Origin of the sequence: Bacillus basilensis (assembly GCF_050630465.1) — a bacterium.
Taxonomy (GTDB): Bacteria; Bacillota; Bacilli; order Bacillales; family Bacillaceae_G; genus Bacillus_A; species Bacillus_A basilensis.
Genome location: NZ_JBNTQO010000025.1, coordinates 1 through 57,671, shown reverse-complemented (window position 1 = coordinate 57,671; position 57,671 = coordinate 1). Strand labels below are relative to the sequence as shown.

The window sequence follows — 57,671 nt, the reverse complement described above, 5'->3', positions numbered from 1 at the left end:
CTGAACCACCTGCTAAAAATGCACCGCGTAAATACGATCGTTTACAACATTTCTTCTCAATCAATTCTTGTGATATATTTCGAATAAATGAAAAGTCATCTCGAACGATATGAAGATCGGCTAATATTTCGCGAGACTTCTCAACAAGCCTTACGATATATACATTATTTTTCTTCAATCGCATTTTTTTACGAACAAGTAATTCTACCGTCACGTCATATCCTTTTTTCAAAAGCGTATAAATCCTTCTTGCAATTGCCGCATTTTCCGTTTGAATATCGATAGATAGACGACGATTTGAAAAAGAAAGCGATCCGTTCATTCGAAGTAACGCTGATAGTTCTGCTTTCTCACAGCATTCCTTCATCTCAAGATTCGTCAACTCTTTCTTTGTTTCTGATGCAAATGACACAGTCAACACCTCCTTATACGATTATTGTGGAACAAAAATCTTGTCCTATATGAAAGGATGAGCGTTACCTCAAACGAGGCAACGCACACCTACAACAGTGAATATAAAATGGAAGCTAACTTTAATGTATCGTGCCTTACAACACGATCATCATACTTCGCTAATTGATCTTGAATGACATCAATATTGTTTTCGATAAAACGCTCTTCATCTACTACAACTGGCGCCGACATTTCTTCCTCATATAATTGACGTAATTCACAAGGAATATCACGGTTATTTACAATTGCAGTATCGATAAATGGTTTACCTAAATGATCATGTAACGCCTGCACATGGTCAAACGCAGTATATCCCATCGTTTCACCAGCTTGCGTCATAACATTACATACATATACCTTCTTCGCTTTTGCAGCAAGAACAGCGTCCCCGATTTTGTTAACAACTAAATTCGGTAATATACTCGTATACAAACTTCCTGGACCAAAAACAAGTAAATCAGCTCGTTTAATCTCAGCCAACGTTTCATGTAACGGTTCTACATCTTCTGGAGTTAAAAAGACACGGTTAATCTTCTTCCCGAAATAAGGAATTTTTGATTCACCTGTTACAATTTCTCCATCTTCTAGTTCCGCATGCAATACTGCACTTTGGTTCGCTGCCGGTAACACACGTCCTCTGACGTTCAACACTTTACTCGTTTCAGTAATCGCATGGAAGAAATCTCCTGTAATCGAGGTCATACCCGCCAATAATAAATTACCTAACGCATGACCTTTCAGCCCATCTCCCGTTGTGAAGCGATGCTGAAATAAAGCTTCCACCAGTGGCTCTACATCTGATAACGCAACAAGTACGTTACGAATATCACCTGGGGGTGGAATTTCTAGCTCATCACGTAATCTACCTGAACTGCCACCATCATCAGCGATTGTAACAACTGCTGTAATATCAACAGGATACTGTTTTAATCCTCGTAACAAAACAGAAAGTCCAGTTCCGCCTCCCATGATAACAATTTTAGGTTTTCTCTCTTTTTTCATCCCTTAATGGCCCTTTCTCTTCTCCACATCACGATGAGATACATGAACACTATACTCTGGTTTCAAATGTTTCCCAAGGTATTCTGTAAGCGTAACAGAACGATGCTGTCCACCTGTACATCCAATTGCTATTACAAGTTGACTCTTGCCTTCTCTTTTATAATGAGGCAGCATGAAAGTGATAAGATCCGTCAATTTCTCTAAAAACTTATGCGTCTCATTAAATTTCAGTACATACGATGAAACTTCCTCATCTAGTCCTGTTAATGGCTTCATATGTGGAATGTAATATGGATTTGGTAAAAAACGAACATCAAATACTAAATCTGCATCAATTGGAATGCCGTACTTAAATCCAAATGACATAACATTTACACGAAATGCTTGCTCCGTTTCAGTTGAAAACAGATGAACAATTTTTTCACGTAATTCTTTCGGTTTTAAATCCGATGTATCAAGCACAATATTCGCTCGCGCCTTCATATCAGTTAATAAGCTACGCTCCATCTCAATTCCCTTTAACGGCAAACCAGTTGGTGCAAGTGGATGCGAACGTCTCGTTTCTTTATAACGAGTCACAAGCGTGCTATCCTTCGCATCTAAGAATAAAATATGAGGAATAATCCATGTACGTTCTGATAAATCATCAAGCGCTCCCCATAAATGTTCGAAAAACTCTCGGCCACGTAAATCAACGCCAAGTGCTACTTTATTCATTTTCCCTTTTGAATCCGCCATAAGCTCAATAAACTTTGGCAATAACATCGGTGGTAAATTATCTACACAGAAATATCCTAAATCTTCAAAACTTTGTAAAGCTACTGTCTTTCCAGCTCCAGACATTCCTGTAATAATTACCATTTTTATATCATTATTCTCTGTCATCGTATCCTCTCCTTGACGGTTTAACTCGGATCTAATCGGTATGAAAGCAACTCAAAATCTGGGGTATATACAAATGTACCGTAGATTATGCCATTTCCTTTAATTAAATAATCAATAATGTGATAATCTCCTGGTGCCATTGCTAAATCATCAATTTTATCAAATGTATGCCAACCAATGATGCCTTCTTCGCTCTCTAGTTTGTTTTCTCCTGCAAAATCTGTCGCTAAAAAGGAGAACATCATCCATTCAGAAACAACTTTATCACCTTCTTGGATGACAAAGGTGAAGACCCCCTTTAACGCTGGGTTCTTTAAATAAATCCCTGTCTCTTCACGATACTCGCGAACAACGGAATCTCTTACAGTCTCACCACGCTCCATTTTCCCGCCTGGTGCAACCCACCAATTCCGGCGAGGTTTTTGGAGTAAGAGTACTTCATTATCTCTAATTAACACACAGTTTGTCACTCTTTGCATGTTTCTTCACCTCAGCTACTTGCAGCAAATTTTTCACTGCATACTCATTTCATTATACTATCAAAAACAGTTTGCTACAACGAAGGAGCCAGTCCTCTTTCGCTAAGCACACGCTACTCAACAATTTTAAAAAAGCTTTCTATAACAAGCAATGTAAATGCTTAGAATTCCAATGAATAGCATGAAAAATCCCCTTAACGATTTTTATCGCCAAGGGGATTAAAGCCTTTATTTCTTACCGAAATAAGTAACAATCGCAAATCCTAAAATAAAGGTAATAATTGAACTTATAATTGAAAATCCTCCAGTTGGAATACCAGGGAACACAATTACAATCGAGCCGATAACAAGTCCAATAATTGCCGCAAATGTCATACTTTTATAACGATCTAATAAGAAACTAATTCCTTTACTACTTACAACGAACCCTACCATAACACCAGCACCGATAACTGCGATTAAAGGTAAGTTCAGTGTAGTTAAAGCGTTAATTGCTGTCGGATACACACCAATAATTAATAAAATAAATGATCCGCTAATTCCAGGAAGCAACATAGCCATACTAGCCATCCATCCTGCGAAAAATAAACCAATTGCATTTAAAATTGTTAACGTCGTAATTGGATCTGCTGCCTTATCTGGTTTAAAGAAAGCTGTGATCGCAACAAGAATTGCTGCAACTATTAATAAAACAATGTGCTTACCTTTAAATGATGCCTTTGCATCAGCTTCCCTCATTAACATCGGTAATATACTAATAATTAAACCGAGGAAGAAAAATTGAGTCGGTTCATAATGATTTGCAAGTAAATATTTAATAACGTGACTTAACGTTAAAAACGCTGCTGCCACACCAGCTGCAAGAGGAATTAAAAATCCTAAATGTTTTTTCCATTCACGACTAAAGAATCCACTAATTGCCGCAAGCAATTGTTCATAAATCCCTAACACAACAGCGATTGTACCGCCGCTCACACCAGGAATTAAATCACTAACGCCCATACAAAATCCACGATATATATTACGCCATTCCATACTGAATAAATTCCTCATTTCTTATAGTGATTTTTTCCGTAAAGTCCAGTATATCAATAAGAAAGCTTATAATCTCAATATTTTTTGACAAAACTTTGACATTTTCACACAAAAAAAAGAAGAAAGCTCTTATATGTAGCTTTCTTCTCAAAAAGTATAGCATCCCTTATTTTTCTGATACAGTTTTTAGTTCTTCTAATAACTCTTCTACGTAATGTTGTGCGCTTTGCGCTGCAATACTACCGTCACCTGTTGCAGTTACAATTTGACGAAGCATTTTTTCGCGAACATCACCAGCTGCGAAAATACCAGGAACTTTCGTTTCCATACGCTCGTTCGTTTCAACGTAACCATTTTCATTTGTAATACCTAACTCAACAAACGGTTTTGATAGTGGTAACATACCGATATATACGAAAACGCCATCAGTTTTGACTTCTTTCTCTTCTCCACTGTTTACGTCTACAAGCGTTACGCTTCCTACTTTACCATTCGCTTCGTTAATTTCTTTAATAGTGTGATTCCAAATGAAATCTACTTTCTCGTTTTGGAAAGCACGATCTTGTAAAATTTTCTGTGCACGAAGAGTATCACGACGGTGAACGATTGTTACTTTTGATGCGAAGCGTGTTAAGAACACACCCTCTTCAACAGCAGAGTCTCCGCCCCCAATAACAACAAGTTCTTTCTCTTTAAAGAATGCACCATCACATACCGCACAGTATGATACACCACGGCCGCCAAGTTCTGTTTCACCTGGTACACCGATTTTTTTATACTCTGCACCACTTGCAACGATAATTGCACGTGTTTTATACTCTTTTTTACCAGCAATAATTGTTTTGTACTCTTTACCATCGATGACTGCTTTCACATCACCATATGCATATTCAGCACCAAATTTCTTCGCATGCTCGAACATTTTATTTGATAAGTCTGGTCCTAAAATTGACTCATAACCTGGGTAGTTTTCTACATCTTCTGTGTTCGCCATTTGTCCACCTGGAATACCACGCTCAAGCATTAATGTGCTTAAATTCGCACGAGATGTATATACTGCAGCTGTCATACCAGCTGGTCCTGCACCAATAATAATGACATCATAAATTTTTTCTTCTGACACACTATTCACTCCTATTCATTCCTACACAATTAAGTTACCCTCATTATACTGTTAGCATCATTTTTTTCCCAATGATTTGCTTACTTATGTGTGCGTACGTTTAACAGCTTGCACATACTTTCGAACAGTCGCTACAGATACATTATATACATCCCCGAGCTCCGACTGTGTCATCTTATTTCCTTGTTCGCTGCGTACGATATATTCAACCGCAGCTGACCAACCGTATACATTTGTAAAAACTGCCCCAGATGTATATAAACGTATGAACGTACAAAACCAAAATTGTAAACACTCTTCGATTAATTCATCATCTTTTTTCGTATAATTGTATAACGCATCCGCGATTCGCGCGCACTGTTCAAATTGCTGTAAATCAGCTGGGATGCTCTTATGGCTATTAAGTAAAAAGAAATACTTTGCAAGTTGCGATACGATTGGAACACCGTTCTTCGCCTGCGTTACATCAAAGAAGAATCCCACCTTCTCTGGCGTTGACAATTCATTCATTAAATATAAAGCTAGCATTTGTTCCTCTAGCGTCGCACTTTGCTGAAATGATTTTCGTAATTCTTCAAATAACACGTTTTGTCCTTCATCCGCTAAATTCAATGCATTCCACGGTTCTTTTCCCTTTTTATCAGGGTGCAATTCTACAACATGTTGCCACATTTTTTCAGCTACTTGCTGATCTTTCACCATATACGCAGAATATGCAAACCAATAATAAAAACTAACGTCTCCCTCATATCCTTGACGCTTTAATAATTTAAACCATTTATATGCAGGCTCGAAATGACCAATTGTTGCAAGTGTCGTTCCAAGTTTCAAACGATGTTCAAACGAAATCGGATATACCGAAACTAACTGCGCAGCTAATGCCTCTACTTGTTTATGCTCTCCAATTGAATATAGAAAAATAAGCGTATTACAAAGCGCATGTATATTACCTGGATTTTTCTCTAAAATCATTTCAGTTAACTTCAGCGCCTTATCTACATTACCAGATTGAAAATGCGCAATGGCTAAATTATTATGCCCCGACCAAAATTCCGGATAATCTTTCGTAACAATTTCTAATGTAGCAATTGCTTCTTCCAATTGTCCGTTGCGAATATAACGATTCGCTTCTTCCTGCATAACAATTAAATCATCTTCATCCTCAATCTCTTCGGCACCCATCGCTTCTTCTTCCATGATCTCAAGTAATTCTAATGTATCTTCTACGAATTCCTGCTCTTCTGCAACTTCTAAATAGCGATCCGCATACTTCTTCGCCTGCTGAAATAGCCCCATATATGCATAATTATTTGCAATAAAATAATAACACTGTTCAAGTTCTGGATTAGATCTAACAAGCTTAAAGAAGGTTTGATTTGACTCTTGATATTCACCAGCCTCAGATAATACTGTTGCTAATTGGCATAAAATAAACGGCTCCTTCTCACTTTGTGCCGCTCTTCGAAAATATTTAATTGCATCTTGCAATTTCTGCCCTTTGTAAGCCCTCATCCCTTTTTTATAAAAGAAGTCCGATAATTGATTAAAAGAGATAACTTGTCCGTTCTCCTTATATATTCTTTGATTTTTCCCCATATATCCTCCAGTTTTTTGTTTTCTTCGTTCACACATTCTTCTATCTATAAGTATAAACGATTCCGTAAAAAACAAAACAGTATATTATACTCAATTATTTCCTTTTTATTCATTAAAAAAGAAGAGAAATGTTACATTTTTAGTATCAACCTTCTCTAGCATCCATTTCTTCTTTTGTATAAATAACACGCATTGGATTTCCACCTACGAAAGCACCACTTGGTACATCTCTATGAACCAGTGTGCCAGCTGAAACAATCGCGCCATCCCCAATTTTCACACCTGGTAATATAGTCGTATTTGCTCCAATCATCACTTCGTTTCCTATGATGATTTCCCCAAGTCGATATTCACGAATTAAATATTCATGTGCTAAAAGCGTTGTATTATAGCCGATAATCGAATTTTCTCCCACAACTATCTTTTCCGGGAACATAATATCTGGCATTACCATAAGCGCAAATGATGTTTTCTTTCCTACTTTCATCCGTAAAAACGTACGATACAGCCAATTCTTCACAGATAAAAATGGTGTGTAGCGTGCGATTTGGATAATAATAAAGTTTTTCATTACCTTCCAAAAAGACACTGTTTTATACACATTCCATAATGAATTTTCTCCTGAAACAGGATAGCGCGTTGTCCGTCGCACTGAACTCTCTCCTCTACTTATACAAAGTAAAACTTTACGAGCGATTCATATCAGACAAAATCGGTAGTAAATCACTCATTTTATCTAACATAAAGTCCGGTTTATAAGCCTCTAAATACGCTCTACCTTTCAATGTCCATGAAACCGCAGCTGTTTTCGTACCCGCATTTTGTCCACCAACAATATCATGATGATTATCCCCAACCATCAATGCCTCTTCTGGTTTCGCATCTAATAACTCAAGCGCTTTTTGAAGTGGCTCTGGATGTGGTTTCACATGCTCTACATCGTCAATTGTTACGACAACATCAAAGAACTCATCAAGCTTTGATAACTTTAATCCCATCTCAACGGTTTGTCGCGCTTTCGTTGTAACAATACCAACTTTATAACCTTGTTTCTTTAATTCTTGAACTGTTTCATATACAGTTTCATATTCTTCTACTAATTCATCATGATGATCATGGTTAAATTGACGATAGCTTGTAATTAACTCTTCAACCTTGCTTTGATCAATCTTACTAAAAGTATCATGTAAAGATGGACCGATAAATGACAATACATCTTCACGCTTATATTGATCTGGATAATATGTATTTAAAGTATGTAAAAAAGAAGAAATAATAAGTTCATTTGTATTAATTAACGTTCCATCTAAATCAAATAACACTGTATTTATTTTCATTGCCTTAGTCCTTTCTCTTTCCTGAATATGAAAGAAGCAGCATCTTATAATAAGATGCTACTTTTCTCTAATTTTCCGAATATCTTTTATCAGCTTGCCCCATTTTTCGTCTCACAATAATGAAAATAATAGAAATAACAACAAGTCCGATTGACATCACTTGTGCAATACGAAGTGGTCCTAGCATTAAACTATCTGTACGTAACCCTTCTACGAAGAAGCGTCCTACTGAATACCAAATTAAATATGTGAAGAATAGTTCCCCGCGGCGTAAATTCACTTTTCGTAATGCAAGTAATAGAATTACTCCCGCGAAATTCCATAATGATTCATATAAAAATGTCGGGTGGTAGTACACACCATCAATATACATTTGATTAATAATGAAATCCGGTAAATGAAGACCTTCTAAAAACTGTCTCGTTACTTCATCACCATGTGCCTCTTGGTTCATAAAGTTTCCCCATCGGCCAATTGCTTGTCCTAGTAAAATACTTGGCGCAGCAATATCAGCCAACTTCCAGAATGAAACCCCGCGGCGTTTCGCAAAAAGAATTCCTGTAATAACAGCCCCGATTAAACCACCATGAATCGCCAAGCCACCTTGACGAATATTAATAATTTGACTCGGGTTTTGCGCGTAATATTCCCATTCAAAAATAACATAGTACATTCTCGCAAATAGAATAGCGATCGGTACCGCAATTAATACAAGGTCAACAAATGTATCTTTTGGAATACCTAGCCTTTCTCCCTCGCGAGTTGCTAGCCAAAGACCTAATAGCACACCTGTACCGATAATAATCCCGTACCAATAAACAGGAAACGGCCCAAGTTGGACAGCTACGCGGTCAAGCTGCGGTACAGAACCTAACAGCATATGTATGACCTCCCTCTCCAAAGTTTACTCCTGATTTCCTAACTCAATCGCACTCATTAATCGTTCTGAGAACTGCTGTGCTGCATTGACTCCCATACGTTTTAAACGGAAGTTCATCGCTGCTACTTCAATAATAACAGCCAAGTTTCGACCAGGACGAACTGGAAGTGTAATCTTCGTTAGTTCTGTATCAATAATCTTCATCTTCTCTTCATCAAGACCTAAGCGATCATAATTTTTCTTTTGATCCCAAATTTCAAGATTAATAACAAGTGTAATACGCTTATAATTTCGCACTGCCCCTGCACCAAATAACGTCATAACGTTAATGATACCTAGACCACGAATTTCTAATAAATGCTCAATTAAATCTGGTGAGCTTCCTACTAATGTGTCTTCATCTTCTTGGCGAATTTCTACACTATCATCCGCAACAAGGCGGTGACCACGCTTCACAAGTTCAAGAGCTGTCTCACTTTTACCGACACCACTTTGACCTGTAATTAAAACACCAACGCCGTAAATATCTACTAACACACCATGAACAGCAGTTGTTGGCGCTAACTTACCTTCTAAATAATTTGTTAAACGACTTGATAATCTTGTTGTCGTTTGAGAAGAACGTAATAAGGGCATGCCTGATTCACGTGATGCTTGCAGTAACTCATCTGGTACATCTTGATTACGAGTTATAATAATACATGGCGTCTCCTCGGTACAAAGCGCTTTCATTCTCTCTTGTTTTTGCTCTGACGTTAACGTGTCAAAGAACGTAAGCTCCGTCTTTCCAAGAAGCTGTACGCGATCAGCTGGATAGTATGTGAAAAATCCTGCCATTTCAATTCCAGGTCTTGATAAATCACTTGTATCAATCGGACGATGAATTCCATCTTCACCACTTATTAACTCCAATTGAAATTGTTCAATTAAATCTTTTGTCCTTACTTTCGGCATATGTATAAACCTCCACTCCGCTGCGGGTTCAGTCTCGTTTGATGTAAAATTCCATTCTACCCGATATTGTACCATTTTTTTCTGGAAACAAGAAATACGGTTTCTAATAAATAGAAAAAAACATTTCATACACATCATGAAATGTTTTTCTTTTTGTCATTTTCTCTTTTTTTCATATAACGGTTCCACAATTGCCTTTTCAATAATCATATTAAAAATTGAAATACAAATTGCCGCAACAATCGCTACACCGAAACCTGATATATTAAATGCATCTCCTAATAATGAATCTGCTATTTTTAACGTAATCGCATTAATAACAATTAAGAAGAACCCGAAAGTTACAACTGTAATTGGTAGCGTAATTAAAATTAAAAACGGTTTTACGAACACATTTAAAACAGCCAAAATAATACTCGCAATAATTGCAGTTTGTATATTTGCTACGTAAAACGCGTCTGGTGCAATCCCTTTTAAAAGTCCCGATACAGCGATTAACACAACGCTATTTACAAGAAGTGATACAATCCATCTCATTTTCTTACACATCCTTTAAACATATATATTTCATCATACGCTAATAGATAATAAACGCAAGTATCATGCAAACACTTATACCAACTTATTCTACTCTTCATGCTTGTATACCTACTAACATTTCCTTGTGAAATAAGGCCCACACCATCTATGCTCATGCGTTTTCACAAAAGTCCAAGTGAAATCTTTATCTACAATATAAATATCGCCTTTATACATCTCATCTGTTTCACGTAATATATCATCCATACTTAATAAACTCGCATCTTTTATTATTAGTACATCATCACAGCGTTGGTAGAAAATGTAGCACTCCTTTTTCACTTCATTATGAAACGCGTGCTCCGCTTCTTTGCCCTCTAAACACTTCTTTTTCCCATAACTAAATATGTGCCATAGATAACCACATGCATACTTATCTCCGTAAAGGAAAATATCTTCTTTTTCCTCATCACTTAAATGATTTGCAAAATAGTCCTCCCAGCGTTTCCGAAAATATACACCCCACCTTTGGAACTCTCTTACCTTCATACTTTTCTTTCGCAACACATCTAAAAACTCCATCGTCTCCCCCTATACAATAAAAACCGAGTGTCATTTCCACTCGGTTTTTATTCATACACTTATTGTGATAACTCTACTTCTTTTATTTTTGCTTTCATCCTTGCTTTATCACGAACTAAAATGTCTTTTAAATACTTACCTGTATACGAGCGCTCTTCTTTCACTACTTGCTCTGGCGTTCCGGAAGCAACGATTTGTCCACCTTTGTCCCCGCCTTCTGGTCCAAGGTCAACGATATAATCAGCTGTTTTTATCACATCTAAATTATGTTCAATTACAAGTACCGTCTCACCGCTCTCAACAAGACGTTGCAACACTTCTAGAAGACGTGCGATATCATGCGCATGTAAACCAGTCGTTGGCTCATCTAAAATGTATAGCGTACGCCCTGTAGAACGACGGTGTAATTCAGAAGCTAATTTCACACGCTGTGCTTCACCACCAGATAACGTCGTAGCTGGTTGCCCTAATTTCATATAACCAAGCCCAACATCTACAAGTGTTTGAAGTTTACGCTTAATTTTTGGGATATTAGCGAAGAACTCTACTCCATCTTCAATTGTCATCCCTAACACTTCAGAAATGTTCTTATCTTTATACTTCACTTCTAACGTTTCACGGTTGTAACGTTTACCATGACAAACTTCACACGGAACGTATACGTCTGGTAAGAAGTGCATTTCGATTTTAATAATTCCATCACCACGGCACGCTTCACAACGTCCACCTTTTACGTTAAAGCTGAAACGTCCTTTTTGATATCCGCGCACTTTCGCTTCATTCGTTTGCGCAAACACATCACGAATATCATCAAATACACCTGTATACGTCGCTGGATTAGAACGTGGTGTACGACCGATTGGTGATTGATCAATATCGATTACTTTATCTAAGTTCTCAAGACCTTTAATTTCTTTATGCGTACCTGGCTTCGCTTTCGCTTTATATAACTTTTGCGCTAACGATTTATATAGTACTTCATTAATCATCGTACTTTTACCGGAACCAGACACACCCGTTACCGCTACAAACGTACCAAGTGGGAATGACATTTTCGCGTTCTTTAAGTTATTCTCTTTTGCACCGACAATTTCCACTTTACGTCCGTCACCTTTACGTCTTTCAAGTGGAACCGGAATAAACTCTTTACCGCTTAAATACTTCCCTGTTAATGAATTCTCATCTTGCATCACTTCAGCTGGTGTCCCTGCTGATACGACTTGTCCACCGTGAATACCTGCACCAGGTCCGATATCAAGTAAATAGTCAGCTGCCATCATCGTATCTTCATCATGTTCAACGACGATTAACGTATTGCCTAAATCGCGCATTTCTTGCAATGTACGAATAAGACGATCGTTATCACGCTGGTGTAAACCGATAGAAGGCTCATCAAGAATATAAAGTACGCCAGTAAGACGAGAACCAATTTGCGTCGCCAAACGAATGCGTTGCGCCTCACCACCTGATAAAGTTCCTGCGGCACGACTTAACGTTAAATAATCTAAACCAACGTTCACTAAGAACCCAACGCGCTCCTGAATTTCTCTTAAAATTAAATGAGCAATTTTTTGTTGTTTCTCCGTTAGCTCTACATTTGAGAAGAATTCCTGTACTTCTTGAACAGAATACTTCGTTACATCAGCAATTGTTTTGTCACCAACGAAAACAGCTAAACTCTCAGGTTTCAAACGTCCACCTTTACACTTCGGACAAGCTTGTTCTGCCATATACTTTTCCATTTGCTCGCGGATATAATCAGAACTCGTTTCACGATAGCGACGTTCAATATTTGGGATAACACCTTCAAATAAAATCTCATTTTCCTTTACTTGACCAAATTCATTTACATAGCGGAAGTAAACTTTCTCTTCACCGCTTCCGTACAACACTTTATCAAATAAATCTTTCGGTATATCTTTCACAGGCATATCCATATCAACGCCGTAATGATTACAGACAGACTGTAAAAGCTGTGGGTAATATTGTGAACTTGTCGGTTCCCAAGGCGCAATCGCATGCTCATTTAATGATAAATCCCAGTTCGGAATAACAAGTTCTAAATCCACCTCTAGTTTTGAGCCAAGTCCATCACAAGACGGACATGCCCCGAATGGACTATTGAATGAGAACATACGCGGCTCTAATTCTCCAATTGAAAAACCACAATGCGGACAAGCATGATGTTCACTAAATAGAAGTTCCTCTTCTCCCATAACATCGATTAACACGCGGCCCCCACCAAGCTTTAATGCACTTTCAAGTGAATCAGCAAGACGGCTTGCGATCCCTTCTTTTACAACAATACGATCAATTACAACTTCAATGGAATGCTTTTTGTTTTTATCTAACGCAATATCTTCTGATACATCAAGCATTTCCCCATCAACACGTACACGAACATAACCTTGCTTCTTAATATCTTCCAGCACTTTCACGTGCGCGCCTTTACGCCCAGAAACGATAGGAGCTAACACTTGTAATTTCGTACGTTCAGGATATTCAAGTACACGGTCTACCATCTGCTCTACTGTTTGTGACGTAATTTCAATGCCATGATTCGGACAAATTGGCGTGCCAATTCGCGCAAATAATAAACGTAAATAATCATAAATCTCGGTTACCGTTCCAACAGTTGAACGCGGATTACGACTCGTCGTTTTTTGATCAATCGAAATCGCTGGTGATAATCCTTCAATCGTATCTACATCCGGTTTATCCATTTGCCCTAAAAACTGGCGTGCATACGCAGATAACGATTCTACGTATCTGCGCTGTCCTTCTGCATAAATCGTATCAAATGCTAATGATGATTTCCCCGAACCAGACAATCCCGTTACAACGACAAGCTGATTTCTCGGAATGGTTACATCTATATTTTTTAAGTTATGTGCTCTAGCACCTTTTACAACAATAAAATCCTTGCTCTTACTCACTCTTTTCACCCTTCCGCTTTTAATTCTAATAATAAATCTCTTAATTCAGCTGCACGCTCGAAGTCTAACGCTTTTGCTGCCTCTTTCATTTCTGCTTCCATCTTCGCAATTGTCTTTTCACGCTCTTTTTTCGTCATCTTCTTAGCTGGCGTTGCTTCATATGTTTCCGGCTCTTCAGCAGCTGTCGTTGCACGGATTACATCACGCACGCCTTTTTGAATCGTTTTCGGCGTAATACCATGCTCTTCATTGTAAGCTTCTTGTATAGTACGACGACGTTGCGTTTCTTCAATCGCAATTCCCATCGATCTTGTTATACGATCTGCGTACATAATAACGCGGCCGTTTTCATTACGTGCCGCACGACCAATTGTTTGAATTAATGAACGCTCTGAACGCAAGAACCCTTCCTTATCAGCATCTAAAATAGCTACAAGTGATACTTCTGGAATATCTAATCCTTCCCGTAATAAGTTAATACCGACAAGTACATCAAACTTACCAAGGCGAAGGTCACGGATAATTTCAATACGTTCTAATGTTTTAATTTCAGAGTGAAGATAGTTCACTTTAATTCCTACATCTTTTAAGTAATCCGTTAAATCCTCTGACATTTTTTTCGTTAAAGTCGTAATCAATACACGTTCATTTTTTGCAATGCGATCTTGAATCTCTCCTAATAAATCGTCAATTTGCCCTTCAATTGGTCGTATATCGATTGGTGGATCTAAAAGCCCTGTTGGACGAATAATTTGTTCTATTACTTCTGGCGACTGCTCTAACTCATACGGTCCTGGCGTTGCTGAAACGTAAATAACTTGATTTGTTTTCTCTTCAAACTCATCAAATGTGAGCGGTCTATTATCTAAAGCTGATGGCAGACGGAATCCATGATCCACAAGCACTTGCTTACGTGCTTGGTCCCCGTTATACATCGCTCTTACTTGTGGCACTGATACGTGCGACTCATCCATAACGATTAAGAAATCTTTCGGGAAATAGTCTAATAACGTATACGGCGTTGCACCGGCTGGACGAAGTGTTAAATGGCGGGAATAGTTTTCAATCCCTGAACAAAAGCCCATCTCGCGCATCATTTCTAAATCATAACGTGTACGTTGCTCTATACGCTGCGCTTCTAACAACTTGCCATTATCATTTAATTCCTTTAAACGTTCTTCTAATTCTTTTTCTATATTTTCAATAGCGACCTTCATCTTTTCTTCACGTGTAACGAAGTGAGATGCTGGGAAGATTGCTACATGATCACGTTCTGCTAATACTTCACCTGTTAACGCATTTACTTCGCGAATACGATCGATTTCATCGCCGAAAAACTCAATTCGAATACAATGCTCATCAAGTGATGCTGGGAAGATTTCAACTACATCTCCGCGCACACGGAATGTACCACGCTTGAAATCAATATCATTACGTCCATACTGCACATCAACTAGTTCACGAAGCAATTGATTGCGGTCCTTTTCCATACCAACTCGAAGTGAAACAACTAACTCGCGGTATTCTTCTGGAGAACCTAAACCATATATACACGAAACACTTGCAACGATAATTACATCATCCCGTTCAAATAATGCAGACGTTGCTGAGTGACGCAATTTATCAATTTCATCATTAATCTGCGCATCTTTTTCAATAAAAGTATCTGTTTGCGGCACATACGCTTCTGGCTGATAATAATCGTAATAACTAACAAAATATTCAACTGCATTATTCGGAAAAAAGTCTTTCAACTCACTATATAACTGCCCTGCTAACGTTTTATTATGAGCCATAACAAGTGTTGGCTTCTGCACTTCTTTAATGACATTTGAAATTGTAAATGTCTTACCCGTTCCTGTCGCACCAAGCAACACTTGCTTTTTCTTTCCACTATTAATTCCCTCTACAAGCTTCTCTATAGCTACCGGCTGATCACCTTGCGGGGAATACGCTGAGATAATTTCAAATTGATGTTCCAAGGAAAAACCGACCTCCTCATAAAAATCTGTATTATTATTTTACCACGAATGCCCATAAAAAACCTAAAAAAACGAACAGATATTCGGTAAAGTTTTCGACATTATCTACACAGAAAAAGGAAGGAGTACATACTTCCTTCCTCTACTAACTCTATTTTTTAGGTACATATATTGCGTCTATCTTCATTCGTACAATCTATTAGCCTATAAGTGATTTCTAATTCATGCTGGTCTTTAACAATACTTTTACAACTATCTTTATGTAACCCTTTATTCTCACCAGCAAATTGGTCTTGTCTATTATCTACCACATAAAGTATATCTTTCTCACTATGCTCTAACGTTTGAAAAATCGGATCCCCTTCATGTGTGTAATGTACAATTCTTATTTTATCAACTTCCCCTTGTTCCACATTTAAAACGAATTGCTCGAATTTATCTAGATTGGAAATTCCTGCTCCCTTTACAATGACATCATTCTTCTTATCAATTGTAGTGTTAGATTGCGAGCATGCTACTAAACTAAAGAGAAATAGACATATAAAACTGGTTCTTTTTCCTATTGTCATCCTCTCCTATAAAAATTATTTGTATACCCAAAAGCTCCTTTCAACTATGAAAGGAGCTTTTCTTTTCTTTTCCTTTCTCCTTCTTCGGAAAAATCACATATGAAAATGAAATAACTGTATCTACTAAAAGTATAATTGCCCAAACTTGGCTAACACGACTCGCTGCTTTATTTAAAACAATCCCCGTTTCTAACCAATTACCCCATTGTTCAAACGGTACAAACCCATATAAGAAGAAAAAGAAAATATGAACAATCACAAATAAACTAAGATGCACTACCCAATTTTTCATTTCCTGCTTCGCATAGGCCATGCCTGTTAATTCTACTTGTTCTTCAATAATAGGCGCCGGTTCATTCCGCCATTTCGCAACTAATTTTTGTACAAATATATCAAGTTTCTTCAAATCCTTTTTCCCGTAGAAGACCGCATACAATAAAATAATTACAGTAATGATTTGAAAGTTAGAGAACTTTCCTGTTTGATAGTAATCCACTACTCCTAAAGTTAAAATAAACACTTCATTTACGAGTAGCACAATCCCCATAATAAAACTCGCCTTTTTCAAACGAAATCCGTAACGCAGTAAAAAGAAACCGATAGCCGATAACCAAAATACAATTTCTGCCCCAATTAAAAAATACCAACGATATTCTGCGAGTATACTCATTTATCCCTCTCCTTTTCATCATAAATACGAAAAGCTTCATCCATATATAGTAAAAGTTCTTCTTCGATTGGATACATGCTCATTTTCTGTGAAGCTTCCTTCGATTTTCTAACTTCCCATAACTTATCTAAAAATGCTTCGTCACCATTAGCCATCTCTAAACATTTCTGCATTAATTTCTTCGTTGCCTCTTGTACCTCATCACTAGCAGCTTCTTTACCATCTTTCATAAAAGTACGTAATTGCTTTAACAAATCTACCCACTCTAAAACATTCGGATCTTCCTCACTCATATTTGGCAAATTGTGAAGCAACTTTTGTTCTTCCTTTGAAAACACTTCATTTTGGAATATTTCACGTATACGAGGAGACTGTTTCGAAAGCTGAATCAATTCAAACATAACTTTCCAATCAAGTTCTCCCTCCACGTCCACCGAATAAACAACTGCTTGTAAAACACGCTCCATTTGATTAAATTTCTTTTGTTCTCCCTGTACAAATCGAAGTTGTTTTTCAAGAGAATCCTTTAAATTCAGCTCACCTTTTACTAACATATTCGCAGTTTCTTTTAACGAAAATCCCATTTCCTTTAAAAATAAAATTTGTTGCAAACGAATGACGTCAGCTTCACTATATAACCGATGTCCACCCTCTGTTTTCCCACTCGGCTTCAATAAATCTATTTGATCATAATAACGTAATGTACGTACCGTAACTCCTGTTTCTCTCGTCAATTGTTGTATTGAAATCACTGCCATCACCTCTTCCACTTCATTATAAAAGATGACGTTACGTAACTTTCAAGCTTTTTGTAAAAAAATACAAAAAGCTGTTTATACTCTTTGTATAAACAGCTTTTACGGAAATAACCCCTTTTGTACAGCACGACCACAAAATAAAATAAGTGCTCCAACAACAACACTCGTTGCTGTTTTATAATAATGGGCTGATAGTAATAAATAATACGATAAACCTACAGTACCAATCATAATACAAATACTTGGCACTGGATTACGAGAGAAGTTCTGCATTCCCCAAAACAAAGCAAAAATAGCCGTAGCAACACATAATACCGGTAATCCCATCCCAGTTCCCCTTTTTCTATTTATCCCTTACTCAGGCGATACCAAACTTATACACGATCAGCCTCTTTACTATTTCTATATTTCCATTTCGGCCAATAGTTCACAAAGAAATAAACAAACTGCCCTAGTACAAATAACACAAACGGCATACCAGCACTTCCGTAAACTATTAAATTGTACAAACTCCACACAGCTAAACTAATCGTAAAAAATAATCCTACATATTTAAACGCTTTATCTGACTGGAATCTCTCAAACTCATCCTGCATTTTTTCATTCCTCCTATCGCTATGCTCGTTTTCCTACCATAACTCCTATGATGAGACTACCTGCAAATAAGGAACTACATATTATAAGTATCTCTTGCACAGGTATAACAGCCCTGCCTATTGCTTTACTCGCAACAATATAAACAATAAGGAACAGAAATGCGAATACAAATGAGACGTTTACATGCTTTTTTATATTTTCATTTACTCGCTCATCTATATCAGGGAGTTCTTCTTTTTTGTACTTACGCTTTTTGTAATACATATACACTGTCAAAAATACAATTGCTAAAACGTTACTCACTACGAGCGGTAAAATTGGTATAGCTGGATTCATAATACAAACGACAATGTCTCCCAACAGCAATCCAAAAAACGTACCGACATACAACTTTCTAGCATCGTTCATTTTCTCTCCCCTTACTCTAGCGTAAATATTTCTTCCACCTTCACTCCAAAATATTTGGCGATTTTTAGGGATAATTCTAGACTCGGATTGTAATGATGGTTTTCAATCGCCACGATTGTCTGCCGCGTCACTTGCATCGCCTTTGCCATTTCCACTTGTGTTATATGATGTTGCTTTCTTAATTCTTTAATTTTATTTTTCACACCCATAGGCTCCACCTTCAAAAGTAAAGATATCTTTACTTAAATTATAAATATTTTCCAGTTACAAGTAAAGATATCTTTACAAATTTCAGAAAAATGTTTCACTGAACATCTACTCTAACAAAGTACAAGATTAATTCAATTTATATCAGCGATTTTTTAATATATCGACATCCGTAGCGCTATAATCATAAGAAAAAGCTGTCCCCAAATACCTTTGGGAACAGCTTCTTCGTCCTACTTACATAAATCCTAATCCCCATACAAGAACGTATCCAAGAACCGATAAGCAAACCGAGCCGATCAGCCCCGCCACAAATGCTTTGCTTCCTAACTTACGGAACGTTTTAAACTCTACATTTAAACCAAGCCCCGCCATCGCCATTGCGATAAGCATATAAGCGATGACTACAATATATCCCGCAACAACTTCTGGAATTACGCCAAGCGAATGCACCGCACTCATCGCTAAAAATCCGAAGATGAACCAAGGAATTGGAAGGTCACGCCACGATCTTTTTTCCTCGCTACCTTCACTCTTGCCAAACCATACTCCGATTAAAATCGCTACTGGAACAAGCATTGCAACGCGCGTTAGTTTCACGATAACTGCGATATCTACAGCCGTACTTCCTCCTGGCGCCGCAGCCGCAATTACGTGAGCAATTTCATGCAGCGTCGCCCCTGAGAACACTCCGTATCCGTATGGGGATAGGCCAAGCACTGGATATAATAACGTATAAATAAGCGTAAATATCGTACCTAAAATAGCAATAATTGCGGCACCAACTGCTGTTTCATCATCCTTCGCTTTCACTTGCGGCGCAATTGCCACGACCGCAGCCGCCCCGCAAATTGCTGTCCCGCACGCTGTTAAAATGCCAAGTTTCTTTTCTACTTTAAATACTTTTGTTAGTCCGTATACAACGAAAATTGTAAATGTAATAACAACCGCAGCGATGACCAATACTTTCGGTCCCGCCTTCGCAATATCAACAAGGTTTAATCGCATTCCAAGTAAGATGATCCCAAAGCGCAGCAACTTCTTACTCGCAAAGTTCGTCCCTGCAATTGCTTCATGAGGAACTCCAATTGCTGCGCGCCAAATCATCCCAATTAGAATAGCAATTACTAATTGTCCCATAATATTTAAAAATGGCAGCTCTGCTAAATATTTCGCCGCAATTGCGATTAATAATGTAATCCCAATCCCTTGTGAAAATCCAAAGCCCTTCTTCTTTTGTATAACAAGTGTTTGTTCCACTTTGAACCACTCCAATAATCGTATTGGAACATGCATGTTCTTTCTACTTACATTATAAGAGAGTTTCTATAATAAGTTTAATATCAATATTGAATCTCTATCATCAGAAATACTTATGATAAAATAATAGAAAAAGAAAAGAGCCAATTATATGAACGTAGATATTTTAAAAATTTTTGTTACTGTCGTGGAACAGAAACACTTCTCCCGTGCAGCAGAATTATTAAATCTTTCACAGCCTGGCGTAAGTATGCACATTCGCAACTTAGAAAACGAATTCGGAACTATACTTATTCAGCGATCTCCGAAACATGTCCAAGTCACGGAAGCCGGAAATATTCTATACATACACGCAAAGCAAATGCTCTCTCTTTACGAAGATGCTAAACAAGAGATTAATGAGCTACATAACGTTGTAACAGGAACCCTTCGCATCGGTGCTAGTTTTACAATTGGCGAATACTTGCTCCCGAAAATACTAGCTAACTATGCGAATGAAAATCCACACGTCGAAGTCCATACCTTTATCTCAAATACAGAAGACGTTTTGCAAAGCCTTCGCTCTAATCAAATTGATATCGGCTTAGTAGAAGGGCAAGTTGTATATGCTGATGTTGACGTTGAAACATTTATGCAAGATGAAATGAAGCTCGTCGTCCCGCCAAACCATCCACTGCTCCGCACAAATGAAATAAACGAAAGCACACTCCAAGATCAAGTATGGGTATTAAGAGAAAGTGGTTCTGGAACACGCGCTTATAGTGACCGCTTTATTCATCAACACCATTTAAAAATGAAGCGATTCTTTACATTTAGTAGTATCCAAAGCGTGAAGGAAGCAGTGAGTGCCGGGCTTGGCATCGCTATACTTTCCGATTGGACTGTACGGAAAGAGCTACTTGCAAAAGAACTATTCCACGTCGAAGTTCCAAATGAGCAACTCATCCGTCCGTTCTCCATCGTGCGCGGCAAGTATTTCATTCCATCTAAAGCCATTCAAGTGTTCTTAAATCATGTAGATTCTTTTGCAAAAAAACAGCATTGACCTTCACATTAGTGTGAAGGTTTACAATACATGTAAAAGGAGTGAAACACATTGCGAATCGGGGAGTTATCAAAAGAAACTGGCGTTAGCGAAAGATCACTAAGACATTATGAAGAAAAGGGATTACTCCCTTCGAAGCGCCTCGCAAATGGCTATCGTGATTTCGATGAAAGTGCCATCGAAAAAGTGGAGCTTATTCAAATATACTTACAAATTGGCTTAAATTTAGAAGAGACGGCAAGGATGCTGCGCTGCCTTGAAATTGAACCGCACCTGTACGACAATCCGTGCAGCAGCATCCTTACGCTTTACGAAGATAAACTTAATGAAGTAACAAAGCAAATCTCATTGCTTTCCAACATCCAAACGAATTTGCAAAAACACGTTTCACTCCTAAAACAAGCAAAAGAAAGGGAATGATTACATGTTTGTTATACACGGCAGTTCAAGACAAAATGGAAATACAGAAACTTTAACACATATGATGATAGAGGGCATTGAAACAGAGCAAATTTACTTGCGAGACCATACAGTCCATCCTATTACAGACCAACGTCATGATGCAGAAGGATTCCAACCTGTAAATGATGACTACGAGCAGTTAACCAAACGCATGTTAGAGCACGACACAATTATCTTTGCTACACCATTATATTGGTACGGAATGAGCGGACATATGAAAAACTTCATCGATCGCTGGTCACAAAGCTTACGCGATACATCACTTCATTTCAAAGAAAAAATGAAAGGTAAAAAAATGTACGTTGTCATAGTTGGCGGAGATAATCCGAAACTAAAAGCATTACCGCTTATCTCCCAGTTCCAATACATCTTTGATTTTGTTGGTTCATCATTTGAAGGTTATATTATTGGGGATGCAAATGGATTAGATGAAATCCAAAACGATGCTGAGGCGCTAGCGAAGGCACAAATTTATAATAATGAATTCAAAAATTACAAACAGAAATAAGTTTGAAAAACTATTTAGACTTAGCAACGCAAGAAGAATTAGAAAGCATGTTACAAGAATATCCTGATCCAATACTTTTCATTAGCCATGACCGTGCCTTCATTCATTCTGTTGCAGACCATATTCTACAAGTAGATGAGGGTGAACCAAGAGTATTCCACGGTAATTATGAGCAATACACAAAAAGAACAACCGGGAATTCTGTAAACGTTACTGAACAAGAATTATTACGATTACAAACAAAATTAACAGAAAGCATCGGCCGAATTTTCATACCAAATCATCACGATGACATCAAATCTCTCGAACAAGAATACGAAACATTATTAGTTCAAATCCAAGAATGTAAAGAAGCGCTCTAATGTCTTCCCTATATATCGACAGGGCCTTCCGCATTTCCCAAGAAATATTGGAACTTCGACATAGAAATGTTAGACATAACAACAAAAAAGCCGTGCATCAGCACGGCTTTTTACTCTATATACGAACAGCAGTCCCGCTCACAGCAACCATTAGCATCCCTTCGCGAACTACTTCGTAATCCACGTCAATACCAACAATTGCATTCGCATTTTTTTGTCTCGCAAAAGTTTTCATTTCTTCCATTGCGATGTCACGCGCTTCTTTTAATTTACTTTCATAAGCGCCAGCACGACCACCGACAACATCACGGACAGAGGCGAAGAGGTCACGAACGATATTCGCACCCATAATCGCTTCTCCATTCACGATATCAATATACTCAATAATTTCTTTTCCTTGAATTGTAGACGTTGTTGTTACAATCATACTTTATAGCCTCCCATATGAGATTTTTACCTACTTATGGTGCACTAATTCAGTACAAATTATATTTACGAACTAAACTGAGCTTCGTATAACCTACTGTATCCTCCGCCTCGCTCAATTAATTCATCATGTGAACCTTGTTCTGCAATACCATCTTTATTTACAACGACGATTCGATCCGCATTTTTAATCGTTGCAAGTCTGTGAGCGATAACTAACGTTGTACGGCCAGCTGCTAATTCAGCAAGTGATTTTTGAATTGCAAGTTCCGTCTCAGTATCTAGTGCAGAAGTAGCTTCATCTAGTATTAAAATTGGCGGGTTTTTCAAGAACATACGAGCAATCGCTAAGCGCTGCTTCTGTCCACCAGAAAGTTTCACGCCGCGCTCACCGATAACAGTATCTAAACCGTCTGGTTGTGAATAAATTAAATCTTCTAGCTGCGCACGTTTTACTGCCTGCCAAATTTCAGCCTCTGATGCCTTTAAATTTCCGTAAGCAATATTTTCACGAATCGTTCCTGAGAATAAGAACACATCTTGCTGCACAATTCCAATTTGCTTACGAAGTGAAGATAACGTCATATCTTTCGTATCAATACCATCAATTTGAATCGATCCAGATGATTGCTCATAAAAACGTGGTAATAGGCTACATAACGTCGTTTTTCCAGCTCCTGATGGTCCAACGAACGCAACCGTTTCACCTGCATGTATGTTCAAACTAATGTCATTTAAAATCGGTTCTTTGTTTTCATAACCGAACGTAATGTTTTTATATTGAATATCACCGTGTACATGCTTCACTTCCATTGCATCTTTAGAGTCTACAATATCAGGCTCTGTTTCAAGAAGCTCTACATACCTTTTAAAGCCTGCAATCCCTTTCGGATAGCTTTCGATTACCGCATTGATTTTTTCAATTGGGCGGAAGAAAATATTCGTTAATAGAACGAATCCAATAAATCCACCGTACGTTAATTCGCCTTGCAGAACAAACCATGTGCCGCATATTAAGACGAAGAGTGTTACGAGACGCATGAGCATATAACTAATTGACGAATTTAACGCCATAATTTTATAAGCCATTAATTTCGTTGTACGGAAACGAGCGTTGTTCACAGCAAATTGCTCCTTCTCAAACTTTTCATTTCCGAATGCTTGTACAACGCGGATACCACCAACGTTGTTCTCAATACATGCATTGAAATCAGCAACGTCTGAGAATAAACGTCTAAACGTACCTGTCATTTTTTTGTTGAAGTACAGCGCTAACCATAATAGGAATGGAATGACGAAGAACGTTAATAGCGCTAACTTCCAGTTAATCATCATCATAAATGAGAACGCCCCAACTAAAGTCATAACAGCGATAAATAAATCTTCTGGCCCATGGTGAGCAATTTCCCCAATTTCCATTAAGTCGTTTGTAAGACGTGAAATTAAATGACCTGTTTTATTATTGTCAAAAAATCTGAATGATAGCTTTTGAATGTGATCAAATAATTTCTGCCTCATATCCGTTTCAATGTTAACACCAAGCATATGCCCCCAATATGTAACGACATATTGCAAACCTGCATTTAATATATAAACTGCAAGTAAACCGAAACAAGCCCATAAAATAAGCGTCCAGTTTTGCCCTGGCAATAACTTATCAATAAATTGATTTACGATAAGCGGGAAACCAAGTTCTAGTAATCCTGCGACGACTGCACAAGAAAAGTCGAGTATAAATAAACCTTTATAAGGTTTATAGTAAGAAAAAAATTTACGTAACATATCTTCCCTCCATTTTCCAAAATTAAAAAGACTCCCTAAATGATAACCATTATCAAATAATTATTCAAGTTATCCGTCTATGAAACTGAAAATAAGGTTTGCGATAGTTATCGTTTTTTGCCGGAAAGTCGATATATTTAAATAATCGCTGATATATTCCGATAATCGCCGATATAATTTCAATTGCGCTGATATATTCTGATAATCGCCGATATAAATTTCATTTACTAACTACCCTCTCCAAAACAAAAAAGGCATCACCACAAGGTGATACCCTTTCTTTTATTACATCGCTTCCGAATCCCACTCATGCTCCTGCTGAACAAATACAACACCTAATTCGTGATGTCCCCCAGCATACAATGCCGTTTGAGCAAGACGAAGCTCACCATTTGTATCTAATACTTCTAATTTACAAAATGCCCCTGTCGTCTTCGTTTGAAGTGCATCATAAAATTCCTCAGCACTTCTTGGAACGACTCCATTTACTTTCGTAATAATTTCTCCAGGCAGTAAATTCAGCTCTGCACCAATTGTATTCGGGATTGTATCTAATACAACGAGCCCATCATTACGTGCAGCGAAGTACGCTGGTCTTGTCTCATCAGAAATTTTTTCTTGCATGGAAATCGTGAAACGCCCAAGCATTGCGACTCCCATCGCGATAATTGCAAGTACATGCCACCAATAACTTGCGATTCCTAAAACGAGCACAAGTGCCGCTAAGCCATAGACACGTCTTCCTGTAAATAATAAAGCTTCCGTCGGCTCATAACTTCTAATCCTTCTCATAAATCCAATTAAAAATGGAACGAGGAATAGAGAATATGTATCAGAACCGATTGAAACGACAGGCCACCATGAAATAAACTGCGTTACCGCGTCACCTGGTACAAGAATAAAAATAGGAACGATCCATAAACGCTTGGATTCGTGTAAACCAATCTTTAGCCCACGCTTACCCTTCCTAATCTTCGGCGTAGAATATCCTACTGCATTTTTAGAAATCAACAAACCCTCTACAACGAGCATGACGCCTAGCAAAATAGCAAGAGATACAATCGTACTCTCCTCACCATCTCCAAGCTGTAAGAAGGAAACTGGTAGCTTAGAAGATAATAGAACACATATCATCGCGACACTAAATGTGTAAGCTGCTGATAAATATCGATACATAGCAGTTACTCCAAATAATAATGTCCAAAGTAAGATGACCCATAAACTCGCTTTAGAAACAACAAGTCCAAGTCCAATTGTAATAATAGATACAACTAATCCGTATTTAACTCCTGCAAATAGAGACGTTCGCAGTTCAAACCAAATATCATAAACTTTAAAAGAAAAATCCTTTCGTTCTCGTAACATACGTAAGTATCCAACGAAGATACTACTTATTAAAAATACATAGACAGCAGGGTGTAAGAAAAAACGTCCAACTGCCCGCATTATTTCAAAAATCCATGCCTCCACGAACCCATTCACCACCATTTATATCATTCTTTCTTTTTATATTATCATAACTGGACAAACGTTTGTTTAACACAAAAAAATACAGGCAGCAAACTGCCTGTATTTTTTTATTTCGCTATTAATTTTAATGCTGATTGTAATTGTAGATCATTTTCTCCAGAACGGATTTTTTCAATAATTTTCGTTTGAATCGCCTCAGCTGTCTTTTTATCTAGCTGTCCTGTCGCTTCCATCTCATTCGCATTTTGAAATGCTTTCAGCGCTGATTCTGTCTCTTTACTAAAGTATCCATCTTCACGTCCTGGTACATATCCTAAGCTCTTAAGCATTTCTTGCGCGTGCTTTACTTGTACATCATTTGAATTGTATGAAAGTGTCTTTTCAATTTGAATTGGTGTCGCATGATAATAATCCGGTTGCTTCACTTCTACGGTTGGCGCGATTCCTTTTTTATGAATCCAGTTTCCATCCGGTGTTAACCATTTAAACATCGTTAGTTTGATGTTGCTGCCATCTTTAAATGGAACGGCTTGCTGAACAGTACCTTTACCAAACGTTTTTTCACCAATTAAATCGTATCCTTCTCCCTCTTTTAGCGCACCCGCTAAAATCTCTGAAGCAGAAGCACTTCCATTATCAATTAATACTGAAATTGGATATGATTTTCTCTCTTTCAATTCCGTAGAGAATTTCTTCTTCTCACCATTTCGTTGCTCTACTTGTAGCATCGGCTTTTTATCCGTCATAATTTCCCCTAGTATCTCTTCTACACTATTTAAGTAGCCACCAGGATTACCACGCACGTCAATAACTAAGCCTTTTATGTTTTTCTTCTCTAACTCTTTTAACTGATCCTTAAATTCTTTCGCTGTATTTTCAGCAAAGGAAGTGATTTGCATATAACCGATATCTTTTCCGCTCTCTTGTTTCACAGAACTAAACACTGTGAAGATTGGAATTTTTTCACGCTTAATTTTAAATACAATCGGATCAGCTACTCCTGCACGCTTAATTTCAATCGCGACAGTCGTTCCTTTTTTACCACGAATCTTTAATACCGCTTCTTCACGTGATAAATCTTTCACACTATTTCCATCTACAGATAAAATTTGGTCATTCGGTTTAATTCCAATCTTTTCTGCCGGTGAGCCTTTAATTGGTGATACGATAATAAGCTTACCGTCCGTTTTGTTCACCTCAGCCCCAATCCCCTCTAGCTCAGGATCAAGCGATTCACTAAACTGTTTAGCCGTTTCTTTATCCATATACGTGGAATAAGGGTCCTTCAGCGTAGACAACATACCTTGTATTGCACCTTCGACTAACTTGTCATCCTTCACGTCTTCCACATAACGTGAATCAATTAGTGCATACGCCTCATTAATTTTTGCCAAATTCCCTTGCGCAGTGCTAGCGTTTCCACTCGAAATTGTTTGCGTCACTTCTGCTGGGTTAACCCCAAATAAAGACATACCTGCAAACATTCCGCCAGCACCAATTAAAAATGCAACAACCATTCCAATAATTGCAACTCTACGTTTCAATGCGGAATTCCCCTTTCCAAAACACACAGGTGGTGTAGCAAAAGGCATCACACAGTGTGTGATGCCTTTACCTATTTCTACTATATGATAAGCTTGTACGAATTATGTTTGCAACTTTTTATACTTTTAAGAAGCGACGAATTGACATTACACTTCCCCACATACCGATTAAAGCCCCAATTAATACTAGTAAACCAGCTAATTGGAATACGAAAGGACTATATGGTAGAAGCTCGAAAATTGTTCCGCCAAGTTTTTCGTTAAATACACTTTGCAGTGAATTATACGTAACTAAAATTAGGCCAATTGGAATAATTGATCCTAATACTCCTAGGAATAATCCTTCTAATAGAAACGGCCAACGAATAAACCAGTTTGTTGCACCTACAAGTTTCATAATTTCGATTTCTGTACTACGAGCATAAATTGTAATTTTAATTGTGTTAGAGATTAAGAACATCGCTGTGAATAAAAGACCAGCAATTAGTGCAATCCCGATATTACGTCCTGTTTTTACAGTATCAAATAATTTTTCAACTTGACCTTTACCGTATTGAACGTTACTTACAAACTGCATTTTTTCAATCTTTTTCGCAATTGTTGCTGTATCTGTTGGTTCTTTTGCTTTTACAATGAATACGTTTTTCAATGGGTTATCTTGTTCAAATAACTCAAACGCTTTTCCGCTATCGCCTAAGCTTTTAATTAAGCTTTTTAGCTCTTCTTCTTTAGAAGAATATTTAATAGAGTCTACTTTTGCAATCTTACTCATATCATCTTCTAATTTCTTTTGATCAGCTTCTTTTGCTGCTGGATCAATGTGTACACGAATCTCAACATCTTGCTCTACCTTCGTCGCAAAATGGTTCATATTCATAATGGCTGTTAAAAAGACACCTACAAGTAATAATGTAACTGTTACTGCACTAACAGAAGCAAACGTCATCCATCCGTTACGGGATAGATTTTTTACACCTTCTCGCAAATGTCGACTAAGGGTCTTAGCCTTCATATCCGTATCCTCCCTCAATCTCGTCTCGAACAATTTTTCCGCCTTCAATCGCGATTACACGATGACGGATTGTATTTACGATATCTGCATTATGCGTCGCCATAACAATTGTTGTACCACGCTCATTAATGCGAGTAAAAATCTTCATAATATCTAGAGCTGTTTCAATATCTAAGTTACCTGTTGGCTCATCGGCAATTACAACCTTTGGTCGATTTACAATCGCTCTCGCAATCGCAACACGTTGTTGCTCTCCACCTGAAAGTTCACTTGGAAGTGCGTCTGCACGATCTTCAAGACCTACAAGACCTAAAACTTCTGTTACACGCTCACGAATTGCATCTGGTTCTTCTTCAATTACTTCTAAGGCAAACGCAACATTCTCATATACCGTTAATTTAGGTAGTAATTTAAAATCTTGGAAAATTACGCCTAATTGACGACGGAAATATGGAACATCTCTTTCTGCCAATGTTTCAATAACAAGTCCATTTACATTAATTGATCCTGTAGATGGCTTCTCTTCGCGATACATCATTTTAATAAATGTAGATTTTCCGGCTCCACTCGGTCCAACTACGTATACAAACTCACCTTGTTTAATGTTAACTGTGAGACCAGCAATGGCTTTCATACCATTCGGGTACTCCTTATAAACATTCGTCATTTTTATCATTATTTATCACCCAATACTTAATGATTTTTTTCGAAATACTTTTCTGTACATTTGAAAATAAAAGATAGCCTTTTATTCCCGCCTAACCATTCTTGTTGAAGGTAGTCTACTTATACTCTGTTTCTAAGCAATACTACTCTATGTAATATATTTCAGCAAAATTCTACAAACCCCATTGTAACATCAAACGGTTTCCAATTCGGATACATTTTTGTTACAGTTATGTTACATCCCCAAGAAAGGGAAACGAGTTGACTATATTAATCAACTCGTCCATTTTACCCTTCTTATTTATGTTCAGCTAACCATTCAGCTACTTTTTTCGCATCTTCACCTTGAATGATTCCTGGTGACATAGAACCGCGGCCTTTTTCAATAATCTTTTCAATCTCTGCTGCGTCATATTTCTGTCCTACTTTTCGTAAATCGGGTCCAGTTGCTCCTGATAAATCTTTCGCATGACAACCTATACAACTTTTTTGATAAATTTGCTCTGGGCTATCTGTGCTTGCAGATTGTTTCGAAGGCTTACTCTCTTCTTTATTTCCACACGCTCCTAAAGCAAAAACGACTGATGTTCCTAGCGCAATAGCCAACAATTTCTTTTTCACTTCTATCGCTCCCCATTGTTGATATTCTTTTCATTCCTAACACACTCATTTTCATTATAAGCATTATCTTTATATAGAAAAACTAAGGTATATTTCATATTCTTCAAAAATACAGTGAGAACCCTAATAATATAAAGCTTTTATAAGATGTTTCAATTCTGTGAACAACTTATAAACTTCTATAAAGAATCCTTTTTGAACGGGAAATCAGAAAAGTTCTGTATAAAGTATTACTCTATTGCCGCTCTGTTTTACTATTCTCTACTTTTTACAAAACAATATACAACATTGTATGCTACATATAATCCCATCAAAAAGAGAAGTTGTCGTTTCCAACTTCTCTTCCTCTGTACTTCATCCATATAAATAAAATAATACTCTTTATATCCTCTATATCCTCAGCATGCGCCAACAATTTTGTTGGCCTTTTTTCGCTTATTAAATGCGAGAACGTAAGTAAGCATCAATAAACGGATCAATTTCTCCATCCATAACTGCTTGTACGTTACCAACCTCTGTATTTGTACGGTGGTCTTTCACAAGAGAATATGGGTGGAATACGTAAGAACGGATTTGGCTACCCCATCCGATTTCTTTTTGCTCTCCACGAATCTCATCTAATTGTGCTTGTTGCTCTTCCAATTTCTTTTGATATAATTTCGCTTTTAACATTTTCATCGCGTGCTCACGGTTTTTAATTTGAGAACGCTCTGACTGACACGTTACAACCGTATTTGTCGGTGTATGCGTAATACGAACTGCTGAATCTGTCGTATTAACGTGCTGTCCACCAGCTCCACTTGCGCGGTACGTATCAATTTTCAAGTCTTCCGTACGCACTTCAATTTCAACTTCATCATTGAATTCAGGTACAACTTCACAAGATACGAACGATGTATGACGACGGCCTGAAGAATCGAATGGCGAAATACGCACAAGACGATGTACACCTTTCTCTGCCTTTAAGTAACCGTAAGCGTTATGACCTTTAATTAATAAAGTAACACTCTTAATACCAGCTTCGTCACCTGGTAAGTAGTCAACTGTTTCTACTTTAAAGCCACGTTTTTCAGCCCAACGTGTGTACATACGTAGTAACATAGAACCCCAGTCTTGTGACTCTGTTCCACCAGCACCTGGGTGTAATTCTAAAATTGCATTATTTTTATCATAAGGATCGCTTAATAATAACTGAAGTTCATACTCATTCATTTCTTGAATTAAGCCTTTTACTTCTGATTCAAGCTCCTCATGTAAATCTTCATCATACTCTTCTTTTAAAAGCTCATGCGTGACTTCTAAATTTTCGAATGTCTCATCTAACTGACGGAACTTCCCAACCATATCTTTCAGTGCATTTGCTTCGTTAATTACAACTTGTGCGCCTTGTTGGTCATCCCAAAATCCTGCACCCATCATTTTCTCTTCTAATTCTGCAATTTGTTTCTCCTTAGTAGGGAGGTCAAAGAGACCCCCTAAAAGCCGCTAATCTCTTAGCCATTTTCTCTAATTCCTGTCTAATTTCTACTAATTCCATTTCCTTCACCTCTATGTAATTGCTGTTACTTTCGTATGAAAACAAGGGAAACTCTCTCCACTTATGACGGAGAGAGTTTAATCCTTCTTAATTAAACATTTTTGATATAAAAGTTTGCAAAGCGGCCTGAACTACTGCCCTATATTACTTACCGATACCACAGCAGTTTTTATATTTTTTACCGCTACCACATTTACATAAATCGTTGCGGCCCACTTGGTCACCTTTTACAACTGGCTTTTTCTTCGCTTCTTCGCCATCGCTAGATGGGTGAACAGCTTCACCTTGAACAACTTCTTGACGCTCTAAGTTTTGTTCAATTTCAGCTTTCATAATGTAACGAGCGATTTCTTCTTCGATAGAAGCAATCATTGATTCGAACATTGCGAATCCTTCCATTTGATACTCACGAAGTGGATCGATTTGACCGTAAGCACGTAAATGAATACCTTCACGAAGGTGATCCATCGCATCAATATGCTCTGTCCATTTCGTATCTACAACACGGAATACAACAACTTTTTCGAACTCACGCATTTGCTCTTCTGGCATTAGCTTTTCTTTGTCATTGTAACGCTCTATTAATTTCGCGATAATTGGCTCGCTCATTTCCTCTGGAGCAAGACGACGTAATTCTTCTTCTTTCACATCTCCTTCTTGCAGAAGGTTTGTATTTAAGTAGTCAACAAGACCTTTAATGTTCCAATCTTCTTCAATTTCTTCTTGTGTATGAAGTGCAACCGCACGCTCTACTGTAGATTTCATCATACCTTCAATAATGCCGCGTAAGTTCTCAGACTCCATTACTTCTTGACGCTGTTTGTAAATAACTTCACGTTGCTGACGAAGTACATCATCGTATTGTAGTAACTGCTTACGTGCATCATAGTTATTTCCTTCTACACGTTTTTGCGCAGATTCTACTGCACGAGAAACCATTTTACTTTCGATTGGCTGAGAATCATCCATACCAAGACGATCCATCATTGCTTTCATGTTATCTGAACCGAAGCGGCGCATTAATTCATCTTCCATCGATAAGTAGAACTGCGTAACACCAGGGTCCCCTTGACGACCAGCACGACCACGTAACTGATTATCAATACGACGACTTTCGTGACGCTCTGTACCGATAACTGCTAAACCAACGTTTTTAATATCTTCTCCCAGCTTAATATCCGTACCACGACCCGCCATGTTCGTCGCAATCGTTACAGCGCCTTTCATACCAGCTTCTGCAATGATATCTGCTTCACGCGCATGGTTTTTCGCATTTAAAATGTTATGACGTACACCTTTACGCGTTAACATTTTTGAAATAAGCTCTGATGTTTCAATTGCAACTGTACCGACAAGAACAGGTTGTCCTTGTTTATGACGATTTACAATATCCTCAACAACAGCATTAAATTTACCCTCCATTGATTTGAAGATTAAATCAGCACGGTCATCACGGACAATCGGTTTATTTGTTGGAATTACGATAACGTTCATATTATAAATGCTACGGAATTCTTCTTCCTCTGTTTTCGCTGTACCAGTCATACCAGATAACTTTTCGTACATACGGAAGTAGTTCTGGAACGTAATTGTCGCAAGCGTCATACTTTCATTTTGAATTTCTACGCCTTCTTTTGCCTCGATAGCTTGGTGTAAACCTTCACTATAACGACGACCTTTCATAAGACGACCAGTAAATTGGTCTACAATTACGATTTCGCCTTCTTGTACAACATAATCTGTATCACGATGCATAACAACGTGTGCACGAAGCGCCTGATTAATGTGGTGAAGAAGTGCTACATGTTTTAAATCGAATAAGTTTTCAATATGGAAAGCTTTCTCAGCTTTCGTAATACCATCTTCTGTTAACATTACATTTTTCGTCTTCACATCAAATGAATATTCTTTTTCATTTTCTAATGTACGAACGAATGCATTTGCAAACATGTATAGCTCTGTTGATTTTTGAGCTTGTCCAGAAATAATAAGTGGCGTACGTGCTTCATCGACTAAGATAGAATCGACTTCATCGATAATAGCAAAGTGAAGTGGACGTTGAACGCACTGCTCTTTATATAACACCATGTTATCACGTAAGTAATCGAATCCAAGCTCGTTATTCGTGCTATACGTAATATCAGCAGCATAAGCCTCTTGTTTCTCTTCTCGTGACATATGGTTTAAGTTAATTCCTACTGTTAAGCCTAGGAACTCATGAAGTTGTCCCATTTCGCTCGCATCACGTTGCGCTAAGTATTCATTGACTGTAACAACGTGAACACCTTTTCCTGTTAAAGCATTTAAATATACAGGTAATGTAGATGTTAACGTTTTACCTTCACCCGTTTTCATCTCAGAGATATTCCCTTCATGTAAGGCAATACCACCCATTAACTGTACACCATACGGACGCATTCCAAGAACACGAGTCGCAGCTTCACGAACAACCGCAAAAGCTTCAGGTAGTAGATCATCTACTGTTTCACCTTTTGTTAGACGTTCTTTAAATTCAAGCGTCTTCCCTTTTAATTGTTCATCAGTTAATGGCTTAATAGATGACTCTAATGCATCAATTTGCTCAACTGTCTTCTGCATACGTTTAATTTGGCGTTGATTTACATCAAACACCTTTTTTAAAATACCGATCATAGGAAATACGCTCCTCTTTTTATTAAAATAAAACTTCCGATTGTTTTTCTTTTTCTCTATTACAATCAGTCGTTATAAAAATCAAATGTATGTTATGCCAATTTTTCTCCTAATTAAAAAAACTAAAATGTATATACCTAATGATAATTGTAACACTTGTCTTATAACTATGACAACAATCGGCCGAATGTCTCGTTCTAAATTAAGAAAACTTTTTTTAAAAATCTATTTTCAGCAAAAAAGCGCAGCCATTTCGGCTGCGCTTTCGAATTATTATTTAGTTTCGATTAAACCATATTTCCCATCTTTACGGCCATATACAACATTAGTTTCATTTGTATCAGCATTTGTGAAGACGAAGAAATTATGTCCTAGCATATCCATTTGTAGGATTGCCTCTTCAACGTCCATCGGTTTTAAATCGAATCGTTTTGTACGTACAAGTTCTAGTTCATCCTCTTCTACCTGATCCAGAACAGCTACTGCTTCTGGAAGGATAAAGTTCGTTTTTATAGAACCTTTCTCACGTAACTTACGATTTACTTTTGTTTTATGTTTACGAATTTGTCGCTCAAGTTTATCAACTACTAAATCGATAGCAGCGTACATATCGCTATTAGTTTCTTCTGCACGAAGTAATAAATCAGTAAATGGGATTGTTACCTCGACACGTTGCTTGTCAGAGTATACTTTTAAATTAACTTTAATCTCTGGGAATGTATCAAAATAACGCTCTAACTTACTTAGTTTTTTCTCTACATATTCCTTTAATGCTGGAGTTACTTCAATATTTTCACCACGAATGTTGAATTTCATAGATGAATTCCTCCTTTCAAGCCTATGTACTATAATTTCGACACTGGCTTAAAAACTCCTTCTAACTTTTTTAAAAAAATTAGTGGAATTGCGATTTTTTTATCGTTTTTTGTTGAAATGAAAAGATGCATCGTTTCTATCTTTATTTTATCCTATTAACATCATGAATAACGAATATAACTGTGGACAATTCGTTACAGAAAAGAAACAACTTTTTGACAACTTAACTCATAACAAAAACCCCTTGTAAAAACAAGAGGTTCTACATATATATAACGTTGCCACAAACGCAGCTTTCTCTTCCCAAAAACGATATCCCTACAGTTTTACAACATTAGCTGCTTGTGGTCCACGTGCTCCATCTACAATATCAAACTCAACTTGTTGCCCTTCTTCTAATGACTTATACCCATCTTGTTGAATAGCAGAAAAATGAACAAACACATCATCACCATCTTCACGCTCAATAAACCCAAATCCCTTTTCTGCATTGAACCATTTCACTCTTCCTTGCATGTTCATTCCATTCCCTTCACTCTAAAAATCAGGGCATTCGCCCCATAATTTGACTATAACGAATGACAACATATGAAGTCAAAGAAGACTTATCGTCTTTTTATTATCCCTTTCGACAGTTACAGATCAACTTCTACAGAGCGTCAAACTAGAAACTTCCCTTGCTCCTCTATCGTATAAAAGACTTCCAATTTGTCTAACTGTAATTCCTGTCGTATATACATCATCAACGAGTAAAATGCGTTGGTCATGAAACATCTCTTCTCCCTGAAAATAAAAAGGATTACTTCCTGAAAGCCTTTCTTTACGCGATTTCTTACTTTGCTTTTCTGTTTCCCTTCTTCTTAATGATGGATAAGAAACTTTGACAGGCAAACAAGTTGCTAATAACTCTGCCTGATTAAAACCACGTTCATACTCCCGTTCCCTACTAAGCGGAACAGCAATAACAGTTGAAACGACCGGAAAATACTTTTGAAATAGCTCCCGAAAAGATCGGTGAAAAATATGAACTAATTCCGCATCCCCCCGAAACTTAAACTGTGCTACTATTTCTTTCATCTCATCATCGTATACGTACAACGAACGATTTTTAAAAGGCCAATACTTTTCATCGTCCATCCACCTTATACAATCCATACAAATATCATCTTTTTTAAACAAATTAGAAATACGTTCTAAAGGTCGCCCACACTCCGTGCAAATTTCTCCTATAATATAGGAAAGCTTTTGCTCACATCTATCACATATATATTTTTCATGAGACTTTACAAAAAAGGTGTGCCAACTAACTATTTCTACAATATACTCATCACAAATTAGACAATACATTAATCGATCAATCCTTGTTCTTTCGCAATTTTGTTCATACTTTGAATATGTTTTTTCGCACGTACCATCGCCTCTGTCTTACCGTAATGAAAATAAATAACCTCACCATAAGGTTCTTCAAAACTACGACCTGCTCGGCCTGCAATTTGTACGAGCGCACTTTCCGAAAAGATTTCTTCTTCAGCCCCTAACACAGCCACTTGTAAGTTCTTCACAGTTACTCCTCTTTCTAAAATTGTCGTTGTAACTAATAACGGAATGTCTCCCTTTCTGAAAGATGCCACTTTTTCTTTTCTCATCGGATCTTCTGCATGTACGCCATCGATTCTATTATCCAACCCTTTCAATAACAGGCTTATTTCTTCTATATATCGCACATGAGGAACAAATAAAAAAATAGGATGCTTTTTGTTTAAGTGCATTTTTAACCATTGTAGTAACACGCGAGGAATTTTTTTATGATGAAGGCTTTTCTTCCAATTTCCGCACCAACTAAATAGAGGAACTGGTAACGGATGACGATGGTATCTTCCTGAGACAATGATGCCTTTTTGTTTCCCCCTTCTGAAATTGCGCTTCCACTTTTCATCAGGGGTTGCAGTTAAATAAATACGCGCTACTTTCTCTTTCATCGCTTGTTGCACTGCATACCGTAACATTTGATCCGCATGATACGGGAAGGCATCTATCTCATCTACAATCATGACATGAAACGCTTTATAGTAACGTAACAGTTGATGAGTCGTTGCAACGACTAACGCTGCATCCTTTTCATGATCTACACTCCCTCCGTATAAAGCAGCTACATTTATACTCGGAAACACTTCTTGTAATCTCGGCGCTAATTCCAGTACAACATCCGTCCTTGGCGTTGCGATACAAACTCTTTCTCCTTTTTGAAGTGCCTCTGCAATACCGTAAAATAACATTTCTGTTTTTCCAGCCCCGCACACAGCCCAAATAAAAAAAGATTCTTTCTGCTTAATAGCTTCTATAACACCTTGCGCCGCCAACTGTTGACCAGTAGACAAAGTCCCGTTCCACTGTAACAAATTTAAACCTTTTTCTCCGTTTCTTTCAGCGATTCCTCGAACAAGTACAGTACATTCACTAACTCTCCCCATCGTTATACACTTCCGGCAATACGTACATACTTTACTGCACCTTTTGCATAAAAATGAGGCGAATAGCCGCTGCTCTATATTTCCACAGCGCTGACACGTATATTTAGAAGCTTTCTTTTTTATACCTTGTACACATACGACCTCTCCCTTCTTTTTCAAGTTATTTAAGTCCCTAAGTAGATCTGAAGAAAGTTCTTCTAATAGCAACTGCTTTCCAGCAAGCATCAGCAACCACCTCCAGCACCACTATAAACCTTTCTCATAATCTCGTAAAAACGCAAAAAAGCCGATAACCTACTTATAAAATAGTAAGCTATCGACTTTATACACATGTTTTATTCGATTATAAGTCCTAGAATCTACCGTATCCTAAGAAATGTTTTTGGTTGTAGCTACTGCTTAAGCTAGCGTAAGCAATCCCTTTATCACCAGCATGAATCATTTGGCCATTACCAACGTAAATACCGATGTGAGATGGACCTGGCTTATAAGTACCTTGGAAGAATACTAAATCTCCAGGTTGTGGGCTACTTACTTTAGAAACTGAATTCCAGTAACCTGCAACGTCTTGACGTCCTACACCATAGATGTAAGAAATGAATCCACTACAGTCAAAACCACCGTTTGATGGAGATGCACTTCCCCAAACATATGGTAAGCCTAAGTAGCCTTGCGCTTTACCAATTACGCCACCCGCATTTGGAGTTGGTGCTGGCTCTGGTTTTTTCGTTTCTTGCTTAGGTGCTTCTTTTTTAGGCTCTTCTTTTTTAGGTTCTTCCTTTTTAGGCTCTTCTTTTTGAGCTTGTCCACCGTTGTTTGCTGGTGCAGCTTGCTGAGCAGGTGCTTGCTGAGCTTGCGCATCTTTAGCAGCTTGTTCTGCTTGTTTTTGAGCAGCAGCTTCTTGTGCCGCTTTCTCTTGTGCTTCTTGTTCAGCAATACGTTGTAATTGTAATGCTTGTTTTTCAAGATCTTTCAATTGACTTTCCGTACTTGTCATTGAAGTTACAACTGTGTCCATTTTACCGCTTAAATCGTTTACTGCTGTTGCTTTTTTCGCTTTTTCAGCGTCAAGTTCTTTCTTAGCAGTTTCAATTTGAGCTTGTGCTTCTTTTAATTCTTTTTGCTTTGTTTTTACCGTTTCAACATCTTTTTTCACGTTCGCTTGGTCTTCTTGTTGTGTTTTCATGATATCTTCGTCAGACTCAAGAATTTTAGAAACAGAAGTTAAACGATCAACTAAATCTGCAACGTTTTTAGAGTTTACAAGAACTTCTGTTACAACATTTGTGTTTGGTTGTTCTTGAAGTGCAACTAAACGTTTTCTTAATAACTCTTCACGTTTTGCAATTTTCGTTTGTAGTTCTGCAATATCTTTATTTTTCTTTTCGATTAATTGCTCAGTATCCGCAACTTTTTTCGTTGTTTCATCAAGCTTTGAAGCATTCTCTTGGACAGACTTATCTAAACCTTGAATTGTTTTGTTTAAGTCGTTCATTTGTTTTTGTAATTCATCACGTTCTTGTTGTTGTTTATGTAAAGTATCATTTTGTGTGTTAATTTGTGATTTCACGTCAGAAATTTTATCTTCTGCAAATACATTTGGTGTTAGTCCTGAAAACATTAACCCTGCAACTAATGCGCAAGATGCCATTTTTAGCTTTTTCATTTTATTTTTTACACCGCTTTCTTTTTTCTTTTTCCGTATATAACCTATAAAATTTATACCATAATTCGGGATTTTTTTTGCTAATGTTACGCTTTTGTAAAACAAATGTAATATTATGTGTAACACTATCGCAAAATATGCATATTTTTGTATGTATGTGTAGAAATTTAAAAGCTTTTTATAAGCAAAGAAAAAACGCAAGGTTTCCCTTACGTTTTGTTAAATATACTAATACGGATGAAATCAAAACGTTATTTCATCCATTTTTCAGCCCAATTTTGGACTTCATCCATAACACTTTCTAACGCTTTTCCCTTGTCCGTTAAACCGTACTCGATTCGAACTGGTACTTCTGGATAAACATTACGAACTACAATGCCTTCGCTTTCCAATTCCTTTAAACGCTCTGACAACATACGATCGCTCATATTCGGTATAATATCTGCGATTTCTCTAAAACGTTTTGACTCTTCAAGCAAAGATTTAATAATTAAGCCAGTCCATTTCTTACTAAGCAAAGTAAAAGCTGACTCAAACTTTGGACATAAACAAGAATTATGCTCCATATGTTTCACCTCTCTTCTATTATAATATAGTTTCTTGTAAAAAGTAAGTTATAAAACTTTCCTCATTATTTTATTTTACGTACATTTTACCATTTCCAAATATTAACTTGTCAACTTCATGTAAAATATCCGTAAAAAAACCCTCTTCCATAAGAGAGCTTTTTATATCTTTATTACTTCGTATACCATCCAAGACCTAATGCACCTTCACCTAAATGCGTACCAATTACAGCACCGAAATAACCTGTACGGATTGTAACATGAGGATATTTTGCTTCTAATTCTTTCTTCCATTCAATCGCTTCCTCTTCACGTTGCGCATGAATGATAACTGCTTCCATAGGTACACCTTTACTTGCTTGCTCATCAAAAATTTCGATGATACGTTTTAACGCTTTTTTACGCGTACGGATTTTTTCAAACGGAATAATGATTTTTTCTCTAAAATATAAAACCGGCTTCACTTGTAACAGACTACCAATGAAAGCTTGCGCGCTATTTAATCGTCCTCCACGTTGTAAATGGTGTAAATCATCTACTACAAAATAAGCGTCCATCGTTTTCTTCATTTCATCAAAACGGGCGATAATCTCTTTTGGATCCTTTCCTTCGCTTGCTAGCCTTGCACCTTCACGCACATAGAATCCTTGTACTTCACAACTAATTTCAGAATCGTACGTATATACATCAATGCCCTCAACCATCTGTCCAGCTGTCGTTGCCGTTTGATATGTACCACTAATTCCACTTGAAAGATGAATGCTAATAACTGCATCGTAATCCTTAGATAATTGTTCATATAGCTCAACAAACTTTCCGATTGCTGGTTGAGAAGTTTTCGGAAGTTCTTCTTGCTCACGTACTTTTACATAAAAATCATCTGCTGAAATTTCAGCTTCTTCTTGATAAGATTCCGTTCCAAATACAACGTTTAATGGAATCATATATATATTGAGTTCATCACGAATATGCTTCGGTATATATGCTGTACTATCAGTAACAATAGCTGTTTTCATTTGCGTACCTGCCTTATAAAAAAGTTTTTATTTCCTAATTTTACACGAAAACTAAAAATGGTGCATCCATACATGAAAATGCCGGTTTGAAATTATACTCATCATCTCGACAAATTACAACAAAAAGGTAAAATACTCACCAAAAATTTCAACTTATTTATAAAAAATGTTTGAATATAAAAACGCCCGCTTTTAAAATGTAAAGTACTAGTCATTTTGATGGATAGGGGCGTATACAAGTGTTATTACAATATTTAACAATAAAAGACTACGGTGAACACGAAATTGTTATTCAAAAATCAAGATTCATCTGTTATGTTAGTCGTGCTACAACCGAAGAAGAAGCTCAAGAATTCATACAAAAAATCAAAAAACAAAATTGGAATGCCACACATAATTGTTCTGCGTATTTAATTGGCGAACAAGATCAAATCCAAAAAGCAAACGATGATGGTGAACCTAGCGGTACAGCTGGTGTACCTATGTTAGAGGTACTAAAAAAACGCGGTTTAAAAGATACCGTCGTTGTCGTTACCCGCTATTTTGGTGGCATCAAACTGGGCGCTGGTGGTTTAATTCGCGCATATGGAAAATGTACAAGCGAAGGCATTAATCATGTCGGTGTTGTCGAGCGAAAACTAATGCGTGTTATGCAGACCGAGATTGATTACACATTACTTGGCAAAATTGAAAATGAATTGCGTAATTCAAAATATGCCATTAAAGATATACATTATCTCGAAAATGTCACATTTGATACGTATGTAGAAGAAGATGGAAAACAAGCATTCACAGATTGGATGATTGAATTAACAAATGGGAAATGTACAATTACAGAAGGAGATATGTTGTACTTAGAACAAGATGTTATCTAAGAATAACTACATCATCACCTTTAAATATTAATGTAGTGAATTACTTTCCTACAAACGAACTAAGGAGATTATATATGGAAGAACGTTATTATCATCTCCAAAATAGCAGAATAAAAAAGAAACGAAGAAGAAAGTTTTTCTACTTCCTCATTTTCTTATTTTTATTTGGTAGTGTAGGACTTTATATATTAAATTCCTACTCTTCTCTCATGGGGATGTATAGTGGTTTTACTCGTGAAAAATCGGATTTGAGAACCGCAGATGTAGAAATTACAAAAGAGCCTTTTACAATCCTTATTATGGGCATAGAAGATTATGCAACAGACGGTCAAAACGGTCGTACAGATTCATTAATGTTTGCGACAGTCAATCCAAAAACGCAAAAGATATCACTTATGAGTATCCCTCGTGATAGTCGTGTTCCAATTGTCGGAAAGAATAAAGAGGACAAAATTAATGCTGCGCACGCTTACGGCGGCGAAGAAATGGCAATCAAAACGGTCGAAGGTTTTCTAAAAGTGCCTGTAGACCATTATCTTAAAATTGATTTCCAAGGCTTTAAAGGTATTGTTGATGCTGTTGGCGGTGTTACTGTTGATGTCCCCTTCGATTTTTGGGAGCGTTCAGACGTGGATTACTACAAAAAAATTGAATTTAAGCAAGGGCAACAAGAATTAAATGGTGAAGAAGCACTCGCTTACGTTCGTATGCGAAAGCAAGATCCAAATGGTGATTATGGTCGGGCCGCTAGACAAAGACAATTACTAGCTGCTGTTGCTCAAAAACTAAATTCCACCTCTACCGTATTTAAAATTAAAGATTTGACAGAAGTCGTTGGAAAATATATAAAAACTGACATTCCTATTTCAGATGGCCTTGCTCTTTACAATAAACTCTCTGGGTTTGATCCTTCTACAATGCAAACGTTCAAACTTGAAGGAGAAGACAAAAAAGTAGGTGGTATTTATTACTTCCTTCCAGATCCAATCGGTGTAGAGACAGTACGTAACGAAATAAAAAAAGAATTAGGAGAAACAGCAAACTCTCAAGAAAATTCAACAACAAAAACCGAATCAAATCCTTCTTCAAATTCTAACTCTAACGAAAAGGCAAAGAAAGAAACGGACCAAAATCAGAACAAGACACAAACTGAGCCCCCTCCTTCTACGAATGCTCATGCAGAGTGGATTATGAGAAATCAGCAATAAAAAAGAGCCAAATCGTATATGATTTGGCTCTTTTTATTTACTTATTAAAGTGTTGTAAAATTGCTTCTACAATACGCTCTGATGCACGACCATCACCGTATGGGTTAGATGCTTTTGACATCTTATCATGAGCTTCTTTGTCTGATAACAACTCATCAGCAAGACTAAAGATTGTCTCTTCGTCTGTTCCTGCTAATTTCAATGTCCCTGCTTCAATACCTTCTGGGCGCTCTGTTGTATCACGAAGAACAAGAACCGGTACACCTAATGACGGTGCTTCCTCTTGTACCCCACCAGAATCAGTTAACATTAAGTATGAACGAGCTGCAACATTGTGGAAATCAATTACATCTAGCGGCTCAATTAAATGAATGCGGCCATGATCCCCTAAAATATCATTCGCTGTTTCACGAACAACAGGGTTCATATGAACAGGATACACAACTTGTACGTCTTCATGCTTATCAACAAGACGCTTAATTGCACGGAACATGTTACGCATTGGCTCTCCTAAGTTTTCACGACGGTGAGCTGTCATAAGTACAAGACGATCATTCCCAAGTTTCTCTAGTACAGGATGACTATATGTTTCTTTTACAGTCGTTTTTAGTGCGTCAATCGCTGTATTTCCTGTTATGAAAATGCTTGACTCATCTTTATTTTCTTTCTGTAAGTTCGTTGCTGATTTTGCTGTAGGTGAGAAATGAAGATCTGCCATTACACCTGTTAATTGACGATTCATCTCTTCTGGGTATGGAGAATATTTATCCCATGTACGAAGTCCTGCCTCGACATGACCTACTGGAATTTGATTATAGAAAGCAGCCAAGCTTGCAATAAATGTTGTCGTTGTATCACCATGTACAAGTACGATATCCGGCTTTGCTTCTTTCATTACTTTATCCAAACCTTCTAAACCACGTGTTGTAATATCAATTAAAGTTTGGCGATCCTTCATAATATTCAAATCGAAATCTGGCGTAATTCCAAAGATACTTAATACTTGATCTAACATTTGACGATGTTGTGCTGTTACAGTCACAATCGATTCAATTTTATCTGGATGCTTTTGCAACTCTAATACAAGAGGTGCCATTTTAATTGCTTCTGGACGTGTCCCGAAAATTGTCATTACTTTTAAACGTTCAGTCATTTCATTGCCTCTTTTCTTTCACTAGTTACAACTTCTATTATGACATATAAGAATATACATGAATACATACCTTTTTAACGAATAACGGAAAAGTCCCTCTTACAAATACTTTCTCTTCCAACAGAATAATACTCTATCTCTTGCTTCTTGACATCCTCATCAGTATAACAATTTCTTCCATCGAATAAAATAGGTTCTCTCATAAGTTGGGCGTACTTTTCTAACGGATAAGCTCGGATAGCCTCCCATTCTGTCATGATAAAAGCCGCACTCGCTCCTCTAATTGATTCATCTATACATTCACTATATTGTATAGTCTCCCCAAAGATATTTTTCATATTTTGAATCGCCTTCGGGTCATATAGAACTACATCCGCACCTATATTAATTAATTCTTGTATCATAATAAGGGATGGTGCATCTCTTATATCATCAGTATTCGGTTTAAATGACGCTCCCAGCACCGCAATCCGCTTCTTATTCATATTTATTACTTTCTTTGCTTTCTCAATCAATAACAACTGTTGTTTATTATTCACTTCAATGACTGCTTTTAACAAGCGAAAATCATGCGCCACATTCCCTGCAATTTGTACAAGAGCTTTCGTATCTTTCGGAAAACACGATCCCCCGTAACCAATGCCCGCATTTAAAAAAGACGCACCAATTCTCTTATCCATTCCCATCCCTTGTGCAACGTCTAATATATTCGCTCCTACCTTCTCACATATATTTGAAATTTCATTGATAAAACTAATTTTTGTCGCTAAAAAGGCATTCGATGCATATTTAATCATCTCTGCACTTTTTATATCTGTAACATACGTTTTTAAGCGTAATTCATTATATAAATTCTCCACTTTTCGTGCCGTTTCCTCATTATCTGCTCCAATTACAATACGATCTCCTCGAAAAAAATCGTAAATACCTGAACCCTCCCGTAAAAATTCGGGATTCGATGCAATATGTAATTCATATCTCCCCTGTAACTTCTCCTCAATCCATCCTCTAATCGTACCATTCGTCCCTACAGGAACAGTACTTTTTGTAACAACAATAATGTCGTTAGTCGCATATGTTCCAATATCAACACATGCACTTTGAATATATGTTAAATCCGCTGTCCCATCTAATAAAGATGGTGTTCCAACTGCAATAAATATAAACTCTGCATCGTTAAATGCTTCTTCTTTACTTGTTGTAAAAGTTAAACAGTTATTCTCATATGCTTCATTTATTAATTCATATAAACCAGCTTCATAAATAGGCAGATCCCCTTGTTTTATCCGTTCAATTTTCTCATCATTTATATCAAAACATGTAACCGAATGTCCCAATACTGCCAATCCTACTCCTGTAATCAATCCAACGTATCCGGTACCTATTATCGTAATTTTCATTTCCTTTTCGCACAGGAATATACAATAGAAAATATACGAATACATAGAATTTTTCCTGTGCTTCCCCCTCTCACATTAAAAATGAGAAAACTCTTTTACTTCTTTATTATATGAATTACTTTTTTCATTCTTTTTTAAGTTTTTGTAAAATTAAATAACTTTCATTAATTATTTGTTAAACCAATCGAGATTTTACAGGAATTAAGGCTCCTCGTTCATTCGGGATAAATTCCCACATTTTAACACGGAACTTACTCATTTCTACGTGTAACACTTATAATATTGAAATAAAAGTATTCACTATTAAAGAAAAAGAGAAAATGTCATATTCCAAAGCCCAATACGATTAACCTTCTCAAATGATTCAACATTCTGTATACAATTGTCATATATTCTATCTGTTTCCATTTACCGTAAAAACAAAAAAAGATTGAATTCTAATCTTTTTGTGATACCATATGTTATGAGCCTGTAAATAAACATCATAATTTTCAGATAAATATATTAAAAAAAATTACGTTAGACTATAAAAGGGTGGGGTATTAATGGACTCACAAGTGATTTATGCCATTTTGGCATCTTTCATCACTGTACTCGTCGTTACTCCTTTAGTTATTAAGTTAGCTTTTAAAATAGGAGCAACAGATAAGCCAAACGCGCGTAAAGTACATCAAAAGATCATGCCTCGTCTTGGCGGGTTAGCGATATTTATTGGTGTAGCTGTAGGATTTGTTGTCGGTGGCTTATATGAACAAAGAATGTTATCGATAACGCTAGGTGCGATTATCATTGTAATCATCGGTATTTTAGATGATATGTACGAGTTATCTGCGAAGGTAAAATTCGGTGGACAACTATTAGTTGCCATTATGATTGTAAAAAGTGGATTATTAGTGCAAGTATTATATATTCCAATCCTCGGGGATACTGAACTTGGATGGCTTGCTTACCCAATTACAGTATTTTGGATTGTAGGTATTACAAATGCAATAAACTTAATTGATGGCTTAGATGGATTATCTGCTGGTATTTCATCTATCGTACTTGCAACGCTAGCATATATGGCCTTCACTAGCCCATGGGGCACTGGAACAGCTATCATTTTACCTCTAGCACTAATTGCACTTGCAAGTACAATTGGATTTTTATTCTACAACTTCCATCCAGCAAAAATTTTCATGGGAGATACAGGCGCACTATTTTTAGGATACTGTATTTCTGTTATATCGTTACTTGGATTATACAAAAGTGTAACGTTATTCAGCTTTATCGTTCCAGTTATCATTTTAGGTGTACCTGTATTTGATACGACATTTGCAATTATCCGTCGTATCGTAAATAAAAAACCTATTTCAGCACCAGATAAATCGCATTTACATCACCGTTTACTTGCAATGGGCTTCTCTCATCGTAAAACGGTACTAATTATATACGCATTCGGTATTTTCTTTAGTGTAAATGCAATCATTTTCTCTAGTGCGACATTATGGTTATCCATTATTCTTCTTTTCGTTTTAATCTTCTTTACAGAGATTATCGCTGAAGTAATCGGGCTTGTACATGAACGTTACAAACCACTTATTTCCTTTTATAAAAAAGTGAAAAAACGCGAAGACTAATTGTAGTATAGCCTGTACAATTATGAAATATTCAAATAGCCTACTCTTTCTTATAAGAGTAGGCTATTTTTTTATTCATTATTTTACATTTCCAAAATATAGATTGTTTGAGAGTGTCGCTATTGGAGAAAGATATACATAATAAGAAAAGGATTATATTTTCTTTTTTACATCTTGATTGTCAAACTGAGGGTGAATGTTATGATCAAGCGAGTATTTCAATACATTATTTTATTTTTAATAATTACTATGTACGCGTCATCTCATGCAGGAGCAACTACTATTCCCCCTGCTGAACATCATCCAAATACTGAGACGACTTCTCCTACCAAAAAAATCGCGTACTTAACATTTGATGACGGACCAAACAAATATACTACACAAATTTTAAACATCTTAAAAGAAAAGAACGGAAAAGCAACTTTCTTTGTTATTGGTGGAAAAGTGCCACATTATAAAAAGACAATGCAAAGATTAATTAAAGACGGACATTATATCGGACTTCACAGTATGTCACACGATGTAAAACGTCTTTACACTGGTGATCCATCTGCTTTAATTACAGAAATGGAACAAACACAAAACATTGTTCAGCAAGTTACAAAATTAAATACACATCTCGTTCGTGTCCCGTATGGTAGCATGCCTTACTTAAAAAAGAATTACCGTGATGCGCTCGTATCAGCCCAGTATAAAATGTGGGATTGGACAATCGATACATACGACTGGAAAAGCTATGACAATTCTTCTGCCATACTAGAAAGGGTACGTAATCAGAGCGATGAACAAGTCGAAGTGATTTTAATGCATGATTCGAGTGTCACTGTACAAATACTGCCAAAAGTAATTGATTATTTACAGTCACAAGGATACAAACTTCTTCCCTATAATCCATCTTCTCATCTCGAAGTTAATTTTTGGAAAGACACAAGATTGTAACAGCTTTAGTGCCTATGTGCTAAAGCTGTTTTATTTTTCTCTTCCCACCCTTCCCATTTTTGTGTAAAATTTTAAATAGTGATGAAGTTTCGAGGTGAATAGAAATGAAACGAATAGATCTCATTTTTAACGCAATACAAAAAGGCAATTATACAGAAGGTGTAACCGCATCAGAACTCGCTACCCTGTTGCAACTAGATCGCGCCAATGTAAGTAGTGACTTAAACAAACTTGTAAAAGATACACGTTTATTAAAAACAAATACGCGTCCTGTTCGTTTTTATATAGAAACGAACACGTCGTTGGAAACGCATTCAAAAGAAGTGACTTCATTAGATACATTTGCTCTTGAAAATACAAGCCTTAAAATCGCAATTGAAAAAGCGAAAGCTTCTATTCTCTATCCTCCAAACGGTATGCACACTTTACTGCTGGGAGAAACAGGAGTCGGAAAATCTATGTTCGCTTCTTTAATGCACGAATATGCAATTGAAGTTGAACAGCTTCCTAAAAACGCACCATTTATCGTCTTTAACTGTGCTGATTACGCAAATAATCCACAGCTACTACTGGGGCAGTTATTTGGGATTAAAAAAGGAGCTTATACAGGGGCAAGTGATCAAAAAGGGTTAATTGAAAAAGCGCATGAAGGGATTCTTTTCTTAGATGAAGTACATCGCCTTCCTCCAGAAGGACAAGAAATGCTTTTCACCTTTATTGACCGCGGAGTATATCGCCGCCTTGGAGAAACAGAAAACGAGCGTAAAGCACAAGTATTAATTATTACTGCAACAACCGAAGAACCAAATTCATTTTTATTAAAAACATTTACAAGACGTATACCGATGACTGTCACACTGCCACCACTTCGTGAGCGTACACATAAAGAACGCTTTGCTTTATTACAACTATTTTTCACAAATGAAGCAATCCGCCTGCGAAAAGAAATTCACGTTAGCCCGAATGCAATGCGTGCTTTCGTCTTTTACAATTGTCCCAATAACATCGGTCAATTAAAAACGGATGTACAAATCGCCTGCGCGAAAGCCTACTCTGACTTCGTGACAAAGAAACGTGATTCTGTCTACGTTTCAAGTACAGATTTACCTTGGTATATGAAAGAAGGGCTATTCATTGAAAGAAAAAGCCGTCATATATACCAAATACCAAATGAAACATTTATATTTACAGGTGATGAAGGTTGGAGTAATCATAAAATAGAGAATGAAAAACAGTCTTCTATTTACGATTATATTGATTATAAATACGAAGAACTTCAAGCTCGCGGTATTGAAGAGGACGAATTAGAATTACTAATAGAAAATGATATTCAAAGCTTTTTCGTACAATATTTTAACCAAATGTCCAAAAAGACAAGTCATGAAAATGTTTTTAAAATTGTGGATCGTAATATCGTTTCCGTATGTGAAAAAATCGCGGAACTTGCTGAAAAGCATTTATCTAAAACGTTTGATGAAAAAGTATTTCTCGCTTTAAGTTTACATGTACAGACAACTCTACAACGTTTACAAGCTGGGAAACAAATTCATCACCCACAATTAAATCAAATTCGTACGAAATATAAAGAAGCTTTTTCCGTAGCTATGCAATGCATTCAACTACTGGAAGACGAATTACAAATAACAATGCCTATCGATGAAGCAGGCTTTTTAACAATGTTCTTCGTTGTTGATCCAATTCCTGCCTCACAAACAGAAGTAAAAGTATTAATATTAGCGCACGGCAACGGCATTGCAACAGAAATGGCAAATGTTGCAAACGAACTTCTCGGCATTGAGGAAGTAACCGGTATTGATATGCCGCTACATGAATCGCCGAAAGATTTCTTAGAGCGCGTGAAAGTGTATATGAAAACACTCCAAAATGTAAACGGGCTTCTCTTACTCGTTGATATGGGGTCGCTTGCTTATATTGGTGATATATTAGAAACTGAGTTCAAAATTCCGGTACGTGTTCTTTCCATGACTAGCACTCCACATGCACTAGAAGCAGCTCGAAAAGCTCAGCTTGGCTACTCGTTAGATGCATTATATGAAACCGTGAAAAACTTAACACCGTTTTACTTAAACGTACAAGAAGAAAAGAAAAAGCCACTATCACCAATGAAATCTGTTATTTTAACAGCTTGTTTAACTGGTGAGGGCAGTGCTTTAGCTATTCAAAAAGTGTTAGAGAACTATTTGCGATTTGACAAAGACTTAATTGAAATTATTCCGATTAGTATCGTCCATGAAAAAGATTTAACGAAAATGATTGAGAACATAAAAAAAGAGCGGAATATCATTTGTATCGTCACAAATTTCGATGTGCAAGTTCCATGCTTAACATATCATTTTCAAGATATCGTAAACTACACAGCAATTCAGCCAATTCAAGAATTAATTACGTATGAAGAAACATATGCAAAAATGGCTGACATTCTTGAACAACAAATGCAGCGTAACGACGGAGCATTACTTATTAAAACAATTCGTTACGCATTAAATACAATTCAAGAATTAATTTCCTTACAGCTAACTCCTGACAGCTTAATGGGTGTTATTCTGCATATGAGCTGTATGGTTGACCGTCTTCAAAAAGGAGAAAGCCTCCTCCCTCATCCAGATAAAGAGAAGCGAAGACAGGATGAATACTGGATGTATATGAAAGTGAAAAAGGCATTGCAACCGATTGAAAATACATTTGAAATACAAATACCCGATGACGAAGTGTTTTATATCATGGACTTCTTCATAAAAAATCAACCTGTAAAAAATTAATCGAGACAGTATTTTAAATATATCGACCGTAATACGAATTATATGAGCGATTTTCAAAATATATCGATTTACCAACAATAATCGCTAAAATTTGTACCTCATAGCAAAAAAGGCTGTTCCAAAATATGGACAGCCTTTTTTCTACTTCTTTACTTTCCTAATTCTCCCCCTGATTTCGCCCTTCTTATTGGACTTCGTATAAACATTTACATATACGTTCGCCTGAATGATTTCTTGAAGTAAGCTATCAAACGCTCTCCCCTGTAAAGGCCCTTCAAAATCCGCCACATTGACTACACCCGTCACGGCTCCTTCATTTACACTAATACCTTGCTTTAATGGGCCAAATAAGCTTAAAACAATTGGACCAATTTGATCTGCTTTCCCTAAATGAATTTGGCATGATGTAACTTTTTCGATGTTTTTCAATATGACCCGATATTGCAACTTCTTTAAATCATCACTAAATATAAACTCTGCTACACCATAAGCTTCTGTATTTACAGGAGGTATTTCCCTCTTACCTGTTAACCTCGCAAAGAAATGTGTTGTCATACGGGCATTCTCCTTATATAAATTTCCCAGCACTACTTCTACTACTTTATGGTTTATACATAATCATTTATGACTTTTTAAAGCCTTAATTACAAAGAAAAGATTCACACAATCTTTACATTAGAATCGTTCCTTTTGCTTTACTATCTCTTGTATAATGCACTTAGAAAAACATTCTAGGAGGGCATTTTGAAAAATAACAAATACACCTTTCACACATTATTAGAGATTTTTTTCGTCTCATTTAAATTAGGACTTACTTCATTTGGTGGTCCTGTCGCCCATCTTGGGTATTTCCACCACGAATATGTGCAAAAAAGAAAATGGATGGATGAACGAAGCTATGGAGATTTAGTAGCACTATGTCAATTCCTTCCTGGTCCTGCTAGCAGTCAAGTCGGTATGGGGGTTGGGTTATTAAGAGGCGGGGTATTAGGAGCTATTATTTCATGGATTGGATTCACTTTACCGTCTGTGCTTGTTTTAGTTTTCTTCGCCTCATTCCTTAATCAGTTCGATCTTGGAAGTGCTGGCTGGATTCATGGACTAAAACTTGTAGCAGTCGCTATTGTCGCTCATGCCATATGGGGAATGGCACAAAAATTAACGCCAGACCGAAATCGTGCGACGATCGCTATTGTAACTGCCGCAGTCGCCTTACTATGGCCAAATAGCTGGACACAAGTCATTCTCATTGTAGTATCTGGCTTTATCGGCTGGTTTTTATATCGCAACCAACCAATTAGCCAATCTCAAAATATAAAAGTACCTATTTCAAAAAAGATAGCAGTTTCTTGTCTCATCTTATTCTTCGGGCTATTAGTACTGCTACCAATATTAAGACCGTTCTCTTATTACATCGCTTTATTTGATAGTTTCTATCGGTCTGGCGCACTTGTATTTGGAGGTGGACACGTCGTGCTGCCCCTTCTTGAAGGTGAGTTCGTACAAAATGGAATGATGACGAAAGAACAATTCCTAGCTGGATACGGATTAACACAAGCAGTACCAGGACCACTATTTACATTCGCCTCTTATATAGGAGCAGTGCTAAACGGGACACTTGGGGCAATACTCGCAACAATTGCAATCTTTCTTCCTGCTTTCTTGCTCGTTATTGGTGTTTTACCATTTTGGGACAGTGTGAGAAAAATATCTTACATACAAGGCGCACTACTTGGAGTCAATGCAGCCGTTGTCGGTATTTTATTAGCAGCTTTTTATGACCCTATTTGGACAAGCACAATCATGAACGCTGTAGATTTTGTTTTTGCGTCTCTTCTATTTTGCTTGCTCGCTTTTTGGAAAACACCACCTTGGGTTATCGTTATACTTGGAGCCTTCGGCGGATATATTCTATCCATTTTGTAAACAAAAAACGACGGCATTATGTAGCCGTCGTTTTTTTATTAAAACTTCACAAGCTCTATTCCTTCTGGTAACTCGCTCTCTGTTAAAATACGTAATTCTTTCACACGATCCATTACGTAAGAAGAACGCTTCACAAGCTCTGGATCAATATAAGCTGGATGAACCATAATTTCTACCGTTTGCTCACCTTGTACTCTTTCTTTTAACTTCACAAAATAATCTTCCGTCACACCATCCGCATAAAAGTCACTATAAAACACGTCAGAAAATGGACGCACTGCTCGCTCTTCTTCACAACGACGAATTGGAACATTATATTTAGTAGCTAATCTTTCAAGAACATCGTGCAAAATTGGCAATCCATGTACATGATGATGACTATCTAAATGAGTTGGTTTTAATCCGTAAGATAGGAATTTCTCAATTTGAGCAGTCCACTCACTCTCAACTTCTTCTGGATTTACCTTCCCTTCCCATACGACGCCTTGTTTATGAAACACCCCATCGCTACTTACAAGTGATGGTACGTCTCCAAGAAGCGGTTTTCCTGCCGTTAAGACGAGATGTACTCCTATCCCTAACGTTTTATACTCTTTTGCTAAGCGTACCGCATGCTCTGTTCCTGGCATATTCATCATCATCGTCGTTGAATTTACAAGTCCATTTATATGCCCATCAATAATACCGTAATTTGTACCTTCTGTAAGACCGAAATCATCTGCATTTACAATTAACTTAATCATCGTAATACCTCCTAATAGAATAAAAAAAGCGGGCTAAATAGCGCCGCTTTTATTTCTCTACCTTTTTGAAGAACTGCGGAAGATGTTCTTTATGTGCTTCCAACATTTCATCTAAAATTTGTTTTGCAACTTTATCTGATGGTACAAGTGGGTTAATTGTCATAGCAAGCAGCGCTTTATGATAATCCCCTGTAACAGCAGCTTCAATTGTTGTGCGCTCAAATGATTTAATTTGTTGTACTAAACCGCGAACTGGTACTGGAAGGTCTCCCACTGCAATTGGTTTTGGACCCTCTTTTGTAATAATACAGTTCACTTCAACAGCAGAATCATGTGGCAAGCTTGCAATTGTTCCATTGTTTCGTGTATTAACAGGCTGGATATCACCTTTATTATTGTAAATAGACGTAATTAAGCTACATGCTGCATCACTATAATAAGCGCCGCCACGTTTTTCTAATTGTGGTGGTTTAATATCTAAGTTCGGGTCTTTATATAACTCGAATAAATCATCTTCTAATTGTTTTACTACTTCTGCACGTGTACCTTTTTCAACCGAAGCTTCTTTCTCTTCTTCTAGCATTTCACGTGTTTTGTAGTAGTAACGATGGTATGGACAAGGAATTGCACGAAGGCCGCGAATAAAATCTGGCTCCCAGTTAAGCGCAGCGATATTTTCCATCGTAATTTGCTTTTCTGGATCTGTTACAAGCTCTAACACACGATCCATTACACTTACGCCATCCAAATATACATCTAGTCCGTATACCATATGGTTTAAACCTGCGAAGTCAACATGTACACGACTTGCATCTACTTCAAGTAATCTCGCAAGACCCATACGGATTCCGATTGGAACGTTACATAAACCAACTACTCTTTGAATATTTGTATAACGAAGGACAGCTTCTGTTACCATACCAGCTGGGTTTGCAAAGTTAATTAACCATGCATTCGGACAAAGCTCCTCCATATCCTTACAAATATCTAAAATAACAGGAATCGTTCTCAACGCTTTGAATAAACCACCAGGACCATTCGTTTCCTGACCGATTACATCATATTTTAACGGGATCGCTTCATCTTTTGCACGAGCTTCTAATAAACCTACGCGAAGCTGCGTCGTTACGAAATCAGCACCCTTTAATGCCTCACGGCGATCAAGTGTTAAATGAACCTCGATTGGTAAACCTGATTTTTTCACCATACGCTTCGCTAAGTTACCAACGATTTCTAACTTTTCTTTTCCTGCCTCAATATCTACTAACCAAATTTCACGAACAGGAAGCTCATCATAGCGTTTAATAAATCCTTCAATTAACTCTGGTGTATAACTAGATCCACCGCCGATTGTAGCAATTTTAATTCCAGTCATGTTTTATTCCCCTTTCGCTTCAAGCTTTTTATAAAGATCGATAAACTCTGCTGCTAATTCTTTTACTGTAATCGCATTCATTAAATGATCTTGTGCGTGAATTAAAAGAACACTAATCTCTGTTTTTTCTCCTCTTGCTTCTGATTGTATGAGCTCTGTTTGGAAATGATGCGCTTCATTAATCGCTTCTTTCGCCTTTACCATCGCTTCATCAGCTTCTGCCATTTTCCCCTTTTTGGCAAATTGAAGTGCCTCCATTGCAAAGCTTCGTGCATTACCACTATTTAAAATTAATTGGAATGGAATTTGTTCTGCTGTAGTCATCATAATTACCGCCCTCTCTATTATGGTTCAACCGATTTACATACCCCTTCAGTTTGAACATGTCTATTAAATTATTATTTTATGAATGATAGTTTGGTGTTCTTGTAGATGGGTTTCATCTTTTTGAACATGATATAAAGGTAATTGTTCTCACAGATCATGTTGTCTGTGAGAACAATTACTATGTTACATAGGTACAGAGTTGTTATTTCCTTGTGCTGCTGCTTTTTCAGTACGAACAACAGAACGGTCACATAACACAACGAATGGATAATAGATTACCATCGCAATTACAAAGTTGAATAACTGTAGAATTGCACCTGAAAGATGTCCACCTGTTACAAGATAACCACTAATAATTGGTGGTGTTGCCCATGGAATCATCACAACTGTTTTTGGTACCCAGCCAATAGATATAGCTGTATAAGAAGTAATTACTAATACAATTGGCGTTATGATAAACGGTAAGAATAAAATTGGATTTAAAATAATTGGTGTACCAAAGATTACTGGTTCGTTAATGTTGAATGCACCTGGACCAATTGATAAACGAGATACACCGCGTAATTGTGCACTTTTTGCTACAAGTAATACAACTACTAAGAACGCTAATGTTGCACCAGAACCACCAAGATATACGAAAGTATCAAAGAACGGTTTTGTAACAATGTTTGGAACATCAAATGCAGATGTGCCACCTTTGAATAACTGCATATTTTTCTCTAATGCTGGTAAGTATAACGGCTCAATAATACCACCAACGATATTTGGACCATGTAAACCGAAGAACCAAAGAAGATGAACAAGGAGTACAATGACAATTGCACTTGGTAATGTCCCTGCTAAACTTTGCAGTGGCGATTGAATCGTATTAAAGATAAATTCATGAACACTTGTACCGGCTAATTTCACTGCTAATTGAATACCTGCAACTACTGTTAAAATAACAAATGCTGGAACTATAGCTGCGAAAGATCTTAAAACTGCTGGTGGTACTCCATCAGGCATTTTAAAAGTAATGTTTCTTTGTACGAAGAAACGGAATACTTCAGTAACAAGGAGTGCTACAATAATTGCTACGAATAACCCTTGTGCACCTGTCCAAGCTAAGTTCAATCCGCCTTCTTTCGGTGTTGTTGGCGTAAGAATAATTAACGCACCAAATGAAATAATACCTGCTGACAAACCATCAACGCCGTAAGATTTTGCTAAGTTATAACTTGTTGTAAATGCTATGATTAGTGCTAGAATCGCGAAAGAACCAGTCCACATTCCACCGCCAACTTGTTTCCACGTTTCACCAAACAAACCTTTCATGAAATCTTGGAAAGCCTCAGATGGAAAACCATTAATTAGTGATGCCAGTGCACCAACTAAAATAAGTGGCATAACTGCGATAAATCCGTCACGGATCGCAGCTAAGTGACGTTGCGATCCGATTTTACCAGCGACAGGAACAATATATTTCTCCATAAATGCAATAAACTTTTGCATTTCGCTTCCCCCCTAATTATTTTTTAAGTGTTAACGCGTGATCTAAAACTGCTTCTCCATTCATCATGCCGTAGTGCATTGGATTAATAACGTCGATTCCAACGTTTCTCTCATCAGCAAGCGTTTTCATTGAAGAAAGCATGTAACGAACTTGTGGTCCTAGTAATAATACATCTGCTTGATCGATATTGTTTTTTACTGCATCCCCAGATACAGCCCAAATCTTTCCTTCTAGACCGCGAGCTTTTGCAGCCGCTTCCATTTTTGTAACTAGTAAACTTGTAGACATCCCTGCTGAGCAACATAATAAAATATTCATTTGAAAATCCCCCTTGTGTAGTATAAAAAATTTATGTTTTATTTATTTTTCTTTACGCTATTTATTAATGCAATTAGCGTGCCAACTTTTTAAAACCACTAAAATCAGCACTTTTTCGACTGTTTTCTTTGTGTGTTAACGCCTTCAATTAGTGTGTCACTCAAAAAACACACAGTGTGTTATAAAACAACACGCTTTTAACACATAACTGTATGAAAATAGATTAGTGTTTAGTTGTCTAGTTGTGTTTAAAACAAAAAAACACTAAAAAAATTTTTTTAGCGTGAAAATCTATTAAAAATAAACTCCTCTTGAACACACTCCCTTATCTATTGTCCAAGCAGACTCTACTAAATTACATAGAATAGAATAGAATAGAATAGAATAGAATAACACAATTCGAAAGGGGATTCCTATGCCAAAACATAGAAAACAAAGCAAAATAAAGATTTATAGAATAACAAGCTATAAAAAAGACAAGCGTTCTGAATTAGACTCTGACAAATTCGAACTAGAACAGCAGGAGATAGAAAATAAGCAGGACAAGCATGGTAAACAGGACAAACTAGACAATCAGGACAAACTAGACAATCAGGACAAGCAAGACAATCAGGACAAGCAAGACAATCAGGACAAGCAAGACAATCAGGACAAGCAAGACA

General features: G+C 37.1%; 57 protein-coding genes and 1 pseudogene (1 of these 58 running past the window's edge). 11 read left to right on the top strand and 47 right to left on the bottom strand.

The genetic code is table 11. The features are described from left to right. From whiA to ACQVV1_RS27325, 23 genes are all read right to left on the bottom strand, one after another. Nucleotides 1-412 carry the 5' end (the start) of a DNA-binding protein WhiA gene (gene whiA, locus ACQVV1_RS27435; protein WP_000006561.1) on the bottom strand. Its footprint begins 539 nt before the window's first position, so the window shows 412 of its 951 coding nt (coding positions 1-412); its start codon is at nt 410-412; the stop codon falls past the left edge of the window. A gap of 89 nt (nt 413-501) precedes the next feature. After that, complete coding sequence (locus tag ACQVV1_RS27430; RefSeq protein WP_060632850.1) at nt 502-1,455, bottom strand: gluconeogenesis factor YvcK family protein; 954 nt, start codon at nt 1,453-1,455, stop codon at nt 502-504. 3 nt (nt 1,456-1,458) lie between these two features. Beyond that, a complete protein-coding gene (gene rapZ / locus ACQVV1_RS27425; protein WP_000138465.1) occupies nt 1,459-2,340 on the bottom strand; it encodes an RNase adapter RapZ in 882 nt (293 codons plus the stop codon). Between the two features lie 20 nt (nt 2,341-2,360). Further along, entirely contained in the window at nt 2,361-2,819 is a 459-nt protein-coding gene (locus tag ACQVV1_RS27420) for an NUDIX hydrolase (protein ID WP_001190080.1), read from the bottom strand. Nucleotides 2,820-3,047: 228 nt separating this feature from the next. Further along, entirely contained in the window at nt 3,048-3,854 is an 807-nt protein-coding gene (locus ACQVV1_RS27415; protein ID WP_063221777.1) for a DUF368 domain-containing protein, read from the bottom strand. A gap of 166 nt (nt 3,855-4,020) precedes the next feature. Then, nucleotides 4,021-4,977 (bottom strand): thioredoxin-disulfide reductase, encoded by a 957-nt coding sequence (gene trxB / locus ACQVV1_RS27410; protein WP_063221778.1) that lies wholly within the window; start codon nt 4,975-4,977, stop codon nt 4,021-4,023. Between the two features lie 84 nt (nt 4,978-5,061). After that, nucleotides 5,062-6,573, bottom strand: coding sequence for a tetratricopeptide repeat protein (locus ACQVV1_RS27405; protein ID WP_431169815.1), 1,512 nt, complete (start codon nt 6,571-6,573; stop codon nt 5,062-5,064). A 145-nt stretch (nt 6,574-6,718) separates the two neighbouring features. Next, nucleotides 6,719-7,225, bottom strand: coding sequence for an acyltransferase (locus ACQVV1_RS27400; RefSeq protein WP_063221780.1), 507 nt, complete (start codon nt 7,223-7,225; stop codon nt 6,719-6,721). 34 nt (nt 7,226-7,259) lie between these two features. Next, nucleotides 7,260-7,910, bottom strand: coding sequence for a pyrophosphatase PpaX (gene ppaX / locus ACQVV1_RS27395; RefSeq protein WP_431169814.1), 651 nt, complete (start codon nt 7,908-7,910; stop codon nt 7,260-7,262). A gap of 67 nt (nt 7,911-7,977) precedes the next feature. Next, nucleotides 7,978-8,790 carry a prolipoprotein diacylglyceryl transferase gene (lgt, locus tag ACQVV1_RS27390; RefSeq protein WP_000924239.1) on the bottom strand — a complete coding sequence of 271 codons (813 nt, stop codon included), beginning with the start codon at nt 8,788-8,790 and terminating at the stop codon, nt 7,978-7,980. A gap of 24 nt (nt 8,791-8,814) precedes the next feature. Continuing rightward, the gene (gene hprK / locus ACQVV1_RS27385; protein WP_060632856.1) at nt 8,815-9,744 is read right to left on the bottom strand and encodes an HPr(Ser) kinase/phosphatase; all 930 of its coding nucleotides are present in this window, start codon (nt 9,742-9,744) and stop codon (nt 8,815-8,817) included. Nucleotides 9,745-9,900: 156 nt separating this feature from the next. Beyond that, nucleotides 9,901-10,281: a phage holin family protein gene (locus ACQVV1_RS27380; RefSeq protein ID WP_001267308.1), complete on the bottom strand. Its 381-nt coding sequence runs from the start codon at nt 10,279-10,281 to the stop codon at nt 9,901-9,903. Nucleotides 10,282-10,395: 114 nt separating this feature from the next. Continuing rightward, entirely contained in the window at nt 10,396-10,845 is a 450-nt protein-coding gene (locus ACQVV1_RS27375) for a DUF4275 family protein (RefSeq protein ID WP_431169813.1), read from the bottom strand. A 59-nt stretch (nt 10,846-10,904) separates the two neighbouring features. Beyond that, entirely contained in the window at nt 10,905-13,781 is a 2,877-nt protein-coding gene (gene uvrA / locus ACQVV1_RS27370) for an excinuclease ABC subunit UvrA (protein WP_063221784.1), read from the bottom strand. A gap of 5 nt (nt 13,782-13,786) precedes the next feature. Then, nucleotides 13,787-15,763, bottom strand: a complete 1,977-nt coding sequence (gene uvrB / locus ACQVV1_RS27365) for an excinuclease ABC subunit B (protein WP_063221785.1) — start codon at nt 15,761-15,763, stop codon at nt 13,787-13,789. Nucleotides 15,764-15,921: 158 nt separating this feature from the next. Beyond that, complete coding sequence (locus ACQVV1_RS27360; RefSeq protein WP_242254879.1) at nt 15,922-16,332, bottom strand: DUF4362 domain-containing protein; 411 nt, start codon at nt 16,330-16,332, stop codon at nt 15,922-15,924. A gap of 40 nt (nt 16,333-16,372) precedes the next feature. Then, a complete protein-coding gene (locus tag ACQVV1_RS27355) occupies nt 16,373-17,002 on the bottom strand; it encodes a hypothetical protein (protein WP_242254880.1) in 630 nt (209 codons plus the stop codon). Beyond that, nucleotides 16,999-17,760: a MerR family transcriptional regulator gene (locus ACQVV1_RS27350; RefSeq protein WP_242254882.1), complete on the bottom strand. Its 762-nt coding sequence runs from the start codon at nt 17,758-17,760 to the stop codon at nt 16,999-17,001. The genes ACQVV1_RS27355 and ACQVV1_RS27350 overlap by 4 nt, the downstream gene beginning before the upstream one ends. 99 nt (nt 17,761-17,859) lie before the next feature. Then, on the bottom strand, nt 17,860-18,087 hold the full coding sequence (locus ACQVV1_RS27345; protein ID WP_242254891.1) for a hypothetical protein: 228 nt from the start codon (nt 18,085-18,087) through the stop codon (nt 17,860-17,862). Between the two features lie 47 nt (nt 18,088-18,134). Further along, nucleotides 18,135-18,356: a hypothetical protein gene (locus ACQVV1_RS27340; RefSeq protein ID WP_063221790.1), complete on the bottom strand. Its 222-nt coding sequence runs from the start codon at nt 18,354-18,356 to the stop codon at nt 18,135-18,137. 19 nt (nt 18,357-18,375) lie between these two features. Continuing rightward, nucleotides 18,376-18,765: a hypothetical protein gene (locus ACQVV1_RS27335; RefSeq protein ID WP_063221791.1), complete on the bottom strand. Its 390-nt coding sequence runs from the start codon at nt 18,763-18,765 to the stop codon at nt 18,376-18,378. An 11-nt stretch (nt 18,766-18,776) separates the two neighbouring features. Further along, nucleotides 18,777-18,974: a helix-turn-helix transcriptional regulator gene (locus ACQVV1_RS27330; RefSeq protein WP_000538359.1), complete on the bottom strand. Its 198-nt coding sequence runs from the start codon at nt 18,972-18,974 to the stop codon at nt 18,777-18,779. 235 nt (nt 18,975-19,209) lie between these two features. Beyond that, nucleotides 19,210-20,232 (bottom strand): YeiH family protein, encoded by a 1,023-nt coding sequence (locus ACQVV1_RS27325; protein ID WP_242254905.1) that lies wholly within the window; start codon nt 20,230-20,232, stop codon nt 19,210-19,212. A 151-nt stretch (nt 20,233-20,383) separates the two neighbouring features. Here ACQVV1_RS27325 and ACQVV1_RS27320 point away from each other — a divergent pair, with 151 nt between their 5' ends. The 4 genes from ACQVV1_RS27320 to ACQVV1_RS27305 are packed head-to-tail and all read left to right on the top strand — an operon-like array spanning nt 20,384 to nt 22,609. Beyond that, nucleotides 20,384-21,277, top strand: a complete 894-nt coding sequence (locus ACQVV1_RS27320; RefSeq protein ID WP_070757702.1) for a LysR family transcriptional regulator — start codon at nt 20,384-20,386, stop codon at nt 21,275-21,277. A gap of 51 nt (nt 21,278-21,328) precedes the next feature. Further along, entirely contained in the window at nt 21,329-21,697 is a 369-nt protein-coding gene (locus ACQVV1_RS27315; RefSeq protein WP_242254912.1) for a MerR family transcriptional regulator, read from the top strand. 4 nt (nt 21,698-21,701) lie between these two features. After that, nucleotides 21,702-22,247, top strand: coding sequence for a flavodoxin family protein (locus ACQVV1_RS27310; RefSeq protein ID WP_242254914.1), 546 nt, complete (start codon nt 21,702-21,704; stop codon nt 22,245-22,247). Nucleotides 22,248-22,249: 2 nt separating this feature from the next. Beyond that, a complete protein-coding gene (locus ACQVV1_RS27305) occupies nt 22,250-22,609 on the top strand; it encodes a macrolide transporter (RefSeq protein ID WP_242254916.1) in 360 nt (119 codons plus the stop codon). A gap of 115 nt (nt 22,610-22,724) precedes the next feature. Here the strand turns inward: ACQVV1_RS27305 and ACQVV1_RS27300 are convergent, their stop codons facing one another. The 16 genes from ACQVV1_RS27300 to ACQVV1_RS27225 all read right to left on the bottom strand — a co-directional run bounded on the left by ACQVV1_RS27300 (nt 22,725) and on the right by ACQVV1_RS27225 (nt 40,854). Further along, a complete protein-coding gene (locus ACQVV1_RS27300) occupies nt 22,725-23,036 on the bottom strand; it encodes a heavy metal-binding domain-containing protein (RefSeq protein WP_000637523.1) in 312 nt (103 codons plus the stop codon). A 65-nt stretch (nt 23,037-23,101) separates the two neighbouring features. Beyond that, nucleotides 23,102-24,817 (bottom strand): ABC transporter ATP-binding protein, encoded by a 1,716-nt coding sequence (locus ACQVV1_RS27295; protein WP_242254918.1) that lies wholly within the window; start codon nt 24,815-24,817, stop codon nt 23,102-23,104. Nucleotides 24,818-25,102: 285 nt separating this feature from the next. Further along, entirely contained in the window at nt 25,103-26,305 is a 1,203-nt protein-coding gene (locus tag ACQVV1_RS27290) for a PDZ domain-containing protein (RefSeq protein ID WP_242254920.1), read from the bottom strand. 89 nt (nt 26,306-26,394) lie between these two features. Continuing rightward, nucleotides 26,395-27,831, bottom strand: coding sequence for a S41 family peptidase (locus tag ACQVV1_RS27285; protein WP_000830292.1), 1,437 nt, complete (start codon nt 27,829-27,831; stop codon nt 26,395-26,397). A gap of 118 nt (nt 27,832-27,949) precedes the next feature. Continuing rightward, on the bottom strand, nt 27,950-28,843 hold the full coding sequence (ftsX, locus tag ACQVV1_RS27280) for a permease-like cell division protein FtsX (RefSeq protein ID WP_063221800.1): 894 nt from the start codon (nt 28,841-28,843) through the stop codon (nt 27,950-27,952). After that, nucleotides 28,833-29,519: a cell division ATP-binding protein FtsE gene (ftsE, locus tag ACQVV1_RS27275; protein WP_080468341.1), complete on the bottom strand. Its 687-nt coding sequence runs from the start codon at nt 29,517-29,519 to the stop codon at nt 28,833-28,835. Before ftsE ends, ftsX begins: the two co-directional genes overlap by 11 nt. A gap of 287 nt (nt 29,520-29,806) precedes the next feature. Next, nucleotides 29,807-30,130 carry a cytochrome c551 gene (cccB, locus tag ACQVV1_RS27270; RefSeq protein WP_000727967.1) on the bottom strand — a complete coding sequence of 108 codons (324 nt, stop codon included), beginning with the start codon at nt 30,128-30,130 and terminating at the stop codon, nt 29,807-29,809. 438 nt (nt 30,131-30,568) lie between these two features. After that, a protein-coding gene (gene prfB / locus ACQVV1_RS27265) for a peptide chain release factor 2 (RefSeq protein ID WP_098555249.1) occupies nt 30,569-31,667 on the bottom strand; the annotation gives its coding sequence in 2 pieces (ribosomal slippage) (nt 30,569-31,594 and nt 31,596-31,667; 1,098 coding nt in all). Nucleotides 31,668-31,811: 144 nt separating this feature from the next. Further along, a complete protein-coding gene (gene secA / locus ACQVV1_RS27260; protein WP_098555250.1) occupies nt 31,812-34,319 on the bottom strand; it encodes a preprotein translocase subunit SecA in 2,508 nt (835 codons plus the stop codon). A 273-nt stretch (nt 34,320-34,592) separates the two neighbouring features. Then, entirely contained in the window at nt 34,593-35,135 is a 543-nt protein-coding gene (hpf, locus tag ACQVV1_RS27255; protein WP_060632875.1) for a ribosome hibernation-promoting factor, HPF/YfiA family, read from the bottom strand. A gap of 318 nt (nt 35,136-35,453) precedes the next feature. Continuing rightward, nucleotides 35,454-35,651 carry a cold shock protein CspC gene (gene cspC, locus ACQVV1_RS27250; RefSeq protein WP_001990088.1) on the bottom strand — a complete coding sequence of 66 codons (198 nt, stop codon included), beginning with the start codon at nt 35,649-35,651 and terminating at the stop codon, nt 35,454-35,456. Nucleotides 35,652-35,777: 126 nt separating this feature from the next. Next, complete coding sequence (locus tag ACQVV1_RS27245) at nt 35,778-36,482, bottom strand: ComFC family protein (protein WP_309259510.1); 705 nt, start codon at nt 36,480-36,482, stop codon at nt 35,778-35,780. Beyond that, nucleotides 36,482-37,831, bottom strand: a complete 1,350-nt coding sequence (gene comFA / locus ACQVV1_RS27240) for an ATP-dependent helicase ComFA (protein ID WP_242254928.1) — start codon at nt 37,829-37,831, stop codon at nt 36,482-36,484. The genes ACQVV1_RS27245 and comFA overlap by 1 nt, the downstream gene beginning before the upstream one ends. Nucleotides 37,832-37,958: 127 nt before the next feature. After that, a complete protein-coding gene (locus tag ACQVV1_RS27235; protein ID WP_242254929.1) occupies nt 37,959-39,377 on the bottom strand; it encodes a C40 family peptidase in 1,419 nt (472 codons plus the stop codon). Nucleotides 39,378-39,523: 146 nt separating this feature from the next. After that, nucleotides 39,524-39,838 carry a winged helix-turn-helix transcriptional regulator gene (locus tag ACQVV1_RS27230; RefSeq protein WP_000400857.1) on the bottom strand — a complete coding sequence of 105 codons (315 nt, stop codon included), beginning with the start codon at nt 39,836-39,838 and terminating at the stop codon, nt 39,524-39,526. A gap of 173 nt (nt 39,839-40,011) precedes the next feature. Further along, nucleotides 40,012-40,854 (bottom strand): DegV family protein, encoded by an 843-nt coding sequence (locus tag ACQVV1_RS27225; RefSeq protein ID WP_063221805.1) that lies wholly within the window; start codon nt 40,852-40,854, stop codon nt 40,012-40,014. A 239-nt stretch (nt 40,855-41,093) separates the two neighbouring features. On the opposite strand from ACQVV1_RS27225, the gene ACQVV1_RS27220 reads away from it, so the two are divergent. Next, nucleotides 41,094-41,729, top strand: a complete 636-nt coding sequence (locus ACQVV1_RS27220) for a YigZ family protein (RefSeq protein WP_000926682.1) — start codon at nt 41,094-41,096, stop codon at nt 41,727-41,729. 74 nt (nt 41,730-41,803) lie between these two features. After that, nucleotides 41,804-42,937, top strand: a complete 1,134-nt coding sequence (locus tag ACQVV1_RS27215) for an LCP family protein (protein WP_242254935.1) — start codon at nt 41,804-41,806, stop codon at nt 42,935-42,937. A gap of 37 nt (nt 42,938-42,974) precedes the next feature. Here ACQVV1_RS27215 and wecB read toward each other — a convergent pair whose 3' ends face one another. Next, the gene (gene wecB / locus ACQVV1_RS27210) at nt 42,975-44,090 is read right to left on the bottom strand and encodes a non-hydrolyzing UDP-N-acetylglucosamine 2-epimerase (RefSeq protein ID WP_242254937.1); all 1,116 of its coding nucleotides are present in this window, start codon (nt 44,088-44,090) and stop codon (nt 42,975-42,977) included. Nucleotides 44,091-44,164: 74 nt separating this feature from the next. Continuing rightward, nucleotides 44,165-45,535, bottom strand: coding sequence for a UDP-glucose dehydrogenase family protein (locus tag ACQVV1_RS27205; RefSeq protein ID WP_431169811.1), 1,371 nt, complete (start codon nt 45,533-45,535; stop codon nt 44,165-44,167). Nucleotides 45,536-46,035: 500 nt separating this feature from the next. Between ACQVV1_RS27205 and tagO the strand changes: the two genes are divergently transcribed. The 3 genes from tagO (at nt 46,036) to ACQVV1_RS27190 (ending at nt 50,828) form a co-directional block, all read left to right on the top strand. Next, nucleotides 46,036-47,109: a UDP-N-acetylglucosamine--undecaprenyl-phosphate N-acetylglucosaminephosphotransferase TagO gene (gene tagO / locus ACQVV1_RS27200; protein WP_000378310.1), complete on the top strand. Its 1,074-nt coding sequence runs from the start codon at nt 46,036-46,038 to the stop codon at nt 47,107-47,109. A gap of 201 nt (nt 47,110-47,310) precedes the next feature. Then, the gene (locus ACQVV1_RS27195) at nt 47,311-48,048 is read left to right on the top strand and encodes a polysaccharide deacetylase family protein (RefSeq protein WP_098587152.1); all 738 of its coding nucleotides are present in this window, start codon (nt 47,311-47,313) and stop codon (nt 48,046-48,048) included. A gap of 104 nt (nt 48,049-48,152) precedes the next feature. Then, nucleotides 48,153-50,828: a sigma-54-dependent transcriptional regulator gene (locus tag ACQVV1_RS27190; protein WP_431169809.1), complete on the top strand. Its 2,676-nt coding sequence runs from the start codon at nt 48,153-48,155 to the stop codon at nt 50,826-50,828. A 141-nt stretch (nt 50,829-50,969) separates the two neighbouring features. On the opposite strand, the gene exsM is transcribed toward ACQVV1_RS27190, so the two are convergent. After that, nucleotides 50,970-51,383, bottom strand: coding sequence for an exosporium regulatory protein ExsM (gene exsM / locus ACQVV1_RS27185; protein WP_063221810.1), 414 nt, complete (start codon nt 51,381-51,383; stop codon nt 50,970-50,972). Nucleotides 51,384-51,572: 189 nt separating this feature from the next. Between exsM and ACQVV1_RS27180 the strand changes: the two genes are divergently transcribed. Next, a complete protein-coding gene (locus tag ACQVV1_RS27180) occupies nt 51,573-52,754 on the top strand; it encodes a chromate transporter (RefSeq protein ID WP_242254944.1) in 1,182 nt (393 codons plus the stop codon). A 38-nt stretch (nt 52,755-52,792) separates the two neighbouring features. Here ACQVV1_RS27180 and chbG read toward each other — a convergent pair whose 3' ends face one another. The 5 genes from chbG to ACQVV1_RS27155 form a co-directional block, all read right to left on the bottom strand. After that, the gene (gene chbG / locus ACQVV1_RS27175) at nt 52,793-53,497 is read right to left on the bottom strand and encodes a chitin disaccharide deacetylase (protein WP_242254946.1); all 705 of its coding nucleotides are present in this window, start codon (nt 53,495-53,497) and stop codon (nt 52,793-52,795) included. Between the two features lie 49 nt (nt 53,498-53,546). Next, nucleotides 53,547-54,872, bottom strand: coding sequence for a 6-phospho-beta-glucosidase (gene celF, locus ACQVV1_RS27170; RefSeq protein ID WP_000145767.1), 1,326 nt, complete (start codon nt 54,870-54,872; stop codon nt 53,547-53,549). Nucleotides 54,873-54,875: 3 nt separating this feature from the next. Further along, on the bottom strand, nt 54,876-55,199 hold the full coding sequence (locus tag ACQVV1_RS27165; protein WP_242254950.1) for a PTS lactose/cellobiose transporter subunit IIA: 324 nt from the start codon (nt 55,197-55,199) through the stop codon (nt 54,876-54,878). 183 nt (nt 55,200-55,382) lie between these two features. Continuing rightward, nucleotides 55,383-56,690 (bottom strand): PTS cellobiose transporter subunit IIC, encoded by a 1,308-nt coding sequence (gene celB / locus ACQVV1_RS27160; RefSeq protein ID WP_001168824.1) that lies wholly within the window; start codon nt 56,688-56,690, stop codon nt 55,383-55,385. A gap of 16 nt (nt 56,691-56,706) precedes the next feature. Next, the gene (locus tag ACQVV1_RS27155; protein WP_078994117.1) at nt 56,707-57,009 is read right to left on the bottom strand and encodes a PTS sugar transporter subunit IIB; all 303 of its coding nucleotides are present in this window, start codon (nt 57,007-57,009) and stop codon (nt 56,707-56,709) included. Nucleotides 57,010-57,424: 415 nt separating this feature from the next. On the opposite strand from ACQVV1_RS27155, the pseudogene ACQVV1_RS27150 reads away from it, so the two are divergent. Next, nucleotides 57,425-57,671 (top strand): annotated as a pseudogene (locus ACQVV1_RS27150) (polyamine aminopropyltransferase); the annotation flags it as partial.

Coding starts and splice junctions, on each gene's coding strand:
- exsM (WP_063221810.1), bottom strand. CDS start 51,383: ATGACAACACATTTCTTTGCGAGGTTAACAGGTAAGAGGGAAATACCT.
- ACQVV1_RS27215 (WP_242254935.1), top strand. CDS start 41,804: ATGGAAGAACGTTATTATCATCTCCAAAATAGCAGAATAAAAAAGAAA.
- ACQVV1_RS27190 (WP_431169809.1), top strand. CDS start 48,153: ATGAAACGAATAGATCTCATTTTTAACGCAATACAAAAAGGCAATTAT.
- ACQVV1_RS27320 (WP_070757702.1), top strand. CDS start 20,384: ATGAACGTAGATATTTTAAAAATTTTTGTTACTGTCGTGGAACAGAAA.
- ACQVV1_RS27355 (WP_242254880.1), bottom strand. CDS start 17,002: ATGAGTATACTCGCAGAATATCGTTGGTATTTTTTAATTGGGGCAGAA.
- ACQVV1_RS27205 (WP_431169811.1), bottom strand. CDS start 45,535: ATGTATTCGTATATTTTCTATTGTATATTCCTGTGCGAAAAGGAAATG.
- ACQVV1_RS27165 (WP_242254950.1), bottom strand. CDS start 55,199: ATGATGACTACAGCAGAACAAATTCCATTCCAATTAATTTTAAATAGT.
- ACQVV1_RS27155 (WP_078994117.1), bottom strand. CDS start 57,009: ATGAATATTTTATTATGTTGCTCAGCAGGGATGTCTACAAGTTTACTA.
- ACQVV1_RS27245 (WP_309259510.1), bottom strand. CDS start 36,482: ATGTATTGTCTAATTTGTGATGAGTATATTGTAGAAATAGTTAGTTGG.
- ACQVV1_RS27295 (WP_242254918.1), bottom strand. CDS start 24,817: ATGTTACGTAAATTTTTTTCTTACTATAAACCTTATAAAGGTTTATTT.
- celB (WP_001168824.1), bottom strand. CDS start 56,690: ATGCAAAAGTTTATTGCATTTATGGAGAAATATATTGTTCCTGTCGCT.
- ACQVV1_RS27310 (WP_242254914.1), top strand. CDS start 21,702: ATGTTTGTTATACACGGCAGTTCAAGACAAAATGGAAATACAGAAACT.
- ACQVV1_RS27225 (WP_063221805.1), bottom strand. CDS start 40,854: ATGAAAACAGCTATTGTTACTGATAGTACAGCATATATACCGAAGCAT.
- ACQVV1_RS27375 (WP_431169813.1), bottom strand. CDS start 10,845: ATGGAGTTTTTAGATGTGTTGCGAAAGAAAAGTATGAAGGTAAGAGAG.
- rapZ (WP_000138465.1), bottom strand. CDS start 2,340: ATGACAGAGAATAATGATATAAAAATGGTAATTATTACAGGAATGTCT.
- ftsX (WP_063221800.1), bottom strand. CDS start 28,843: ATGAAGGCTAAGACCCTTAGTCGACATTTGCGAGAAGGTGTAAAAAAT.
- ACQVV1_RS27430 (WP_060632850.1), bottom strand. CDS start 1,455: ATGAAAAAAGAGAGAAAACCTAAAATTGTTATCATGGGAGGCGGAACT.
- ACQVV1_RS27330 (WP_000538359.1), bottom strand. CDS start 18,974: ATGGGTGTGAAAAATAAAATTAAAGAATTAAGAAAGCAACATCATATA.
- celF (WP_000145767.1), bottom strand. CDS start 54,872: ATGACTGGAATTAAAATTGCTACAATCGGCGGTGGATCTAGTTATACA.
- ACQVV1_RS27230 (WP_000400857.1), bottom strand. CDS start 39,838: ATGGAGCATAATTCTTGTTTATGTCCAAAGTTTGAGTCAGCTTTTACT.
- ACQVV1_RS27300 (WP_000637523.1), bottom strand. CDS start 23,036: ATGATTGTAACAACAACGTCTACAATTCAAGGAAAAGAAATTATTGAG.
- wecB (WP_242254937.1), bottom strand. CDS start 44,090: ATGACTGAACGTTTAAAAGTAATGACAATTTTCGGGACACGTCCAGAA.
- ACQVV1_RS27415 (WP_063221777.1), bottom strand. CDS start 3,854: ATGGAATGGCGTAATATATATCGTGGATTTTGTATGGGCGTTAGTGAT.
- ftsE (WP_080468341.1), bottom strand. CDS start 29,519: ATGATAAAAATGACGAATGTTTATAAGGAGTACCCGAATGGTATGAAA.
- comFA (WP_242254928.1), bottom strand. CDS start 37,831: ATGCTTGCTGGAAAGCAGTTGCTATTAGAAGAACTTTCTTCAGATCTA.
- lgt (WP_000924239.1), bottom strand. CDS start 8,790: ATGCTGTTAGGTTCTGTACCGCAGCTTGACCGCGTAGCTGTCCAACTT.
- ACQVV1_RS27380 (WP_001267308.1), bottom strand. CDS start 10,281: ATGAGATGGATTGTATCACTTCTTGTAAATAGCGTTGTGTTAATCGCT.
- ACQVV1_RS27195 (WP_098587152.1), top strand. CDS start 47,311: ATGATCAAGCGAGTATTTCAATACATTATTTTATTTTTAATAATTACT.
- ACQVV1_RS27360 (WP_242254879.1), bottom strand. CDS start 16,332: ATGACAATAGGAAAAAGAACCAGTTTTATATGTCTATTTCTCTTTAGT.
- chbG (WP_242254946.1), bottom strand. CDS start 53,497: ATGATTAAGTTAATTGTAAATGCAGATGATTTCGGTCTTACAGAAGGT.
- hpf (WP_060632875.1), bottom strand. CDS start 35,135: ATGAAATTCAACATTCGTGGTGAAAATATTGAAGTAACTCCAGCATTA.
- ACQVV1_RS27290 (WP_242254920.1), bottom strand. CDS start 26,305: ATGGTGGTGAATGGGTTCGTGGAGGCATGGATTTTTGAAATAATGCGG.
- ACQVV1_RS27405 (WP_431169815.1), bottom strand. CDS start 6,573: ATGGGGAAAAATCAAAGAATATATAAGGAGAACGGACAAGTTATCTCT.
- cspC (WP_001990088.1), bottom strand. CDS start 35,651: ATGCAAGGAAGAGTGAAATGGTTCAATGCAGAAAAGGGATTTGGGTTT.
- tagO (WP_000378310.1), top strand. CDS start 46,036: ATGGACTCACAAGTGATTTATGCCATTTTGGCATCTTTCATCACTGTA.
- secA (WP_098555250.1), bottom strand. CDS start 34,319: ATGATCGGTATTTTAAAAAAGGTGTTTGATGTAAATCAACGCCAAATT.
- ACQVV1_RS27345 (WP_242254891.1), bottom strand. CDS start 18,087: ATGGGATTACCGGTATTATGTGTTGCTACGGCTATTTTTGCTTTGTTT.
- ACQVV1_RS27340 (WP_063221790.1), bottom strand. CDS start 18,356: ATGCAGGATGAGTTTGAGAGATTCCAGTCAGATAAAGCGTTTAAATAT.
- ACQVV1_RS27420 (WP_001190080.1), bottom strand. CDS start 2,819: ATGCAAAGAGTGACAAACTGTGTGTTAATTAGAGATAATGAAGTACTC.
- hprK (WP_060632856.1), bottom strand. CDS start 9,744: ATGCCGAAAGTAAGGACAAAAGATTTAATTGAACAATTTCAATTGGAG.
- ACQVV1_RS27350 (WP_242254882.1), bottom strand. CDS start 17,760: ATGGCAGTGATTTCAATACAACAATTGACGAGAGAAACAGGAGTTACG.
- ppaX (WP_431169814.1), bottom strand. CDS start 7,910: ATGAAAATAAATACAGTGTTATTTGATTTAGATGGAACGTTAATTAAT.
- ACQVV1_RS27335 (WP_063221791.1), bottom strand. CDS start 18,765: ATGAACGATGCTAGAAAGTTGTATGTCGGTACGTTTTTTGGATTGCTG.